Source organism: Gloeomargarita sp. (assembly GCF_053491055.1).
In genome coordinates this window covers 1-55,577 of the sequence record NZ_JBRCEP010000038.1, presented here as the reverse complement: position 1 = coordinate 55,577, position 55,577 = coordinate 1, and the positions used below count along the sequence as shown (strand labels likewise).

56 protein-coding genes, 1 tRNA gene and 1 CRISPR repeat array (1 of these 58 running past the window's edge) are annotated in these 55,577 nt (G+C 58.4%); of the genes, 28 read left to right on the top strand and 29 right to left on the bottom strand.

Annotated elements, in window-relative coordinates; genetic code table 11:
* From ribBA to ACWISF_RS04165, 4 genes are all read right to left on the bottom strand, one after another.
* Window positions 1–1,470, bottom strand: partial view of a bifunctional 3,4-dihydroxy-2-butanone-4-phosphate synthase/GTP cyclohydrolase II gene (ribBA, locus tag ACWISF_RS04180; RefSeq protein WP_448380335.1) — the 5' portion only. Its footprint begins 165 nt before the window's first position; the window shows 1,470 of its 1,635 coding nt (coding positions 1–1,470); the start codon lies at window positions 1,468–1,470; the stop codon falls past the left edge of the window.
* Window positions 1,471–1,597: 127 nt separating this feature from the next.
* The gene (locus ACWISF_RS04175) at window positions 1,598–1,786 is read right to left on the bottom strand and encodes an NblA/ycf18 family protein (protein WP_448380334.1); all 189 of its coding nucleotides are present in this window, start codon (window positions 1,784–1,786) and stop codon (window positions 1,598–1,600) included.
* A 166-nt stretch (window positions 1,787–1,952) separates the two neighbouring features.
* Entirely contained in the window at window positions 1,953–2,603 is a 651-nt protein-coding gene (pdxH, locus tag ACWISF_RS04170) for a pyridoxamine 5'-phosphate oxidase (RefSeq protein WP_448380333.1), read from the bottom strand.
* A gap of 271 nt (window positions 2,604–2,874) precedes the next feature.
* Window positions 2,875–4,689 carry a ShlB/FhaC/HecB family hemolysin secretion/activation protein gene (locus ACWISF_RS04165; RefSeq protein WP_448380332.1) on the bottom strand — a complete coding sequence of 605 codons (1,815 nt, stop codon included), beginning with the start codon at window positions 4,687–4,689 and terminating at the stop codon, window positions 2,875–2,877.
* 488 nt (window positions 4,690–5,177) lie between these two features.
* Here ACWISF_RS04165 and ACWISF_RS04160 point away from each other — a divergent pair, with 488 nt between their 5' ends.
* Window positions 5,178–5,660 carry an SRPBCC family protein gene (locus ACWISF_RS04160; protein WP_448380331.1) on the top strand — a complete coding sequence of 161 codons (483 nt, stop codon included), beginning with the start codon at window positions 5,178–5,180 and terminating at the stop codon, window positions 5,658–5,660.
* Window positions 5,661–5,694: 34 nt separating this feature from the next.
* On the opposite strand, the gene ACWISF_RS04155 is transcribed toward ACWISF_RS04160, so the two are convergent.
* The gene (locus ACWISF_RS04155) at window positions 5,695–6,441 is read right to left on the bottom strand and encodes a hypothetical protein (protein WP_448380330.1); all 747 of its coding nucleotides are present in this window, start codon (window positions 6,439–6,441) and stop codon (window positions 5,695–5,697) included.
* Window positions 6,441–7,739 carry a DHH family phosphoesterase gene (locus ACWISF_RS04150; RefSeq protein ID WP_448380329.1) on the bottom strand — a complete coding sequence of 433 codons (1,299 nt, stop codon included), beginning with the start codon at window positions 7,737–7,739 and terminating at the stop codon, window positions 6,441–6,443. The genes ACWISF_RS04155 and ACWISF_RS04150 overlap by 1 nt, the downstream gene beginning before the upstream one ends.
* A gap of 348 nt (window positions 7,740–8,087) precedes the next feature.
* On the opposite strand from ACWISF_RS04150, the gene ACWISF_RS04145 reads away from it, so the two are divergent.
* From ACWISF_RS04145 to ACWISF_RS04130, 4 genes are all read left to right on the top strand, one after another.
* The gene (locus tag ACWISF_RS04145) at window positions 8,088–9,794 is read left to right on the top strand and encodes a mechanosensitive ion channel family protein (protein ID WP_448380328.1); all 1,707 of its coding nucleotides are present in this window, start codon (window positions 8,088–8,090) and stop codon (window positions 9,792–9,794) included.
* 626 nt (window positions 9,795–10,420) lie between these two features.
* Entirely contained in the window at window positions 10,421–11,671 is a 1,251-nt protein-coding gene (locus ACWISF_RS04140) for a tetratricopeptide repeat-containing S1 family peptidase (protein ID WP_448380327.1), read from the top strand.
* Window positions 11,672–11,679: 8 nt separating this feature from the next.
* Window positions 11,680–12,330, top strand: coding sequence for a response regulator transcription factor (locus ACWISF_RS04135; protein WP_448380326.1), 651 nt, complete (start codon window positions 11,680–11,682; stop codon window positions 12,328–12,330).
* A gap of 147 nt (window positions 12,331–12,477) precedes the next feature.
* Entirely contained in the window at window positions 12,478–14,124 is a 1,647-nt protein-coding gene (locus tag ACWISF_RS04130) for a bifunctional metallophosphatase/5'-nucleotidase (RefSeq protein WP_448380325.1), read from the top strand.
* A 23-nt stretch (window positions 14,125–14,147) separates the two neighbouring features.
* Here ACWISF_RS04130 and ppk1 read toward each other — a convergent pair whose 3' ends face one another.
* Both ppk1 and ACWISF_RS04120 read right to left on the bottom strand, forming a co-directional pair.
* Window positions 14,148–16,298, bottom strand: a complete 2,151-nt coding sequence (ppk1, locus tag ACWISF_RS04125) for a polyphosphate kinase 1 (protein WP_448380324.1) — start codon at window positions 16,296–16,298, stop codon at window positions 14,148–14,150.
* A gap of 26 nt (window positions 16,299–16,324) precedes the next feature.
* Window positions 16,325–17,035, bottom strand: coding sequence for a riboflavin synthase (locus ACWISF_RS04120; RefSeq protein WP_448380323.1), 711 nt, complete (start codon window positions 17,033–17,035; stop codon window positions 16,325–16,327).
* Between the two features lie 32 nt (window positions 17,036–17,067).
* Here ACWISF_RS04120 and ACWISF_RS04115 point away from each other — a divergent pair, with 32 nt between their 5' ends.
* From ACWISF_RS04115 to ACWISF_RS04075, 9 genes are all read left to right on the top strand, one after another.
* Complete coding sequence (locus ACWISF_RS04115) at window positions 17,068–17,586, top strand: bifunctional nuclease family protein (RefSeq protein WP_448380322.1); 519 nt, start codon at window positions 17,068–17,070, stop codon at window positions 17,584–17,586.
* 41 nt (window positions 17,587–17,627) lie between these two features.
* Window positions 17,628–18,446, top strand: a complete 819-nt coding sequence (locus ACWISF_RS04110) for an ABC transporter permease (RefSeq protein ID WP_448380321.1) — start codon at window positions 17,628–17,630, stop codon at window positions 18,444–18,446.
* A gap of 6 nt (window positions 18,447–18,452) precedes the next feature.
* Complete coding sequence (locus ACWISF_RS04105) at window positions 18,453–19,523, top strand: ABC transporter substrate-binding protein (protein WP_448380320.1); 1,071 nt, start codon at window positions 18,453–18,455, stop codon at window positions 19,521–19,523.
* A complete protein-coding gene (locus ACWISF_RS04100) occupies window positions 19,523–20,674 on the top strand; it encodes an ABC transporter ATP-binding protein (RefSeq protein WP_448380319.1) in 1,152 nt (383 codons plus the stop codon). Before ACWISF_RS04105 ends, ACWISF_RS04100 begins: the two co-directional genes overlap by 1 nt.
* A gap of 208 nt (window positions 20,675–20,882) precedes the next feature.
* Window positions 20,883–22,052 carry a GuaB3 family IMP dehydrogenase-related protein gene (locus tag ACWISF_RS04095; protein ID WP_448380318.1) on the top strand — a complete coding sequence of 390 codons (1,170 nt, stop codon included), beginning with the start codon at window positions 20,883–20,885 and terminating at the stop codon, window positions 22,050–22,052.
* A 269-nt stretch (window positions 22,053–22,321) separates the two neighbouring features.
* Window positions 22,322–22,651: a thioredoxin gene (gene trxA, locus ACWISF_RS04090; RefSeq protein ID WP_448380317.1), complete on the top strand. Its 330-nt coding sequence runs from the start codon at window positions 22,322–22,324 to the stop codon at window positions 22,649–22,651.
* A gap of 15 nt (window positions 22,652–22,666) precedes the next feature.
* On the top strand, window positions 22,667–22,903 hold the full coding sequence (gene rpmB / locus ACWISF_RS04085; protein ID WP_448380316.1) for a 50S ribosomal protein L28: 237 nt from the start codon (window positions 22,667–22,669) through the stop codon (window positions 22,901–22,903).
* Entirely contained in the window at window positions 22,900–23,400 is a 501-nt protein-coding gene (gene ispF, locus ACWISF_RS04080) for a 2-C-methyl-D-erythritol 2,4-cyclodiphosphate synthase (RefSeq protein WP_448380315.1), read from the top strand. The genes rpmB and ispF overlap by 4 nt, the downstream gene beginning before the upstream one ends.
* Before the next feature lie 146 nt (window positions 23,401–23,546).
* A complete protein-coding gene (locus ACWISF_RS04075) occupies window positions 23,547–23,846 on the top strand; it encodes an HU family DNA-binding protein (protein ID WP_448380314.1) in 300 nt (99 codons plus the stop codon).
* Here ACWISF_RS04075 and recJ read toward each other — a convergent pair.
* From recJ to gloB, 3 genes are read right to left on the bottom strand one after another with little or no spacing between them, the layout of a single operon-like run.
* Window positions 23,843–26,125 carry a single-stranded-DNA-specific exonuclease RecJ gene (gene recJ / locus ACWISF_RS04070; RefSeq protein ID WP_448380313.1) on the bottom strand — a complete coding sequence of 761 codons (2,283 nt, stop codon included), beginning with the start codon at window positions 26,123–26,125 and terminating at the stop codon, window positions 23,843–23,845. The genes ACWISF_RS04075 and recJ overlap by 4 nt on opposite strands.
* 8 nt (window positions 26,126–26,133) lie before the next feature.
* Window positions 26,134–26,508: a dihydroneopterin aldolase gene (gene folB / locus ACWISF_RS04065; protein ID WP_448380312.1), complete on the bottom strand. Its 375-nt coding sequence runs from the start codon at window positions 26,506–26,508 to the stop codon at window positions 26,134–26,136.
* Between the two features lie 35 nt (window positions 26,509–26,543).
* Entirely contained in the window at window positions 26,544–27,314 is a 771-nt protein-coding gene (gene gloB, locus ACWISF_RS04060; RefSeq protein ID WP_448380311.1) for a hydroxyacylglutathione hydrolase, read from the bottom strand.
* 463 nt (window positions 27,315–27,777) lie between these two features.
* Window positions 27,778–28,474: a CRISPR direct-repeat array (repeat unit 36 nt; unit sequence CTCCCCACTCGCTGGGGAACCCAATAAATTGGAAAC).
* A gap of 194 nt (window positions 28,475–28,668) precedes the next feature.
* Between gloB and ACWISF_RS04055 the strand changes: the two genes are divergently transcribed.
* Entirely contained in the window at window positions 28,669–28,911 is a 243-nt protein-coding gene (locus ACWISF_RS04055; protein ID WP_448380310.1) for a DUF2905 domain-containing protein, read from the top strand.
* A 29-nt stretch (window positions 28,912–28,940) separates the two neighbouring features.
* On the opposite strand, the gene ACWISF_RS04050 is transcribed toward ACWISF_RS04055, so the two are convergent.
* The 4 genes from ACWISF_RS04050 to ACWISF_RS04035 form a co-directional block, all read right to left on the bottom strand.
* Window positions 28,941–29,060 carry a hypothetical protein gene (locus ACWISF_RS04050; protein WP_448380309.1) on the bottom strand — a complete coding sequence of 40 codons (120 nt, stop codon included), beginning with the start codon at window positions 29,058–29,060 and terminating at the stop codon, window positions 28,941–28,943.
* A 147-nt stretch (window positions 29,061–29,207) separates the two neighbouring features.
* On the bottom strand, window positions 29,208–29,435 hold the full coding sequence (locus tag ACWISF_RS04045; RefSeq protein ID WP_448380308.1) for a DUF29 family protein: 228 nt from the start codon (window positions 29,433–29,435) through the stop codon (window positions 29,208–29,210).
* A gap of 75 nt (window positions 29,436–29,510) precedes the next feature.
* The gene (locus tag ACWISF_RS04040) at window positions 29,511–29,933 is read right to left on the bottom strand and encodes a DUF2996 domain-containing protein (protein WP_448380307.1); all 423 of its coding nucleotides are present in this window, start codon (window positions 29,931–29,933) and stop codon (window positions 29,511–29,513) included.
* A gap of 2 nt (window positions 29,934–29,935) precedes the next feature.
* On the bottom strand, window positions 29,936–30,211 hold the full coding sequence (locus tag ACWISF_RS04035) for a MoaD/ThiS family protein (RefSeq protein WP_448380306.1): 276 nt from the start codon (window positions 30,209–30,211) through the stop codon (window positions 29,936–29,938).
* 105 nt (window positions 30,212–30,316) lie between these two features.
* On the opposite strand from ACWISF_RS04035, the gene sixA reads away from it, so the two are divergent.
* Together sixA and ACWISF_RS04025 are read left to right on the top strand one after the other, a co-directional pair.
* Window positions 30,317–30,811, top strand: coding sequence for a phosphohistidine phosphatase SixA (gene sixA, locus ACWISF_RS04030; RefSeq protein WP_448380305.1), 495 nt, complete (start codon window positions 30,317–30,319; stop codon window positions 30,809–30,811).
* A gap of 2 nt (window positions 30,812–30,813) precedes the next feature.
* A complete protein-coding gene (locus tag ACWISF_RS04025) occupies window positions 30,814–32,115 on the top strand; it encodes a cobyrinate a,c-diamide synthase (protein WP_448380304.1) in 1,302 nt (433 codons plus the stop codon).
* Here ACWISF_RS04025 and ACWISF_RS04020 read toward each other — a convergent pair.
* Window positions 32,077–33,330, bottom strand: a complete 1,254-nt coding sequence (locus ACWISF_RS04020) for a competence/damage-inducible protein A (protein ID WP_448380303.1) — start codon at window positions 33,328–33,330, stop codon at window positions 32,077–32,079. The genes ACWISF_RS04025 and ACWISF_RS04020 overlap by 39 nt on opposite strands.
* 319 nt (window positions 33,331–33,649) lie before the next feature.
* On the opposite strand from ACWISF_RS04020, the gene dnaG reads away from it, so the two are divergent.
* Complete coding sequence (gene dnaG, locus ACWISF_RS04015; protein WP_448380302.1) at window positions 33,650–35,617, top strand: DNA primase; 1,968 nt, start codon at window positions 33,650–33,652, stop codon at window positions 35,615–35,617.
* On the opposite strand, the gene ACWISF_RS04010 is transcribed toward dnaG, so the two are convergent.
* Window positions 35,618–36,043, bottom strand: coding sequence for a hypothetical protein (locus ACWISF_RS04010; protein WP_448380301.1), 426 nt, complete (start codon window positions 36,041–36,043; stop codon window positions 35,618–35,620).
* Window positions 36,044–36,614: 571 nt separating this feature from the next.
* Here ACWISF_RS04010 and rpiA point away from each other — a divergent pair.
* Genes rpiA through ACWISF_RS03995 form a run of 3 tightly spaced genes read left to right on the top strand, consistent with a single transcriptional unit; the run spans window position 36,615 to window position 39,388 of the window.
* Window positions 36,615–37,322 (top strand): ribose-5-phosphate isomerase RpiA, encoded by a 708-nt coding sequence (gene rpiA / locus ACWISF_RS04005; protein ID WP_448380300.1) that lies wholly within the window; start codon window positions 36,615–36,617, stop codon window positions 37,320–37,322.
* A 57-nt stretch (window positions 37,323–37,379) separates the two neighbouring features.
* On the top strand, window positions 37,380–38,402 hold the full coding sequence (gene plsX, locus ACWISF_RS04000) for a phosphate acyltransferase PlsX (protein WP_448380299.1): 1,023 nt from the start codon (window positions 37,380–37,382) through the stop codon (window positions 38,400–38,402).
* Complete coding sequence (locus ACWISF_RS03995) at window positions 38,399–39,388, top strand: beta-ketoacyl-ACP synthase III (protein ID WP_448380342.1); 990 nt, start codon at window positions 38,399–38,401, stop codon at window positions 39,386–39,388. The genes plsX and ACWISF_RS03995 overlap by 4 nt, the downstream gene beginning before the upstream one ends.
* Here ACWISF_RS03995 and carA read toward each other — a convergent pair.
* Window positions 39,353–40,543, bottom strand: coding sequence for a glutamine-hydrolyzing carbamoyl-phosphate synthase small subunit (gene carA / locus ACWISF_RS03990; protein WP_448380298.1), 1,191 nt, complete (start codon window positions 40,541–40,543; stop codon window positions 39,353–39,355). The genes ACWISF_RS03995 and carA overlap by 36 nt on opposite strands.
* A gap of 101 nt (window positions 40,544–40,644) precedes the next feature.
* Here carA and ACWISF_RS03985 point away from each other — a divergent pair, with 101 nt between their 5' ends.
* A complete protein-coding gene (locus ACWISF_RS03985) occupies window positions 40,645–41,349 on the top strand; it encodes an urease accessory protein UreH domain-containing protein (protein WP_448380297.1) in 705 nt (234 codons plus the stop codon).
* 59 nt (window positions 41,350–41,408) lie between these two features.
* Here ACWISF_RS03985 and ACWISF_RS03980 read toward each other — a convergent pair whose 3' ends face one another.
* The 4 genes from ACWISF_RS03980 to ACWISF_RS03965 form a co-directional block, all read right to left on the bottom strand.
* On the bottom strand, window positions 41,409–41,738 hold the full coding sequence (locus ACWISF_RS03980; RefSeq protein WP_448380296.1) for a ribulose bisphosphate carboxylase small subunit: 330 nt from the start codon (window positions 41,736–41,738) through the stop codon (window positions 41,409–41,411).
* A gap of 46 nt (window positions 41,739–41,784) precedes the next feature.
* Window positions 41,785–42,162, bottom strand: coding sequence for a RuBisCO chaperone RbcX (rcbX, locus tag ACWISF_RS03975; RefSeq protein WP_448380295.1), 378 nt, complete (start codon window positions 42,160–42,162; stop codon window positions 41,785–41,787).
* Between the two features lie 59 nt (window positions 42,163–42,221).
* Entirely contained in the window at window positions 42,222–43,643 is a 1,422-nt protein-coding gene (locus tag ACWISF_RS03970) for a form I ribulose bisphosphate carboxylase large subunit (protein WP_448380294.1), read from the bottom strand.
* A 658-nt stretch (window positions 43,644–44,301) separates the two neighbouring features.
* The gene (locus ACWISF_RS03965; RefSeq protein ID WP_448380293.1) at window positions 44,302–44,640 is read right to left on the bottom strand and encodes an IS630 transposase-related protein; all 339 of its coding nucleotides are present in this window, start codon (window positions 44,638–44,640) and stop codon (window positions 44,302–44,304) included.
* A gap of 55 nt (window positions 44,641–44,695) precedes the next feature.
* On the opposite strand from ACWISF_RS03965, the gene sfsA reads away from it, so the two are divergent.
* The gene (gene sfsA / locus ACWISF_RS03960; protein ID WP_448380292.1) at window positions 44,696–45,409 is read left to right on the top strand and encodes a DNA/RNA nuclease SfsA; all 714 of its coding nucleotides are present in this window, start codon (window positions 44,696–44,698) and stop codon (window positions 45,407–45,409) included.
* Here the strand turns inward: sfsA and ACWISF_RS03955 are convergent.
* A complete protein-coding gene (locus tag ACWISF_RS03955; protein WP_448380291.1) occupies window positions 45,376–45,726 on the bottom strand; it encodes a hypothetical protein in 351 nt (116 codons plus the stop codon). The two genes, sfsA and ACWISF_RS03955, sit on opposite strands and share 34 nt — an antisense overlap.
* A 42-nt stretch (window positions 45,727–45,768) precedes the next feature.
* Here ACWISF_RS03955 and ACWISF_RS03950 point away from each other — a divergent pair, with 42 nt between their 5' ends.
* The 3 genes from ACWISF_RS03950 (at window position 45,769) to ACWISF_RS03940 (ending at window position 48,124) form a co-directional block, all read left to right on the top strand.
* On the top strand, window positions 45,769–46,791 hold the full coding sequence (locus ACWISF_RS03950; protein WP_448380290.1) for a sulfate ABC transporter substrate-binding protein: 1,023 nt from the start codon (window positions 45,769–45,771) through the stop codon (window positions 46,789–46,791).
* Entirely contained in the window at window positions 46,791–47,579 is a 789-nt protein-coding gene (gene cysT / locus ACWISF_RS03945; RefSeq protein ID WP_448380289.1) for a sulfate ABC transporter permease subunit CysT, read from the top strand. Before ACWISF_RS03950 ends, cysT begins: the two co-directional genes overlap by 1 nt.
* A gap of 95 nt (window positions 47,580–47,674) precedes the next feature.
* Window positions 47,675–48,124, top strand: coding sequence for a tellurite resistance TerB family protein (locus ACWISF_RS03940; RefSeq protein ID WP_448380288.1), 450 nt, complete (start codon window positions 47,675–47,677; stop codon window positions 48,122–48,124).
* On the opposite strand, the gene ACWISF_RS03935 is transcribed toward ACWISF_RS03940, so the two are convergent.
* The gene (locus ACWISF_RS03935; protein ID WP_448380287.1) at window positions 48,075–49,013 is read right to left on the bottom strand and encodes a CHAD domain-containing protein; all 939 of its coding nucleotides are present in this window, start codon (window positions 49,011–49,013) and stop codon (window positions 48,075–48,077) included. The two genes, ACWISF_RS03940 and ACWISF_RS03935, sit on opposite strands and share 50 nt — an antisense overlap.
* A 60-nt stretch (window positions 49,014–49,073) precedes the next feature.
* A complete protein-coding gene (gene cysH / locus ACWISF_RS03930; RefSeq protein ID WP_448380341.1) occupies window positions 49,074–49,802 on the bottom strand; it encodes a phosphoadenosine phosphosulfate reductase in 729 nt (242 codons plus the stop codon).
* Window positions 49,803–49,950: 148 nt separating this feature from the next.
* On the opposite strand from cysH, the gene ACWISF_RS03925 reads away from it, so the two are divergent.
* Window positions 49,951–51,702, top strand: coding sequence for an NADPH-dependent assimilatory sulfite reductase hemoprotein subunit (locus tag ACWISF_RS03925; RefSeq protein WP_448380286.1), 1,752 nt, complete (start codon window positions 49,951–49,953; stop codon window positions 51,700–51,702).
* A 741-nt stretch (window positions 51,703–52,443) separates the two neighbouring features.
* Here ACWISF_RS03925 and ACWISF_RS03920 read toward each other — a convergent pair.
* The 3 genes from ACWISF_RS03920 to ACWISF_RS03910 all read right to left on the bottom strand — a co-directional run bounded on the left by ACWISF_RS03920 (window position 52,444) and on the right by ACWISF_RS03910 (window position 54,003).
* Window positions 52,444–52,517 (bottom strand) — tRNA-Met (locus ACWISF_RS03920).
* A gap of 47 nt (window positions 52,518–52,564) precedes the next feature.
* A complete protein-coding gene (locus tag ACWISF_RS03915) occupies window positions 52,565–53,524 on the bottom strand; it encodes an asparaginase (RefSeq protein ID WP_448380285.1) in 960 nt (319 codons plus the stop codon).
* Window positions 53,515–54,003 carry a CGLD27 family protein gene (locus ACWISF_RS03910; protein ID WP_448380284.1) on the bottom strand — a complete coding sequence of 163 codons (489 nt, stop codon included), beginning with the start codon at window positions 54,001–54,003 and terminating at the stop codon, window positions 53,515–53,517. The genes ACWISF_RS03915 and ACWISF_RS03910 overlap by 10 nt, the downstream gene beginning before the upstream one ends.
* 90 nt (window positions 54,004–54,093) lie before the next feature.
* On the opposite strand from ACWISF_RS03910, the gene ACWISF_RS03905 reads away from it, so the two are divergent.
* Window positions 54,094–54,960: a tetratricopeptide repeat protein gene (locus ACWISF_RS03905; RefSeq protein ID WP_448380283.1), complete on the top strand. Its 867-nt coding sequence runs from the start codon at window positions 54,094–54,096 to the stop codon at window positions 54,958–54,960.
* Here the strand turns inward: ACWISF_RS03905 and ACWISF_RS03900 are convergent.
* Window positions 54,957–55,259, bottom strand: a complete 303-nt coding sequence (locus ACWISF_RS03900) for a hypothetical protein (RefSeq protein ID WP_448380282.1) — start codon at window positions 55,257–55,259, stop codon at window positions 54,957–54,959. The two genes, ACWISF_RS03905 and ACWISF_RS03900, sit on opposite strands and share 4 nt — an antisense overlap.
* Window positions 55,260–55,577 lie beyond the last annotated feature (318 nt).

Sequence of the window (55,577 nt, the reverse complement as noted above, 5' to 3'; positions counted from 1 at the left end):
GGTTTTGACGGCTTGGGTGTAGGGGTGTTCCGGTTGCTGGTACCAATCCGGGGGAGCCAATCCCGGCTGGTCAAACCCCAAATGCACAATCAACGCCGCCTGGTTAAACACCGCCTGGGCCACCGGACGGTTGACTTCCCGCAGGTGCAAGTCGGTCGCCGTCGCCAAATGACGCAGTTTTTCCAGGTAGGTATAACGCTCGGTCGCATCCGGACGCTGCCGCCAGTGCAACGCCAAGGTGAGCAAATAGGTTTGCAGCAGCAAATGCCCCAGTTTGTCCGCCTTGGTGGTGAGATAGTCCAAGTTGTAATGATTGACCTCCACCAGCAGGGGCACCCGCTCGACCACCGTCAACCCGTAGCCCCGCAGCCCGGCAATTTTCCGGGGGTTGTTGGTAATCAGACGAATCTGGCTTACCCCCAAATCGCAGAGAATTTGTGCCCCCACCCCATAGTTGCGTAAATCCGCCGGAAACCCCAATTTTTCGTTGGCTTCCACCGTGTCAAACCCCTGGTCCTGCAAGGCATAGGCTTTGAGTTTGTTGACCAACCCAATGCCCCGCCCCTCCTGACGCAGGTACACCACCACCCCCTGCCCCGCATACTCAATCATCTTGAGCGCCGCTTGCAACTGCCGCCGACAATCACAGCGCAAGGAACCCAGCGCATCTCCGGTTAGGCATTCCGAATGCACCCGCACCAGCACCGGCTGCTGGGCAAACTGGCTGGGGTCGCCCTTGACAATCGCCACATGCTCCGACCCGTCCCGCTCGTTGCGATAGCCGTAGATGCGAAAATGCCCAAATTCCGTCGGCAAATCCGCCACCGTCTGCCGCACCACAAACCGCTCATGGTGCAACCGGTACTGAATCAAATCCGCAATGCTGATAATTAACAAATTATGTTTGCGGGCATAGGCAAACAAATCCGGCAACCGCGCCATCGAACCGTCCGGGTTTTGGATTTCGCAAATGACCCCCGCCGGGATTAACCCTGCCAAGCGCGCCAAATCCACCGCCGCCTCCGTATGCCCCGCCCGCTCCAAGACACCCCCTGGTTTGGCCCGAATCGGAAACACATGCCCCGGTCGCCGCAAATCCTCCGGGCGGGTTTTGGGGTCGAGTACCGCCTGAATCGTGCGCGCCCGGTCTTCTGCCGAAATCCCCGTGGTCACCCCCAAGGCCGGCGACGCATCAATGCTCACCGTAAACGCCGTTTGATTGCTGTCCGTGTTATTGCTCACCATCAGGGGCAACTGCAATTCATCCAACCGCTCCCCCGTCAACGCCAGACAGATTAACCCCCGCGCCTCCACCGCCATAAAATTAATCATGCTGGGGGTCGCAAACTGGGCTGCACAAACTAAATCCCCCTCATTTTCCCGCTGTTCGTCATCCACAACAATTACTGCCTGACCTGCCCGTAGCGCCGCTAACGCCTCCGGAATCGTGGCAAATTTACCTTCGGACACGCATCCCACACAAACCCATTCGGTTCAATTGTAAACATTCTGATAAACCTGCGGAAATGGACGCCGCCGACTCCCAGCCCCATTCCCCTAGGTGGGGAATCCGACCGGAAACCGCGGTGTACCCGGCCTACAGCCCTGGCTCTAACCCCCACTGAAACTTGAGAAAATGCTGATACATCTTCTCTTTGAGCAACATCTGGTGGTACAGCTTGACCAGAAACTCCTGCGCCTGCTCCCGACTCATCTGTCGCACCTGGGTTTCAAACGAGCGCAGACTGAACTCCTGCTCCAAAGACAACTCCAGCGGCTGATCCATACCTACCTCCTACGGATAAGGGTTTAAGTACCCGGTCATGAACCAATTATGACACTTAGTTAAGAAACATAAACAATTTCTTGACAGAGTGCCAGTTCGACATTCAAGCAACCGGGTTAGATCGGTTTTACCCGTACCACCGCGGGAGAACTGTTCCCTGTGAACATCAGGGAGCCAGGCGGGTTTGCTGCCAGGTGCCATCGGGTTGCAGCCGGTAGGCGATGCGGTCGTGGAGGCGGGAGGGGCGCCCCTGCCAAAACTCGATGGTGTGGGGACGCAGGCAATAGCCACCCCAAAAGGGCGGGCGGGGAATCTCCCGGTCCGCATACTCCTGCGCCAGTTGGGCAAACCGTTCCTCTAGCGCCGAGCGGTCGGGGATCACCTGGCTTTGGGGGGACGCCCAAGCCCCCAGTTGGCTGTCCCGGGGGCGTTGCTGGAAGTAGGCATCAGACGCCGCTGCCGGTAGGGGCGTGACGGTTCCCCGAAACCGCACCTGCCGTTCCAACGGTTCCCACCAAAACACGAGGGCAGCCTGGGGACAATGGGCCAACTGCTGTCCCTTGGCGCTGTTCATATTGGTAAAAAACTGCAACCCTTGGGCATCAAAACCCTTGAGCAGGACAATGCGGGCGTCGGGGCAGCCCTGGGCATCCACCGTCGCCAAGGTCATGGCATTGGGTTCCCGAATCGGGGCCGCACAGGCCTCCTCAAACCATTGCTGAAACTGTACCCAGGGGTCCGGGTCAGCCGTCAACAGCACATTTTGGGTGTACTCCCGCCGCAGGTCGGCCACCGCACGAACAGGCTCGCGATTCATAGGCACAGGATAAACGACGCTTTCGTCTCAAGCAGCTAATCGGGATCAATCCCCAATTCTTGCAATTTTTGGGCCAGCCGTGCCGCCCGTTGCTGCGCCATCTGTGCCAATTCCTAGGCAGTAGGTTTCCATCGGGATTGGCCCAGCGCAACCCCGTGGTGCTTACACCCGGTACTCCCCCACCCAGCGGCACAGCAGCACCTGGATGCAAATGTTTGACCTGGAATCGGGCCGTTGTGACCCAAAAAGGCATCCAACGGCCACACCACCGCTAAAAGGCGCGGTAGTTGACGTTGAAGTAAATGCCATAGTCCTGGGCATCATTCTCCCGGTCTTGGTTGTAAATCAAAGGTGCGCCCAAATCTAAACGCACATCCATCCCCTGAATCGGATTCCAAAGAAAGCCCATGCCCACCCCCGCCAGGGTATTAGGCGTGACCAGGGTATTGGGATTGGCGCGATTATTCCACACCCGACCAAATTCGATAAACGGCGCCAACTGGAAAAAGACCTGCCCGTTTTGATCCCGCGCCACAGGCACCCGCGATTCCACCGAAAGGCGAAAGCCATTGTCCCCTGCCCGGGCGTTTTGCCGATAACCCCGCACCGACTGGGCACCCCCAATCACAAACTGCTGTTGCGCCAATAAAGGTGTGGCTGCCAGTTGCACATCCCCCCGCACAATTAGGAGAACATCATTCCCCAAATTCTGCACCCGTTGCCCTTGCCCCTGAAAACTGAAAAATCGCCCATCGGGAATAATTCTGCCGGGAATAGGACCATCGGGATTTTGGGTGGCATTAAAAATGGGTAATCCCAAATTAAATTGCCCCAAGGCCAACCAGGCCCCTGTCGCATCCCGATAAACATAATCCGCCCCAAATTTCAAAACACTGGTGGTACTAAATCCCCTCTCATCCGGCCCAAAACCAAAAGGCGTTGGCCCGGCAAAGGTAAACGTTTGGGAGCGCTGCCAGGCAAATCCCGTCGATAACGCCAATTCCTGCCGCACACTGCGAATAATCGGTTGCCGAAAACTGAACTCGTACAACTGGGATTCCCCACGGATATTCAGGGCCTGAAATGTCTCATCGGTAATGCGATTATTGGTCACCAAGGCCCGCACTTGCACCGTCCCATCCATGGGATTGATGGGCGCTCGGTAGGTGAAATTATATTCATTCAGAGCCGCCCGTTGCCAATCGGTGAAATTCAACCCCACCGTGTAGGAACCAAAAATTTCATCCCCAATACCACTCAAATTTTGATACCCTACGGACACATAACCCCGTTGCGTGGCAATACTCGGCGGCACATAATTATCCACTCCAAAAGACAGGACAAAAGGTTGCTTATCCTCCTGCACCCGCACCACCAGAATACTTTCCCCCGGTTTGTCCCCCGGACGCAGACTGGCTTCCACATTTTCCAGGTAGGGCGACGCCCTAAGCAAACGTAACTGGTCTTCCAGAGCATTGGTATTCAGGGGTGTTTTGGCGGCCAACCGCAACCGCTCCCGGATATAGCTGGTAAATAGGCGTTGATTGCCCGTAATTTGAATATCTGCCAACCGGCCTTCTACCACCTCAATCCGCAATTTACGCGTGGGAATGGTCTCGGCCACAATCGTCGCCCGCGAGGTGATGTACCCCCTATCCACATAAATTTTGGTAATTGCATCTGCCACATCCTGCACCTGCCGCAGCGTCACCTGGCGATACAACACCGGCTCGATGAGTTTGGCAATCTCTTTGGGCGAAAGAATGGTGCTGCCTGCCACCTCCAGGGACTCCACCACCACCAACTGGTTGGGGTCGCCTGGTACCGTGCCCGGCACAAAGGGCGTCTCCTGCTGCACCAGCGCCGGGGGAACAGGTTGCACCGGTGGGGGCTGGACTAACCGCTGTTGGTTGGGGTTAGGGTCCGTCTGGGCCAAGGGGGCGCCGCTAAAGGGTTCCCGGCGAGGTTCCACCTGGGGTGACCTGGGCAATTGCCCGCGCCGCGACAGGCGTGCTCCTTTGCGTACCTGCAGGGTGTCCTCATTTTCTATAGAAACCTGCGGCTCTGGGGTTCTAAATTCTGGCACCTGCCCACCTTTTGCCTGCCTTGGCATTGCCTGCGCCGCACTGAGCAATCCCGCTACAGATAAACCTTGAATGCAAAGCCCACACCACAACCTTTGCCAGGACATAACAAGAATGTTATAAGTTTTGCTCGTATTAAAACGAAGTTGGATGTCCTTTGTCAAGGTCGTGTAGGCAGAGACCAAGCCTGCAGCAGGCCAATTACAGCCTTGCGTTTATGTTGTAGGTGCAACAACGTGCCGCAACCCTACTTTTTAACCGTTCACCGGCGATACCACCGACATTGAATTTTTATTTATTAATTTTTATTATTAATTTTGGGCAGCGGCACGCTCAAGAATTTCTCCCTAGTTGTAAAGCGCCACGTGTGATGCCACAACGGCTGCTTGGCAAGCTGGGGACATCGCTTTTTGTTACATATCGATTGCAAATCTGGGGGAATCCCCCGACAAGGTTCTAAAATAGGAAGACATGATTAGGGGAGAAAACGATGGGACGGCGGCGACGCCCAGAGGCACCTAGCAAGGCCAGGATTATGATCACCTACTACGCCTTGAGTAGTGCGCCGGTGGAACAGATTTGGCAAAAGCTCGCCAATCTGGCCGATCTCTCCTGGCATCCGCTGGTGATGCGTCCCCACGTGCCCTGGGGGTTGTTGCCCAAGCCGGGTTTGCTCTACGAGGCGGTGTCCCGGCTGTTTCCTGTGCGGGTACGGATTTTCGTGGAACGGGTGCAACAGCAACACCTGCTGAGTGTACGGGTGTTTGCCCTGCCGGGTCTGGAAGAACGGATGACCTACCAGGTGCAATCTACCGTCTGTGGCACGCAGATTTCCTACTCCATCACCCTGCGGGGCTGGCTGTCGCCTCTGGTCTGGTCGGTAATTCGCCCCCGCGCTGCCCAAGTCGCCCGCCAACTGGCCCAGGCTGCCGAAGGACGCCTGGTCAACCTCGATGGAATGTCCGTGATTTAGTTGCTTGGGGCAGAAACGGGCGGCAACCACGCCGTTAGCGGTTCCTGGTCACTGCCGCTTGCTGGCGGAGAATCCTGGCAGCTTGATCGGCCAAATCCGCCAAAGAACGGGATGTCACCGTCAAGTCTGGGGTCAACTGGGGGGTGACCAAGGGGTTCACCAACAACCACTCCTGACGCAACGGCGTGTCCCACACCCGCATCACCGCCAACAACACCCGCTGGTACAGGTACCGGGGAATCGCTACGTCCAGACAAAAAGGCACAGGCGCCTTCTCCTGAGCTGGCAAAGGTTGCTGGAGATGAAGCACCAACGCCATCCGCAACGGGTCGTGAATGTGCAGAGACAATTCCTGCCCGCCGATGACCCACCCTTTCACCCGCAGGGTTTGATGCCAGGGGAAACGACAGCGGTATTGCCAATGAAAGGCAGCAAGCTGCGGCGGTTCGCTACCGTCGGTGACCCGCACGATCAACCCGTCATTCCGGGATTCCCAAGTGCCATTGGGCTGCTCCTCCCGACAGCGAATCTCCCAAGTGCCCACCGGCCAAAACGTCCAGGGCATCAGCAACGCCACCCCCTGCCGGTTGGGCATAACCTCCCGCTGCCGATATTGGCATCGCCCCGAACCCGTCGGCCACAGCCATTCCACCGTCGTCGGCTGCCGCCGGGGCGTCCGTCCCCACAGCCGATACACCCCCGCTTGCAAGGGCTGCTCCCCCTGCAGCCAACAGTAGCTCCGCGGCGCATCCTGCCGTTGCAGCAGAAACTGCCAGGCCATCAGTTGACCTGCACCTGCTTGTCCGGGTTGATCAACCGCAGGAGCTTTTGTTTAATTTGGGTGTCGTACACCTCCCACTTCAAATTGGCGTAGTTGGGATTGTCGTTCAACCCCGCCAAAAACCCCATCGGAATCTCAAAGCCCCCCGCCTGAGAACGACCCCCCCCAAAAAACCGCCCTTGGGGGTCATGCCCAAACGCCTCCTTCAAAAACTCGTCTGGGTCCAGCGTCAGTTTGGTCGTCCGCAGCGAGCCGATCACCAACTCCCGCTCCCGGTCCTTGTCATAGACAATCCCATACACCACAGCCGTATGGACATTGTCTTCGGTGACCAGAAAATCCGCCGCCTGGGGAATCGCATCGCGGGCATCGTAGCGCAGATACCCCACCCCCGCCAGAGAAAAATTATTTTGGATCATGCGGTTTTTCAAGGCGCGCTCGATCACATCCATCGCCTGCTTGCTGCGATTCACCTGCAGGATCGAACGCAACAACTGGGAATCGTAGTAACGGCTCAGGTAGGCCGCCGCCAGCAAATCTTCCTCCTGCGCCAGGAGCAGCCCATTGGTATCCGAACGGATGCCGTGGATCAAGGCCGTCGCACACTTGACATGTTCCACCACATTCCGGTCGAGCACCAACAATTCCCCCTGGCAATACTGGGTCAAAATCGTCGCCGTCGCCTTCACATGGGGACGAATATCCACAAATTCCGCCGTCATATCGGCGCTCGGATGGTGGTCAATCACCGCCACCACCGGTATCCCCGCCTGCTGCACCCACTGGGTCAACTGACTGGTCGCCCCCTGGTTATCAATAAACACACAGCCTTGGTAACTCTGCCAATCCCGGTCCTTCAGGGTGGAAACCGGCCAATTTTGCACCGGCATCCCCGTCAATTTCACCAAGGCGATATTCTCCTGGTGGCTAATGGTCCCCGCATACACCAGGTCACAGCGGATGTCGTACTGTTGGGCAATCAGCGAGAACGCCCAGCCACACGAGAGGGCATCCGGGTCGGGAAAATCCTGCAAAATCACCAAATGCCGTTCCCCAGCATGCCGGGTCAACAGCCGATGCAACTCCTCCAAACGATGGTCATGAAACCGCCGTACCGGTCCTCCAACCGGCGGAACCACCACCGTACCTGTCGGCGGACTCCCGCTAACCCCGGCCGTATTGTTGCCATTGACACTTGGGGTAACCCCAGACGGCGCCGCCCCCGGCCCATCTCCTGCCGGTTTTTCCTGGGATTCCAGTGCATTTGGGGCGTTGGTGTCGGTCGGTTCGTTACTCATACCAGACCTAGGACAAACGACAGAAAAACAAGGGTTCCCTGAACCACACGTTTGCTTTTGGACAACCATCCCATCTCTAGTTTACCCGATCTCGTTCGCAGTCAGGTCACCCTTGGCCGGTAGAGACCCAACCTGTCTCGTGCCCCAACGGTTCGGATGGGATTCACCGTGCCGCCAACCCCATCTTGGGCATCTTGTGCCCCGCAACCGGCAGTATCCCTTTGGGCAGAAACCTCGGAAAATCGGTAACTTCTGATACCCTAAAGCCAGTGCTTGGCAATTGGGGATATGCAGCGGTTGCGCCGTTATTTCCGCCTACTTGTCCTTGCGCCGGCCGTGCTATTTCTGATGTCCCGGCCCACCTGGGGACAATTTACCTTACCACAACAACCATCCCCGTCCATCGTCCCTGGTAACGTCACCCGCTATGGGCATCTTGAAACAACAGATGTGGTGTTTGACGGCGAAAAATTATTCACCATTGCCTCGCCAACCGTGTGGGATCGCCATAACCCCAAAGACCGCATCCCTGTAGAAATACGGGCGGAACTGATCGCAGCCAATTTACGCCGGATTGTCGCCCCCTACACCCAAAATCTCCTCGATAGCCGCGCACCCAAAGTGATCATTTCCGTCGCCACCTTAAACAAGGAAACCGTGCTTTTGGGGCGCACCGAATTACAGCAGCAAAATATCATGATTCTCACGGTGACCGAATCCGATTCTTCCTACCATGGCATTCCCATCCCAGAACTGGCGCGACAATGGCAGCAGATCATCCAAGAAAATCTACAACAGGCCATTTCGCAGCGCACACCCCAAGCCCTTTTGCGCCAAATTGTTGCCGCGATACAGGTATTGGCATTGGCCTTCATCGTGAGTCTGCTGGTGCGGGGTGCACAGTACTTTCTGCAGCGGCGCAAAAAGGAGATTCAAGAGCAAATCATAGCCCTGAAAAAAAACCAGAAACACCATCAAAATCTTGCACAACATCCTACCACAGGAGCGCATGAGGCAAACGCGCAACACCATTTCCCCGGCCTCAACCGCCAAGGAGTTGAACTGGTAAACTATATCAAATCCCATTTCACTTATGAACAGAGATATAAACTTATTGCATTTTTTGACTACCTGTTACTCTGGACGCAGGTGGCGATTTGGTTGACGGGTCTGGCGCAAATTTTTTCTATATTTCCCCAAACCCGCGGGGTTGCGATCAAAATTTTGGGTTTGCCGATTCTCTGGTTAATCGTCTGGTTTTTGACCGGATTGGGGGATAAATTTGGCGATTTTTTGATCGACCGTTTACGGCAAGCCTGGGAGAACTATGACCTTTTTCATCTGGGGGAACTCTCGCGCAAATCCCTGCGAATTTCTACCACAATCGCTACCCTGCGTGGGGTGAAAACTGCTGTAGTTTATATGGTACGTGCGAGTTATATTTTGAGTACCTTGGGGGTGCCTGTTAGCTCCATTTTTGCCTTGGGTGGTTTGCTGGCATTAGCCATTTCCCTGGGGTCACAAAACGTGATCAAGGATGTGGTTAATGGCCTGCTTATTCTTTGGGAAGACCAGTTTGGCATTGGCGATGTAATTCAAATTGGTGACCATGTTGGCGTGGTGGAAAGCATGAGTTTGCGGATTACCCAACTGCGCAATGTGGAGGGTTGCTTGATCACCATTCCCAATAGCAGTATTGTGAAAGTTGCTAACCTAACCCGTTCCTGGTCACGGGTAAATTTTGAGATTTTGGTTGATTGCCACACAGACCCCACCCAAGCCCTGGAAGTGCTCAAAGCTGTGACGCAGGAATTTTGTGCGGACCCGGCGTGGCAGCCCTATTTGCTCGAACCGCCGGAAGTGTTGGGTATTGATGCGGCCAGTCATGAGGGTTTGCTGCTGCGGGTGTGGCTGAAAACCCAACCCGGACAACAGTGGTCGGTAAGTCGGGAATTTCGCCGCCGGGTTGTCCAAAAACTGGCGCAGGCAGGTATCCGTTTGGGTCGCCCCCATCAGGTATGGGAACCAGTAGAAGCGCCGACATTCCCTAAGTAACGGCGGGGAATATGTAAGTGCGATTTCAGAAATGGCTGCGCATTTCTGGGCAGATAAATTCCCGATTAAAGTGGATGTTGCGCTTGCCGAGATTGTGAAATATGCCACCCCCCAATCGCTGCCCTATTTGGATGGGATATTGATTGCTTGGGCAAGGCAATGGGTGAAGAAGTTTGGGGCGATAAATTCGGTCCCTGTGCGGACTCAATCCTAACAGTTAGGGCCGCAGAATTACATCAAATTATCAAATTCAAGGCAAGGGGTGCGGATGCCACGCCAAAACCTTAGATTAGGTCTTGAAATTTTACAAGTTGGCGCCAAAAGGTACACTTGCTCAGCAATACCAAGCCCGCTCATTGATAAAGAAAAGATTTCTCATTAAATTCAGTCATGTAAGTTCATAAATTTGCATCGGGCAAAAGGCTTAATGAGAAAATTTTTTATAAACGGAAATTTATACATGGCTTGGTACCATTAGATGGCCATTTTGGCACAAACCCTCAAAATCTTAAAATTCCCCACTTCGGGGAAGCACCCCATTAAATTTTTAGAAATCTTGCCGCCCTCTTTGGGGAATGGATATTCGATGATTAAATAAAAGCAGTTGGACGTAGGAGACCGCCGGTATGCAACGGCTGACCTGGGGAGCGACCCTTGCCCTGTTAAGCACGCTAGGGGTGTTCCTGTGGCAACGTCCGCTCGCCTCGAGCGATGAGGCGGCAGCGGTGGCGAAAGTGGCCAAGGGGATTACTGTTTTGATTGATGGGGTCAATCCCGGTTCAGGCATTATCGTTGCCCGGGAAGGAAATACTTATACTGTACTTACGGCAGCGCATGTTATCCCGGTGCAGGATGAGTACGATATTATTACACCTGACAAACAGAAATATCCGTTGAAATACGGCACGGTGCAAAAGTTGGCCGGGGTGGACCTGGCGACGGCCAAGTTCACCAGTGATAGGACTTATCCGGTGGCGAATTTGGGGGATGCAACCAAGGTGACCGAAGGCAGTCCGGTGTATGTGGCGGGGTATCCCCAGCGGGGGGCGGCAATTACGGAGCCGGTGTACAGTTTTACGGTCGGGCGGCTGACGGCCAATGCCAGTAAGCCGTTGGTGGACGGGTATGGGTTGGTCTATAGCAACAATACGTTGCCGGGGATGAGTGGCGGGCCGGTGCTGGACCGGCAGGCGCGGTTGATTGGGGTGCATGGACGGGCCGATGGGGGGCAATTGGAGCGGCAATCGCAGACGGTGTATGTGAAAACGGGGTTTAATTTGGGGATTCCTATTAATACCTATTTGCGTATGGCGCCCCAACCGGCGGCTTCCCCGTTGCCCAAGCCGGTGCGACCGGTTGCCCCCGATCCCAGCCGGGCGGATGATTTTTACCTGTTGGCCAGTGAACGGTATCGGCAGGGGGATATTGCCGGGGCCATGCAGCAGCTTTCTCAGGCGGTGCGGGCCAATCCCAACTATGCGGCGGCGTGGGCCACGCGCGGGGTGATGCGTTACATTCAGCGGGACCAGCAGGGGGCGATTCAGGATTTTGACCAGGCGATCCGCCTCGACCCGAACTACGTGGAATCCTATGTGGGGCGGGGGTTGGCGCGCTCGGCGTTGGGGGACAAAAACGGGGCGCTGGCGGACTATTCCCAGGCGGTGGAACGGCAGCCAACCTATGCGGAAGCCTGGTACAACCGGGGGGTGCTGTTGTATAACTTGGGGAAGGTGCAAGAGGGTATTGAGGATTTGCGGCGGGCTGCCGATTTGTATCTCCAGCAGGGGAATGCGGTGGAGTACCAGCGCACCCAGGAAACCCTGCGGGTGGCGACCGGCAATTGTCGGCAACAAATTCGTACCTTGTGTGACTGGTAGCCTTGCCGGTGGTGCTGCTTGTCCCCAATCCCCAGTTACGCCTGCTGTTGGGGTGGCATCTGCAGCAGGGGGGCTACCGGGTGCGGTTGTTGACGGCCTTGGCCGAGGGATATACCCTGACGGCGGGGGGGGTGTTGTTGGTGCTGGATTTGGACTGGCCGCAGACCTGGGATGAAGGGTTACAGTTGGCGACCTGGTTTAGCCAGCGGCGGTTGGGGATGGTGTTGGTGATTTCGGCCCGCAACCAGGAAACGGATGTGGTGGCAGGGCTGCAGGCGGGTGCGGATGACTACCTGGTCAAGCCGTTTGGGTTGGCGCAGTTTATGGCGCGGGTGCAGGCATTGCAGCGGCGGTGGCAGCGGGGGCCAACGGTGTTGCAGGCGGGGGGATTGACCTTGGATTTGCTGACCGGGCGGGCGGGGTACCAGGGGCAGGTCTTGCCGCTGACGCCCCATGAGTTTTACCTGTTGGCGCATCTGGTGCAGGCGCAGGGCGAAGTGGTGCCCCGGCAAACCCTGGCGCAGGTGTGGGGGGGGGCCTGCGGGCGTCGTTTGGATACCCATATCCTCAGCCTGCGGAAAAAATTGCCGCCGGATGTGCACATCAAAACGGTGCATCGCCTGGGGTATCGGTTAACGGTTGCACCGGCAACCGGATAGGGCCGCGTTCACAGGCCCTTGTTGGCGGTCATGGCTGGGGGGATGGCGGCGTTGTTTTCGCGGCCAAAGGGTTAACCAATGGCCATGGGTTTGGTTGTGGGGGCGATAGGATGAAAAGGGTGGATGGTTCACCAGGGGGAACCGGTCATGCCGCGCCTTGGCAAAATCCTGTGGGCGGGTTTTTTATCCCTGCTGCTTACCCTCATCGTGATTCCCCAAATCCTGGCGCAGGGGAATGAGGTGACGGTGCAATTGCTGGCCTTTAACGATTTGCATGGCCATTTGGAGGCAGGAAATTTAACGTTTACGCTGCCGGATGGGCAACGCATTCCCGCCGGTGGGGTAGAATATCTGGCCACCCACATCAAGCAATTGCGGCGCCAATATCGCCATAGTGTGTTGGTCTCGGCGGGGGATGCCATTGGGGCCAGTCCGTTGCTGTCGGCTCTGTTCCACGATGAACCGACGATTGAGGCGCTCGATGCTATGCAATTGGCCGTCAATGCGGTGGGCAATCATGAATTTGACCGGGGGGTTGCGGAGCTATTGCGTTTGCAACAAGGGGGGTGTCATCCTCAAGAGGGCTGTCTGGGCAATCGCCGGTTTGCGGGGGCGAAATTTCAATATCTGGCGGCCAATGTGATTGATGAAAAAACAGGGCAACCGATTTTACCCCCCTACAAAATCTACAGGTTTGACGGGGTAAAAGTGGCGTTTATTGGCATGACGTTGCAAGGCACGCCCCAGATTGTGGCTCCCAGTGGCATTCAGGGGTTGCGGTTTCTCGATGAGGCAGATACGGTCAATGCTCTGGTGCCGGAACTGCAAAAACAGGGGATTCAGGCGATTGTGGTTCTGGTGCATGAGGGGGGGTTCCCTACCGGTGGGTACAACGAATGTCCAGGGATAAGCGGGCCAATTGTGGACATTGTGCGCCGCACCGACCCTGCCGTCGATGTGTTCATTACCGGCCATACCCATCAGGCGTATAACTGTGTGTTGGCTGGGCGGGTGGTGACCAGTGCGGCGGCCTTTGGGCGGTTGCTGACGGAAATCACGCTCACCCTCAACCGGCGTACCCAGGATGTGCAGGCGGTGCAGGCAAACAATCTCATAGTTACCCGCGATGTGCCTCCAGATGGAACGCTCACCCGTTTGCTTCGCCGTTACAAAGCCCTGGCCGACCCCTTGGCCAACCGGGTGATTGGGCAGATCACAGCAGACATCCTGCGGACCCCTAGCCCCAGCGGCGAAATGCCCCTGGGGAATCTGATTGCCGATGCCCAGTTGGCGGCCACCCAAGCGCCGGAACAGGGGGGAGCCGTCGTGGCGTTTATGAATCCGGGGGGGATTCGGGCGGATTTGACCTATACAGCGGGGGGGCAGGTGACCTACGGGCAGGCCTTTGCCGTGCAGCCCTTTGGCAACAACTTGGTCACCATGACCCTCACCGGGGCGGAGATCAAGGCGCTGTTGGAGCAGCAGTTTGATAACCCAGCGCCGGGGCAAAACCGCATCCTCCAGGTGTCCCAGGGCTTTCGCTACCGCTGGTTGCCCACGGCGCCCCCAGGCCAGCGGGTGCAGGAGATAACCCTCAACGGCCAGCCCCTGCGCCCGGAGCAAACCTACCGGGTGACGGTGAATAGTTTTTTGGCTGACGGGGGAGACAATTTCACGGTTTTGCGCCAGGGACGGGACCGCCTGGGGGGCGTGACGGATTTGGCCGCCTGGGAAGCCTATTTCCGCGCCCACTCCCCCCTGTCCCCACCCGCTTTGGGACGAATTTTGAATTAGTTTTATTGGTTTTTCACCAAGACCTAAACGACGGTGGTGGCCTCTGCCAGCGCCCGTTGCATCAGCAGGGCATGGGAACCCCGTTCCGGCTCGCCTGGGGCCGGGCGGCGTTGGATGTAGGTGCCATCGGGCTGCAAATCCCAGGCTTGGCGGTTGTCGGCCCACATCAGTTCCAGAATCTCCTGCAATTGCTGTTTGATCCCCGCATCCAGCACCGGCGTCAACACTTCCACCCGCCGGTCCAAATTGCGGGTGCGCCAGTCCGCACTGCCAATGTAGAGATCGTCTTGGCCGTTGTTGTGGAACCAAAACACCCGTGAATGCTCCAAAAACCGGCCAATGATGCTCACTACCTGAATCCGTTCACTCAAGCCCGGCACCCCCGGTCGCAGCGTACACATCCCCCGCACCAACAGGCGAATTTCCACCCCCGCCTGCGCCGCCTGATAGAGTTCCAAAATAATGCCCGTGTCGGCCAGGGCGTTCATCTTGGCAAAAATGCGGGCGGGTCGGCCCTGGCGGGCATGGTCGGCTTCCTGGCGAATCAACCGCACCATTTCCTCCCGCATATTCACCGGCGCCACCAACAACTGGCGATACCGCCGTTGCCGCGAATAGCCAGTCAAGAAATTAAACAATTCCGTCACATCGGCAGCCAGGTCATCCCGACAGGTGAGAATGCCGAAATCCGTGTAAATCCGGGCGGTTTTCGAGTTGTAATTGCCCGTGCCCAGGTGAATATAGCGGCAAATGTCCTCCCCCTCCCGGCGCACCACCAGGGCCAGTTTGCCGTGGGTTTTCAGACCGATCAACCCATAGACCACATGCACCCCCGCCTGTTCCAACCGCCGCGCCCAGAGGATGTTGTTTTCCTCGTCAAAACGGGCTTTCAACTCCACCAGCACCGCCACCTGAATCCCATTTTCCGCCGCCGTGATCAACGACTGGACAATGGGCGAATCCCCGGATGTCCGGTACAGCGTCATTTTGATCCCAATCACCTCCGGGTCGTTGGCCGCCTGCTCGATAAACCGCTCCACCGTACCCGCAAAGGAATGGTAGGGGTGATGGACAAAGACATCCCCCTGGCGGATCAAACCAAACCAGTCCACGCCCCCCTGGGCTTCGCTGTAGGCTTTTGCCGTAAACCGGGCAGGGATCACCGGCGTCCAATCCGGGTCGCGCAACTCCGGGTAGGGCAAAAACGCCAACTCCAGCAAATCCCCCAAATTCAACAGGGTACTAATCTCATAAATCCAAGGCGGTGCGATGTTCAACCCCTGGGTGAGGGTATCCCGCACCAACTCCGGTGCCCCTTGGATGATTTCCAAGCGGGTGGCCTCCCGACCATAACGGCGACTGCGCACCTCTTTTTCAATTTCTGCCAGCAAATCCCCCGCCTCATCCTCCCGGATTTCCAAATCCGCATCCCGCGTCACCCGAAAGGGATACCAGCCTACGAGTTCCATCCCCGGAAACAGGGCCGACAAATGGTGGCCGATCACCTGCTCCAAGGGCACCCCCAACCAGCGCACCCCCGCCGGTCGCAGCGGCTCCGGCAGCGTGACAAACCGTTTCAGGGCCTTCCCCCCCGGATTGGAAGCCGCCTTAGTCGGGACTTTCACCCGGGCAAAGTGCTGCTGACCAGTTTTCGGGTCCCGCAGCAGAACCGCCAGGTTCAAGCTCAGGTTGGACATATAGGGGAACGGATGGCCGGGGTCCACCGCCAGGGGCGTGAGAATGGGAAACACCTGGCGCAGGAAGTGGTTGTGCAAATAGGCTTGCTGTTCCGGGGCAAGCGTGGGGTAATCGGCAATGACAATCCCCGCCGCTGCCAAACGGGGACGGACCTGCTGGGCAAAATACTCGTGTTGTTGGGCCACCACCGGGGCCAGATGGGCGCCGATCAAATCCAGTTGTTCCTGGGGCGTGAGGCCATCCGGTGTGCGGGTGGTCACCTGGGCCGCCACCTGCTCCCGCAGCGCATCAATCCGCACCATAAAATACTCGTCCAAATTGGTGCTGAAAATGGCGAGAAATTTCACCTGCTCCAACAGGGGCGTGCGGGGGTCCAAGGCTTCGTGCAACACCCGGTCGTTGAAATACAGCCAGCTTTTTTCCCGGTTGAGAAAGTGGCTGGGATGGGCCAACGGCAGGGGAGCAACGTCATTCATCGGTTGCACCTGGTCAAACGGTACCCCTACTGTACCAGGTTTGCCCTGTCGCCCATAAACCCGTGTTGCCGCAGAAAATCGGCTGTCACCGGGGGGGCAGCCGCCCCGGTTTGCAGGAATTTCTCCACGTATTTACCCAACATATCCGCCTCCAGGTTCACCGGGTCCCCTGGGCGCAGGTATTGCAAGTTGGTCGCCCGATAGGTCAGGGGAATCACCGCCACCTGCACCCCTGCCGGCAACACCCGGGCCACCGTCAAACTAATCCCATTAATCGCAAGGCTGCCTTTGGGGATCAGATAGCGGTGTACCTCCGGCGGCACCCAAAAATCCAATTCCCAAAACCCCTGGCCCACCGCCACACTCCGGGTCAAAGTACCCACCCCATCCACATGCCCGCTGACAAAATGCCCCCCCAGTTTCTGACCCACCCGCACCGCCGGTTCCAGATTCACCCAACGGCGTTGCCCTAAACAGGTGCGCTGGCGGGTCTCCGGGGAGATGGCCGCCGTAAATCCCTGCCCATCGTAGGCCGTGACCGTCAGACACACCCCGTCCACCGCCACACTGTCGCCGACTGCCATATCGGGAAACCGCTGCATCTCGGTCGCTATGGTCAGGTCGTCGGGGGTCTGGGCGATAACTTGGCCTAGGGCACAAATCAAACCGGTAAACATCGGGGGAGACAGGGGATGACCGCAGGCACCCTTTCGTCCTAGTATAGAAATAGCGTACATCCATCGTTACCCAAAGGCGGTAAGACCGAAGCATGGTTGAGATGAAGGTTGCTGGGATCGCCCTGGATGCCCTGAGTCGCAGTCCCATTGTCTTACTCAAGGATACGACAGACCGGCGGGCATTACCGATTTGGATTGGCCAAGCGGAGGCCAGGGCCATCATCAGCGCGCTGGAGGGGGAGGAGTTGCCCCGCCCCTTGACCCACGACCTAATGCTCAATAGTTGGAAGTTGTGGAACGTGACCCTCAAGCGGGTGGTGATCCATTCGCTGCAAGATAACGTGTTTCATGCGGTGTTGTACCTGGCGCGGGGGGATGAGCTGTGGCAGTTGGATGCCCGCCCCAGCGATGCTATTGCCTTGGCGCTCAAGGCCAATGTCCCGATTTGGGTGATGGAGGAAGTGGTGGCCAATGCCTCGATTCCGGTGGACCGGGAGGCGGACGAGGCGGAGTTGGCGGCGTTTCGGGAGTTTGTATCGAAGGTGCGACCGGAGGATTTTGTCGGACAACGGGGTTATAGCGAGGGGCAGGAATCGTCAGACCGGGGTTAGGCTGGCCGCACCGCGGACTGGGGCTGTGGGCAGGGGTGGTTTTGGCATGGATTTACCTGCCCATTGTGATTTTGGTGGTCTATTCGTTTAATGATTCCCGGTTTACGGGGGTCTGGCGCGGGTTTACGTGGCATTGGTATCGGGTGTTGCTCACAGGCGGTGGGGGGGCCTTCCCGGAGACGGTGGGGTTTGGCAGTTATGGGATGATGCCCGCCCTGGGGAATAGTTTGGTTGTGGCGACGGTCACCACGGGGGTGGCGACGTTGCTGGGTACGGCTTTGGCGTTGGGGTTGGACCGGGTGCGCGGGCGGGGCCGGGTGGCGATTGAGGTGTTGGTGTTGTTGCCGCTGGTGATCCCGGAGATTGCCCAGGGGGTGTCGCTGTTGGTGTTTTTTACCCTGGGGTTTCGCCTGTGGGAGGCCTGGGGGGGCGGCAAACTGAGTCTGGGGTTGCCGACGGTGACCCTGGGGCATATCAGCTTTGCCATTTCTTTTGTGGCGTTGGTGGTGCGGGCGCGGTTGGCGGAATTGGACCCCCGCTGGGAGGAGGCGGCGTTGGATTTGGGCGCCAATCGCTGGCAGACCCTTTGGCGGATTACCTTGCCCTGGTTGACCCCGGCAATCGTAACGGGGGCGCTGTTGGCCTTTACCCTCTCGTTGGATGATTTTGTGGTGGCGCTGTTTACGGCTGGGGTTGGCGCCACTACGCTACCGGTTTTTGTCTATGGCATGATTAAATTTTCAGTAACTCCTGCCATCAATGCCATTTCCACGCTGATGTTGGTGGTTTCCACGCTGTTGGTGGTGTTGGCCTGGTGGTTGCAGGGGGAAGGGGGCACTGCTGGGTTCACGGAGGTATAAGGGGGGGTGCAGCGCAAATCCTGGTGGCACTGGCTGGGGGTGCTGGCCCTGGGTCTGGCGGTAGGCTGTAGTGGGTTTTCGCGTTTGGCGTCGCCGCCGCCGCCGACTTTAAGTGTTTACAATTGGGCAACGTATATTGCCCCCCAGGTGCTGACCGACTTTGAAAGGCAGTTCCATGTCCGTATTAAGTACGACACTTTTGATAGCCCCGATACGCTCTATGCCAAATTAAAACCGGGGAATCCCGGCTATGATGTGATTTTTCCCTCGGACTACATGGTGACCCGCATGATCAAAGAGGGGATGCTGGTGCCGTTGGAGCCGCAGCAAATTCCCAACCGGGTGCATCTGGGGGAGACCTTTCGCAACCCGGACTACGACCCCGGCAACCGCTACAGTGTGCCCTATTTGTGGGGAACCCAGGGGATTGGCTACAACCGGGCTAAAGTCGGGCGCACCGTTGACCGTTGGGAGGTGATGTTTGACCCGCAGTACCGGGTTGCCTGGCAAGAAGAATCGCGGGCGACTTTGGGGGCGGTGTTGATTGCCCTGGGCTTGGACCCCAACACCACCGACGCCAGGGCGATCAACCGGGCGCGGGACTGGCTGCTCCAGCACAGCGGCAACATCGTCGCGTTTGCCCCGGATACGGGGGAGGAATTGCTCAACCAAGGGGAAGTGGTGCTGGCGTTGGAAAATAGCGGCGATGTCTTGCAAGTCATGGCGGAAAACCCCGACCTGGCCTATGCCATTCCCCGGCAGGGTGCGATTTTGTGGGTGGATGCGATGGCCATTCCCAAGGGAGCGCCCCATGTGCAATTGGCCCACCAATTTATCAACTATTTGCTTGACCCCCAGGTGGCGGCGCAAATTGCCAACTACACCCGCTATGCCACGCCCAACCAAACGGCCATTGCCCAAAAACTCATCCGGGCAGCGGATTTGCAAAACCCGGCCATTTACCCGCCGCCGGAGGTGATGGCAAAACTGACGGTTCTCCAAGATGTGCCTCCGGCTGCCCTCAAGCTCTACGAGGCGGCCTGGAATGCGGTCAAACTCAAGGTGGGGAAGGGCTGATGTTGCGGTTGACCCAGGTGTGGAAGACCTACCCCGGCGAAACGCGCCCGGCGGTGGCGGGGGTGGATCTTGAGATTCAGGCCGGGGAATTTTTCGCGTTGGTGGGGCCTTCTGGCTGCGGCAAAACCACGACCCTGCGCCTGATTGCCGGGTTTGAAACCCCGGATCGCGGCGACATTCGTCTGGGCGAACGCTCCCTGCTGGGGGTGCCGCCCTTTCAACGGCCTGTGCATACGGTGTTTCAGAATTACGCCCTGTTTCCCCATCTGACCGTGGCCCAAAATATCAGCTTTGGTTTGGAGGTGCGGGGGGTAGGGCGGCGAGAAATTCGCTCCCGGGTGGCGGAAATGCTGGCCCTGGTGCGCCTGGATGGCTTGGCGCACCGTTATCCCCGGGAACTCTCTGGCGGCCAGCAGCAGCGGGTGGCCCTGGCGCGGGCCTTGATCCAAAAACCGCAGGTGCTTTTGCTAGATGAACCCCTGGGCGCATTGGACCTCAAACTCCGCAAGCAGATGCAGATCGAACTCAAACAGATGCAACAGCAGTTGGGTCTGACCTTTCTCTATGTCACCCACGACCAGGAGGAAGCCCTGGCTCTGTCCAACCGCCTGGCGGTAATGCAGGGAGGGCGGGTGCTGCAGGTGGGGACGCCCCAGGAGGTGTACGAACAGCCCAACTGCTATTTCGTGGCGGATTTCCTGGGGGAATCGAACTTTGTGCCTGGCCAGGTGGTGGAACTGGGTTGCCCGTGGTTGCAGGTGCGTTTGCCTAACGGCCAACAGGTACGGGTGCAACACCCCGGCGGCCATCTCAGCCTGGGCGCCGAAGTTACCCTGCTGATTCGCCCGGAACAGGTGCAGCTACAACCGGCCACGGCTGGGGAATCTGCCGCACGGATTACGGAGGTGGATTATTTGGGGGTGGACACCCGCTACTGGGTGCAACTGCCGGGCAGTCCCTGTCTGCAAGTGCGCCAGGCCGGGGGTGGCTTCCAGGTGGGCGAACGGGTGCAGGTGCATTTTCCCGCCACAGCCCTGCGGGTAATTGGTCTGGAGACCTCTGCCCCGGCGGAACAGGAAGTGTGGCACCCTTCCCCACCGGCGGTTCGCCAACCGGAAACACGCGAATCCCAGGCAGATGTTCGCAGTTGATTCCCAAGAGCACCATCCGGCGTCGGTGCCTGCAATTTCTGCTTGTGCCAGCACTGGCAAAACATCCCGATCCAGGCATTCTTCAGGACGAGTTAGAATCACATAAAAACATCCGGCCAGCGTGACGGCTTTTGCCGGAGCATCCTTGGTGTTTTGACAGGCTCCCGGCGAATCTGTTAACTTAAATAAAATTTAAGGAACCTTGATCATGGAGGCACTGATCGCGATTGGGCGGGGCAAGCTGGCGCGGCGGGCTTACGGCATTGACGAAATTGCCCTGGTGCCGGGGTCAGGGACGCTGGACCCAGCTTTGGCGGACACCACCTGGTCCATCGGCGGGATTGTGCGGGAAATTCCCATCATTGCCAGTGCCATGGACGGCGTGGTGGACCCCCGGATGGCGGTATTGCTGACGGAATTGGGGGCGATGGGGGTGCTGAATTTGGAGGGGTTGCAAACCCGCTATGAATCCCCGGCCCCGATCCTCGAGCAAATTACCCAGGTGGGCGACGACGAATTCGTCGGGTTGATGCAACGGTTGTACCAAGAGCCGATCAAGCCGGAGTTGGTCACCGCCCGCATCCAGGAAATCAAGCAAGGGGGGGGTATTGCCGCCGTAAGCAGTACGCCCGCCCGGGCCGCCACCCTAGGGCCGTTGGCGGCGGCAGCAGGTGCAGATTTGTTTTTTGTGCAGGCGACGGTGGTCTCGACGGCGCATTTGACCGTACCGGGGGTAGCGCCGTTGGATTTGCACCGGTTTTGTCAGGAATTGCCGATTCCCGTGGTGCTGGGCAACTGTGTGACCTATGGGGTGGCCCTGAACCTGATGAAAGCGGGGGCGGCGGCGGTGCTGGTGGGGATTGGCCCGGGGGCGGCCTGTACCTCCCGCGGCGTGTTGGGGGTGGGGGTGCCCCAAGCGACGGCGGTGGCCGACTGTGCGGCGGCGCGGGAGGATTACTATGCCCAAACCGGTCGCTATGTGCCTGTAATTGCCGATGGGGGGCTGGTGACCGGCGGCGACATTTGCAAAGCCATTGCCTGCGGGGCAGACGGGGTGATGATCGGTTCGCCCTTGGCGCGGGCGCAGGAGGCTCCTGGCCGGGGTTACCATTGGGGCATGGCCACGCCGAGTCCGGTGCTGCCGCGGGGGACGCGCATTCGGGTCGGCACTACCGGCACCTTGGCGCAAATTCTCCGGGGGCCGGCTCTCCTGGATGACGGTACCCACAACCTCCTAGGTGCCTTGAAAAACAGCATGGCTACCGTGGGCGCCAAAAACCTGCGGGAGATGCAACAAACCGAGGTGGTCATTGCGCCTTCCCTGTTGACCGAAGGGAAAGTCTATCAGCGGGCGCAAAAACTGGGCATGGGTAAATGAGGGCCGAGCGCCTCACGTTGTCTATAAACATGCAGCAGGCACCAGCCGCAAGAGATACAGACAAGGGACTGGCCTCACCCAGATAAATTTGCTTATAATAAGAGAGTGCGGAGACGCAAGTTTCCGTTCACTCCTCACACCACACTCTGGCCTAAGCTGGTGCTTAGGTCTTTTTTTGTCTTGAGCAGCGGGCCGGCTTAGGAGAATGGCCAGTTTTTTGTGGTAATATGAGATACATTGATTCCGAATCAGGCAGAGGATGGATGCTTATGTCAGATGCAGCCCCCGTCACCGATGCAACGTTTGAGCAGGAGGTTCTTAAAAGCCCAATTCCGGTGTTGGTGGACTTTTGGGCGCCTTGGTGCGGGCCGTGCCGGATGGTGGCGCCGGTAGTCGACGAGGTGGCGCGGGAGTTTGCCGGGCGGGTGAAGGTGGTCAAGCTCAACACGGACGACAATCCCAAAACTGCCAACGAGTATGGCATCCGCAGTATTCCGACGCTGATGATTTTCAAGGGGGGGCAAAAGGTGGATGTGGTGATGGGGGCAGTGCCCAAAACGACCCTAGTCAAAGCCCTGCAACAGCATTTATCTACTTAAGGAGCGTGGTGAACGATGGCACGGCGCTGTCAATTGACCGGCAAGCGGGCGAATAATGCGTTTGCGGTCTCCCACTCGCACCGGCGCACCAAACGGCTACAGGAGGTCAATCTGCAATGGAAGCGGGTGTGGTGGCCGGAGGGGCAACGCTGGGTGCGGTTGCGGCTCTCGACCCAGGCGATTCGCACCTTGCAACGGCGGGGCTTGCAGGCAATGGCGCAGGCGGCAGGCCTTGACCTGCACAAGCTGTGACAGCGCCGTTTCGCATCGGCAACGGCTATGACATTCACCGCTTGGTGCCCGACCGGCCTTTGATCTTAGGGGGGGTGACGATTCCCCACAGCTTGGGTTTGTTGGGACATAGTGATGCGGATGTGTTGACCCATGCGGTGATGGATGCCCTATTGGGAGCCTTGGGTTTGGGGGATATTGGGCATTATTTTCCCCCGCAGGACCCCCAGTGGGCGGGTGCAGACAGCGTGGCGCTGTTGACCCAGGTGCGGCAATGGGTGACGGCGCGGGGCTGGCAAGTGGCGAATGTGGATACGGTGGTGGTGGCGGAGCGACCCAAGTTGAAACCGCATATCCCGGCGATGCAGGCGCGGCTGGCGGCGGCTTTGGGGGTAACGCCCGCCCAGGTCGGGGTGAAGGCGACCACCAATGAGGGGTTGGGGCCGGTGGGGCGGGAAGAGGGCATTGCTGCCTACGCGGTGGCCTTGTTGGTGCCCTTGGCGGCGGCAGGGTCATAGTTGACGGTTTGGCGAAATTTGATTAAGCTAAAAAGCGTGAAACCATTGGTTTATCGGAGTTCATAGCCTACAATGCACAGGGAAGTGCTACGAATAAACCAATCCTGTTGCTAAAAAATTCTCAGTTTTTTGGTGAGGCTGATGGTATGAATAAGGAAGAGTTGGTCACGGAAGTTGCCTCGAAGGCGGGGACGACCAAAAAAGTGGCTGAGTCGGTCCTGGATGCCACCTTGGAAGCCATTATTAATTCGGTAGCGGAAGGCCAAAAGGTGACGTTGGTGGGGTTTGGCTCGTTTGAGGCGCGCAAACGGCAAGCGCGGGAAGGGCGCAATCCCGGCACGGGCGACCCCCTGCACATTCCGGCCAAAACGGTGCCGACCTTTTCGGCGGGCAAGTTGTTTCGGGAAAAGGTGGCCAACGGGGGCGCCGGTAGTACGGATAATTAAAAAGCGTTAGCAAAAGTGGTTTCAGGTCCCCAGGTGCGGGTGACCAATTCGGCAGCAGGTGTGCGGTACCAGGCGGCGAGAGCAGCCAGTTCTGCCTGGACGGATTGGGTTGCCGGCCAGGTGGGGTCGTCGTAGCCCAGTTCGCGCAGACCGGCAATCCACACGGCGGGACTGACCCAGTGCTGTTGGCCCAGGGCCAGGAGGTTCCAGGGGGTGGGGCTGCTCTGGCGGAGGGTATCTTCGACCCAGCGGTGGACTTGGGTTACGGTCGGCAGGGGTGGTACTTGGTTGTGCAGGTAAATGACTTGGGGGCGGGCTAAGGCCACCAACCACTGCACGTATATGGGCGCGGGGGGCAAGCTCCAGAGAATGAGGGCCTGGTAGGTGCGGCGGGGACGGTCGTAGTCCACCTGGGGATAGGCGGGAAACTCCGGGCGTTGGTAGCCGTACAGGAGAAATCGGTGTTCGGGCTGGTGGGTAAACAGGCGTTCCGGGTCCGCCAGGGGCACACAGGTGGGAATTTGGGGGCAAGGGGGCGGCGGTTGGATTTCCAGTTGCGGGATGGGGTAGCGCACGCCCAACAGTTCCAATTCCAGGGTCGTCTGGCCCTGAAATTCGTTGGGACGCAGGGTGTAGGCCAGGTCCACCCATTCGGGCAGGGGCAGATGGGGCGCCCAATTCCAGGCGACCACTTTTTTTTCGCCCGTCGCATCTGCCACTGTCAGTTTGGCGTGATTTTTCTCCTTGCCGATGACCTGTTGCTCCCGCACCTGCACCCGCCGACTCCACAGTTGCGGTTCGGGGTTGGCGATGCCGTAGGGTTGTAGCCGTTGCAGTTCGTCATACAGCGTCAGGGTCAGTTCCCCCAACTGGGCCTGGGCGTGCAATTCGACCAGGGGACGCAGATGGTAGGGCTGCAAACACCGGCGGCCAAAGGCCTGGAGCCGCTCCCGCCACTGGGGAAAATGGGCCGCTGGGAGCGTAAAGCCACCGGCTGCCCGATGGCCGCCATAGCGTTCCAAAAATTCCTTGCCCGCCTGCAGGGCCTCGTACACATGAAATTCGGGAATGCCGCGCGCCGAACCCCGGATCACCGTCTGCGCCTCGTCCTCATAAGTGCCTAAAAACACCGGCACCCCGTACCGTTCCACCAACCGGGCGGCGACAATCCCGATCACCCCGTGATGCCAACCCGGTTGCACCAGCACCAGCACCGGCTCTTGGGCAAAATCCGGGGGGTGCTGTTCACACCACTGCACCACTGTTTCCTCGATTTCGCGGCACAACTGCCGCCGCCGCTCATTGGTCGCCTCGCATTCCTGCGCCCGCTGGCGTGCAACCGCCTCATCCTCTGTCGTCAATAGCTCAATCACCACCTGCGGGTCCCCGATGCGCCCCACCGCATTGATACGCGGCCCCAGTTGAAATCCCACCTGCTCCGGGGACAACGCTTGCACCGTGCCCAACCCCGCCACCTCCATCAAGGTACGCACCCCCAGCAGTTGGGAATTGGCCAACAACCGCAATCCCTGCTGCACCCAGCGGCGGTTCACCCCCGTCAACGGCGCCATATCCGCAATCGTCCCCAAGGTAAACAGTTCCAGCAGGGGCTGCGTCAGGTCTTCCCCATACCCCAACCGTGCCGCCACCTCCAGCCCCAGCAGGTAGGCCACCCCCACCCCCGCCAAACCCCTGTAGGCCGAATCCGCCGGGATCAAATGCGGGTTCAAAATGGCGTCTGCCGGGGGCAACGCCGCCGGTGGCTCGTGGTGATCCGTCACAATCACCGTCATCCCCAACTCCCGCGCCAGGGCAATCGGGGCAGGCGCCGCAATGCCATTGTCAACCGTAATCACAACCGCCACCCCTTGGTCAGAAAACTCCTGGACAATCCGTTCGTTGATCCCATACCCTTCCCGCATGCGGCTGGGAATCGCATAGTCCACCTGCGCCCCCACCCCCCGCAGCAGCCGCACCAACAGCGCCGTACTGGTCATCCCGTCGGCATCGTAATCCCCGCAGATGGCAATTTTTTGTCGCCGTTGCGCCGCCTGCGCCAAAATCTCCACCGCCTTCGGCAAATCCTGAAAATCCGGGAACGGGGGCGGCAAGGGTTCCTGGTGGGGGTCAAAAAAACGCCGAATCTCCGCCGCCGTTTGCAGACCCCGCTCTGCCAGAATCTGCACCGTCAGGGGCGACAACCCCAACGCCTGGGCCAAATCCGCCCGGACAGGCTGGGGGGGACGCATCAACCACCGCTGTACCGGCCAAGAACGCATTGCCGACCTCAAGACTGTTCCTGCACTTTCGCACGATAAAGTTCCACACTCACCTGACCCGCAAAATCGGGAATCGGGGGCGCCACCTTAGTCACCCGCAACCCCACCGCCTGCACCAGCGGCAAGGCCAACACCCGTTGCAGCAACACATAGGCCAGCCGTTCCAACAACAAAAACCGCTCATTGCGAATCGTCGTGGTAATCCGGTCAATCACCTCGCGATAATCCAACGTATCCGCGATGGCATCCGTTTGCCCCGCCCGTTCCAACGACAATTCCAACCGCACATCCACCGCAAACCACTGCCCCAGCGTGCGTTCCTCCGGCAAAAAACCCGTGTACCCGTAGGCCCGGATATTATGCAGCACAATCGTATCTGCCATCACCAACCCACCTGCGATGTCCAGGATAAACCCTATCAAAAATAATCCTTGCGGCGACGCAATTCCGCAAAGGTCGCCACCGGTGTCTCTGTGCCCAAAAGCCGTTGAATCCCCGGTTGATCCCAGCGCAAAAACGGATTAATTTCCCGCTCCAAACCCAAAGTTGTGGGAATGGTTGCCTGGCCCTGGCGGCGTAACTGTTGCACCTTTTGGGCATAGGTTTGCAGGGCCAAATTTTCCGGTTCAACAGTCAGCGCAAAACGCAAATTATTCTCCGTATATTCATGGGCGCACCATATCCGGGTAGTTGCAGGCAACTCCCGAATTTGCCGCAGGGAATTGAGCATTTGCGCCGGCGTCCCTTCAAACAAACGGCCACATCCCCCGGAAAACAACGTATCCCCGATAAAGAGTTCCCCTGGGGCATCAGACGTGGGCAAAAAATAATAGGCAATATGGGCTTTCGTATGTCCAGGGACAAAGTAAACCGTCGCCGTTCGACCGGCAAACGTAACCTGATCCCCCGCTTCTAAAAAAACATTTTGTCCCGGAATCCGTCCCCGGTCCTGCGCTCCCCCATAAACCCTGACATTCGGGAAAGAGGCCAACAAATCCCGATTTGCCCCCACATGATCCCCGTGATGATGCGTATTAAAAATCGCGGTTAATTGTAATTCCTGCGCGCGTAAAAAATGCAGCACTGGGGCGGGTTCTGCCGGGTCAACCACCGCCGCCTGTCCCCCCGGTTTATCCCACAGGACAAAGATGTAGTTATCGCGCAAAGCCGGTAACCGGGCAATGTGCATGGCTGACCACGCCCAAACCTCAAGCGTATCCCAATTAACTATAACAATCCAGTTTTTAACTTTCCAACATATCGGGTTTCCCGGTGAGTGTTTCCGGGCAGCCATTGGCCCGCGCAAGGGAACTTGCACAGGCAGACTGCGCCCTAGCCGCCCGCTGCATCCCCCGGCCTTGCAAAAATTAGAAAAAATCTGGGCTTGGACGACTTTCGGTAAGCCCTTAACGTGCCCCCCCTTGTCGGGCAGCGGGTCACCCACTTCTGGGGGCCCCCGCCGTAGCTTGGCAGCGAGCATGCAAGGCAAACCGGGAAAAGCCCATAACTTCGTGGAGACGCTCGATGTGGCTCCCAGACGGGGTTTGGGGTGATTTTGAGGGGTTAGAAACAGTACAATGTATAACGATTTGGCGAGATGCTCGCAAATGCCCCTTGACAGGCCCTTGCCATGCGGGTTTCAATAGGGGTATCTCCCCACTCGCTGGGGAACCCAATAAATTGGAAACTTCACGGTAAATGATTCCTTCAGCAGTGGGAATGGTCTCCCCACTCGCTGGGGAACCCAATAAATTGGAAACCGTCAGGGGGGAAACCGTTTTCAAATTCCATACAATCCTCCCCACTCGCTGGGGAACCCAATAAATTGGAAACATTAGAGGGCGGACCCCGTTGGTGGTAATGACCACCCTCCCCACTCGCTGGGGAACCCAATAAATTGGAAACCTTTCACCGTGGTTGTTCCTAGAGCCTCAGACCTCACTTCTCCCCACTCGCTGGGGAACCCAATAAATTGGAAACTTAGTTGGCTTCCAACCAAAAGAGGAGGTGTAGACTCCCCACTCGCTGGGGAACCCAATAAATTGGAAACCAGGCGGTCAACAATCTTGGGATCATACTCGCCAACCACCTCCCCACTCGCTGGGGAACCCAATAAATTGGAAACTCCTTCAGATGCCGGCAGAAGCTGTTTTCCTGGTTTTCGTCTCCCCACTCGCTGGGGAACCCAATAAATTGGAAACTATGCAGCGGCTGAAGGGAAAGTTCTCTTTAGTGGTTGGACTCCCCACTCGCTGGGGAACCCAATAAATTGGAAACTTTGTAATCGCCAAGCTCTTTGTACAGGAAAAACTGCTCCCCACTCGCTGGGGAACCCAATAAATTGGAAACGGACAGGGGGCATTAATTTTCACGGTCAGTGCCCCCTGTTTCCTTGCCGGGGAAGCCAATAAATTGGAAACACGGTCATTTTTGGAAATAAAGAGTTAAAATAGTATTAGCTCCCCACTCCCTGGGGAAACCAATAAATTAGAAAGAAACCGATGAGCAACGCAATCAATTGCCGATAAATTGCAAATTTTATGATGTCTGAACTGGCTAAATCACTCATCTTTTTTGGGGCGCTTTTACTGGGGATTGGCTTATTGCTTTACTTTGCGCCGAGGGTGCCTTTATTTAGTTGGTTTGGCCGCTTGCCCCTGGATTTCAAAATCGAGCGCGACAATTTTAGTTTCTATTTCCCCCTGGGCACATCCATCCTGCTCTCGATGGTCATTTCTGTTTCCCTTTCTCTGGTTTTGTACCTTGTGCGTCGCTTGTCGGAGTAAATCGGAACCCCCCTATCCTTGAAAAATTACTAGGCAAGCCAATCTTCATCCAGAGCCTGAGCCAAGCTAAAATCGGGTACTTCAAGAATTACATTAGGGTCTAACTCACGCACCTTGAGAAACAGTTTCCTGGCATTGCAATATACCAAATTGAAGTGTTCACAAAGGTAGTTTTTAAGCTAGGAATGTCGCCGAGAATGGCTTGAATTTCCAAGCGAAAGTTGGCAACCTCAAGCCGCCAACCTCGAACGTATAGTCGTTTCACAGGAAAATGCAACACTTTGAGGCACTGGTCATCACTGTATCCCCTTCCAGGACAGGGTTTTCAGGTAAAGGCGCATGTCGCAAACTTGTTTGAAATGACTATATTTTTCTCGCTCGGATTCCCAATACTTTAGTGTCAAAAAATGTTCACATAAGGGCATTAAATAACTAAAAATAACTCGTTTTTCGCTTTTGCCCCAGCTCTCAATCTCCGCAATTAAGTGTTCCAGAGCAAGTTGGTTAAAGTCTTTTACGCGCAACCGTGCGACCGTTGGATGTAACCAAAAGGGATGCCTTAGCCCTGGTACTTAGAGAATGTGGGATTGCCAGGGCATTTAATTGAGAACAGCTACCTTTTGGGCCACCAGGCGCTGGATGGTGTAAAAAACCAGCAGTTCTAGGGTGACTTTGCGCTCGTCAATCATGAAGGATTCCAGCGTGCTGGGGGGTGCGCCGTAACTGCTGTAGGCAAAAGTTTTCAGGCCCTTCAAATCCCCTTGCGTAAAAGTAATGATAAATTCGTGTTTCCCTTCGCCCCAAGAACCTCGCACCTGATTTTGGGCCGCCACCCACGACAAATTCACATCGGTAATGTTGATATTCGCCAGGGCTTGGCGCAACGCCGGGAAAAAATGCTCCTCGATGAAAACCGGTAGGGGTTTGTCCTCAATCGGAGGCGCTTTGGCAGGCGGGGCTTTTTTCTCTGCCGCAGGTGTGGCTTCTTGTGCTGGTGGTTTAGGCGGGGTAGGGTCGGACATGACTAACCTCCGGCAATCGCAGGCACAATACTTACTTCATCGCCATCGCGCAAAGGCGTGTCCCGCCCCTGGAGAAACCGGATGTCTTCGCTGTTGACAAAAACATTCACAAACCGACGAATTTGCCCCGACTCGTCACAAAGGCGATGTTTCATCCCCGGCCATTGCTGCTCCAACGCCTCCACCAATTGGGCCACCGATTCCGCCTCACATTCCACCACGTCCCGGTCCTGGGTCAATTTCTGGAGGGGGGTGGGAATCAATACCCGCACTGCCATTGCACGTTCTCCTAAGACGCTCCCAACCTAGTGCCTTGACTTTATTTTACCCCTACCGCCCCCCCAACACCATATATCATAAAAGGACGTTGATTTCCTGAGCCGATGAAACTGTATTTCATCCGTCACGGCTTGGCGCAAGACCCCCAGCCGGATCAACCGGACAGTCAACGGCTATTGACCAAGGAAGGGCACAAAAAAACCCGTCTGGTGGCGCAGCGATTGCTGGCGTTGGGGGTGCAGGTGGAGGCCCTGTTGACCAGTCCCTACCTGCGGGCCAGCCAAACGGCGATGATTTGCCATGAACAGGGGTTGGGGCCGGCGCCGGTGGTTCATGCGTCGCTGCAACCGGGGGGCAATTGGCAGGATTGGCTGAGCTGGTGGCAGGAATGGCAAAGCCGGGGGGGAGGGCCAGTGGCCTTGGTCGGACACCAGCCGGATTTGAGTCACTGGGCAGAACGGCTGGTCTGGGGGGAGGTGCGGGAGAAATTGGTACTCAAAAAAGCCGGGGTGATCCTGGTGGAACTGCCGGAGCAGGGCGACCCGGTGGGGGCCGGGCAATTGCTCTGGTTGCTCCCGCCTAAGGTGTTGGTGGCTTAGGCATGGGGCTGATTCTGGCCGGGGAACGCAGCGGGGTGGGCAAAACGACGCTCACATTGGCCTTGCTGGCGGCGCTGGTTTCTTGGGGGGAACGGGTGCAGTCGTTTAAGGTAGGGCCGGATTACCTCGACCCGCAGTGGCATCGCTGGGTGACCGGGCGGCCTTGTCCCAACTTGGATACGGTGCTCACCTCGCCCGCATATGTCTGCGCCTGTTATGCCTACCACACCCAGGGGATGGCCTACGCCCTCGTCGAAGGGGTCATGGGGCTATTTGACGGCCCGAACAGTACGGCAGAGGTGGCCAAGCTGTTGGGGTTGCCGGTGGTGTTGGTGGTGGATTGCAGGCGCGTGGCGGGTTCGGTGGCGGCCCTGGTGCAGGGTTATGTCCAGTTTGACCCCCAGGTGCAGGTGGTGGGGGTGGTGTTGAATCGGGTGGCCAGCGACCGGCACAGCGAATTGTTGCGGGCGGCGCTCGAACCTTTGGGGATTCCGGTGGTGGGGGAATGTCGGCAACAGGCAGCATTGCACCACCCAGAACGGCATCTGGGTCTGGTACCACCGGCAGAACGGGGGGATTTGCACCAATGGCGGCAGCAATTGACCACCTTGGGGCGTTCCTGCTTTGCCTGGGAGGTTCTGCGTCCGTGGTTACAGGTGCAATCTCAAGGCAATGCGGTTCCCCCCTGGGCGCCTTTGCGGGTGTCCCAACCGGTCACCGTGGCCGTGGCCAGGGATGAGGCCTTTTGGTTTTACTACGACGACCACTTGGCGCTGCTGCAGTGCGCCGGGGTGGAATTGTATTGGTGGAGTCCCTTACGGGATGGGCCTTTGCCACCGGAAGTGGGGGGGTTGATCCTAGGAGGCGGCTACCCGGAACTGTGGGCGGCGGCCTTGAGTCAACGGCAGGAAATTGTGCACGATCTGCGCCGGCGGGTCAGGCGGGGGTTGCCGGTCTATGCCGAATGCGGCGGGTTGATGGTCTTGGGCGAAGCGTTTATTGCCGCCGATGGTCAACTTTGGCCGCTGGTGGGGGTACTGCCGGTGGTGACGCGCATGACCCAACGGTTGACCCTAGGCTATCGGCAGGTTGTGGCGCCCCAGGATACCTGTTTTGTCCAAAAAGGGCAGACCCTCACCGGCCACGAATTTCACTATTCCCAAGTAGTTGGCGGGGAACCCCAGCCCATCTATGCCCAGGCGCGGGTGCATGCGTCCTATCTTCACTGCCATTGGGGGGGACACCCGGCCCAGGTGCAGCGGTTTCTAGCCAGCATCCAACAGGCGGCGGCGCAGGTGGTCTAGGGCTTGACAGGCGCTCAGATGGCGAATCCACTCCCGGCCCCGCTCCGGGCTAAACCGATGCTCCCAAGCGGTCACCGTGCCATCTGCTCCCGCCAATCCCATGTACACCAGTCCCACCGGTTTGGTCTCGCTCCCCCCGCCCGGCCCGGCAATCCCCGTAATGCTCAAGCCCCAGGTGCTCCCTAGCCGTTCCCGCACCCCCACAGCCATCGCCTGGGCCACCGCGGCACTCACCGCCCCCTGGCTGTGTAACACCTCTGCCGGTACGCCCAATAGCCTTTCTTTCACCGCATTGGCATAGCTGACCACCCCGCCTTGGAAGTAGGCCGAACTGCCCGGCACTTCCGTAATCATGGCCCCTAGCAACCCCCCTGTACAGGATTCCGCCACCGCCAGCGTTTCCCCCCGCCGTTGCAACGCCTGCCCCACCACCTTAGCCAGGGAATCCTCATCCACCCCGTAGCAATCCGCCCCCGTCCTGGCCCGCAGTTGCGCTTCCACCGGGGCAATCAACGCCCAGGCCGTCGCCTCATCCCCTGCCCGCGCCGTGATCCGCAACCGGGTTTCCCCTTTACCCGCATAGGGCGCCACCGTCGGGTTGGTCAGGGCAAAAAAATCCTGCACCTTTTCCGCCAGCGCTGCCTCCGAAATCCCCCAAAACCGCAGATTCCGACTGACAATCACCCCGGTCACCCACCCGTGCGTCCGCAAATAGGGCACCGCCGTTTCCCGCCACATGGCCTGCAACTCGCTGGGCACCCCCGGAAACGTCATCAGGGTCAGGTTGGGCCGCGGCGACCAAATCATCCCCGGCGCCGTGCCTTTGGGGTTAGGGAGAACCGTAGCGCCCTGGGGCAAAAACGCCTGTTTGCGGTTATTTTCCGGCGTGGGCAATCCCCGGCGCGCGTATTTTGCTTGAATGTCGGCAAAAATTTCCGGGTGTTCCACCAAGGGGGTTTGGAAATAGCGGGCAATCGCCTCGGTGGTCAGGTCATCCGGCGTCGGCCCCAACCCACCCGTACACAGAATCAGTTGGGAACGCCGGGTTGCCTGGTCCAACACCTGATGAATGCGCTCCATATTGTCCCCCACCACCGTCTGGAAATGATGGCTAATGCCCAAAGCGGCCAATTCCTGCGCCAAAAACTGGGCATTGGTATTGGCAATTTCTCCCAATAACAACTCCGTGCCAATAGCAATAACTTCCGCAGTCATCAAACGCAGCGGCGACCATCCGATTGCAGTGCTAATGTACCATGAGCTGGGAGTGGCCTGAACGGGTGGGGTATCAAGTGCCTGCCGGTGAGGTTGTTGCCTTGTCCACGCCCCCCAGATGGAATTGCCTCCTCAATCAACCCCAATGACATCTCCTTCTGGAGCCTCGCATCAGCTTGGCGGCTAATGGTGACATTTTTAGGACAAACCGCTGGCAACTGCTTACGGCACTTGGGTAGTGCGATGGAATCCTCAAGGCGGTGGCTTGGCCTTTTACGGATAAAATAAAAAAAACATTCCCGCATGATTGCCCGCACGGATGGATGCACTCCGTCTGCACCCGGACACCATCGAACAGGTGCGCCAGAGGGTAGATATTGTGGATGTGGTCTCGACGCGGGTGGTGCTCCGGCGGCAGGGTAAGGGATGGGTGGGTCTGTGTCCCTTTCATGACGACCGAAAACCCAGTTTTTATGTCAACCCCCAAAAACAGCTCTACCACTGCTTTAGTTGTGGGGCAGGTGGGGATGCCATTAAATTCCTCATGGAATTGGGGAAAACCTCGTTTCAGGAGGTGGTGTTAGACCTGGCGCACCGCTATCAAATCCCCATTAAAACCCTAGAGCCAGCCCAACAGGAGCTATACGAACAACAGCTTTCCCGCCGCCAACAACTCTATGAAATCCTGGCGGTGGCTGGGCATTTTTACGAGTACGCCCTCGGGCAAAAAAACAACCAAATGGTGTGGGATTACCTCACCCAAAAACGCCGGCTAACCCCAGAAACCATTAAAAGTTTTCAACTGGGTTATGCACCGCACGGTTGGCAAACGCTCTATGGTTATCTGGTGGAACACAAGGGATTTCCAGCCCCTTTGGTCGAGGAAGCCGGTTTAATTGTCCGCCGCCCCAACGGGGGGTATTACGACCGCTTTCGCAACCGTTTGATGATCCCCATTCGGGATGGGCAAGGGCGCATTATTGGGTTTGGGGGCCGCAGTTTGGATGGGGAAGAACCGAAGTATCTCAATTCCCCGGAAACTCCCTTGTTTCGCAAACAGCACACCCTGTTTGCCCTGGACCGAGCCAAAGAGGCAATTGCCCGCCAGGACCAGGTGTTGGTGGTGGAAGGCTATTTCGATGCCATGGCCCTGCACCAGGCGGGTTTGACCCACACGGTGGCAGTGCTGGGAACGGCGCTCAATGCCGACCAGGTCCGTTTGCTCTTGCGCTATACGGAATCCAAACGGGTGATTCTCAATTTTGATGCGGACAAAGCCGGGCAAAAGGCAGTCGCACGGGTGATTGATGAGGTTAAAGACCTGGCCTACCGGGGGGAAGTGGCGTTACATGTGCTGTATCTGCCCGAGGGTAAAGATGCCGCTGACTATCTCCAGCACCACAGCCCCGACGATTACCAAGCCCTGGTGCAAGCCGCGCCTTTGTGGTTGGATTGGCAAATCAACCAAATTCTCGTGCAACGGGACCGCCACCGCCCCGACCAATTCCAGGCCATTCTCCGGGAACTGGCCACCCTCTTGCGGCAAATCCCCAACCCGGCCCTGCGCCTGCGTTACCTCAGTTTGGCCGTCAATGACCTGAGCCAGGGCAATGCCCGCCTGGTGTTGCAACTGGAAGCCTATCTCCAGCGCCTCCTGCGCGCGCCGGCGGACCGCCCCCCCCGCCTGCCGCCTCCCCCTGTCACCAGCGCCAACCTTCTGGAAGCCGCCGAAGCCCAATTGCTGCGCATCTACCTCCATTTACCTGCCTGGCGCCAACCGGTAGTGGATGCCCTGGAAGAATGGGATTTGGCCTTTTGTACCCCTAGCCATCGCTGGTTGTGGCAACAGATTCGCCACCTAGAGCAACGGGTGGCCCAAGGCGGCGGCGTCCCCCACACCCTGGATTTGATTGCCGCTGTGCAACGGTTTCACCAGGAGGCCCCCGAACACATGCCCCAGGTGCAACGCCTGTGCCAGTTGGACGAGCTAACCGAATTAGAACTCCACCAGCCCCAGCGGGTCATCCAGTCGGCGGTGGCGACAATGGCGCGGGTGATCTGCGAAAAAAACTGCAAACAACTCCTTGCCCTCTGGCAAGAACGCAGCGCCCTTTTAGCCCAAACCCAAGCCGACGACCAGCGCCAAGCCCTCCTGGCGGAACTCCAACGCCTCCAGGACTCCATCCAAGCAGAAAAAAACTACCTCGAACACCTCGACCGGCAACGCTGGTTCCACCCCACCTGCTCCCAGCCCGTCTCGCCCACCCCCGACGAACCCGACCGATGACTAACGCCGTACCTTCGCGCTAAACCCCAGGGCCTTAAACTGACTCAACTGCAACGGCGCCGGTTGACTCGCCGGTACCATCAACGGCAAATGGAATTCGCTGATTCCCGGCGGTATCTCGTCAATCGTCCCCACCCGCCCCCGCTTGGGCAACGCCGGTTCCCCGTTGGCGTCATAAATGCGGCCAAACACATCCGCATCGTACACCGTCTTGTTGGTGGGATTTTCCGCCTGCCCCGTCAACCAGTAACACCGGGCCGGTAACGTATTGCCACCACTGGTCACCGCCCCTTGGGCCAACTCCGGCGGACAGTCCTCCAAACGCAAATGGGAAAGCCGAACCTCTGTCAACGCCTGCACCGGGCGGGTCTGCCCCCACCACAACACCAGTACAGCCACTACCAGGCCCAACCACCGCACCATCATCGGTAACGCCTTGCTAGCGTATCAACCAGGGTATCAAAAATTCCAGGCAGCGGCACAGGGTAAACAAATATGCTTTATTTATCACAATCTACAAAGACTTATCACAATAATGCAACAAGGGTTGTCAGGGGGGAAAAGGATTTTTTATCCTAAAAATAGGCACCTAGGAAGAGCGCAAAACATTCTGGATCGCGACGTAGGTGCCCCGGTCGAGATCCAACCTGATTCCCAGCAGGGATGGCCTAAAACCCGTTGTCTGTAGAGGCAGCGAGGTAGCCAAAAAGGTTCAAGTTCGGTGGCCATAAATGAGGGTGTGTTAACGGAGCGTGCAACGGTTTGACGTTGGCGCCTTCACGTTAAGCCCTGGAGATAGGTCTGGATCGATCTAGCCACCATTGGACGCCCGGAGGTGGGAGTTAGGTCTGTTGTCCCTTACGTTCACACCTTATCCAAACCACACATTCCCTTGATGATCACACTCGGAGGGTTTGGCTCACGGTACAGCCAAGCCCTCGTTGCGTTTTGGGGGCTGTTTTTGGGGTACCTTGGGGATAGGGAGGGAGGGTTGACGATGGCATCCCCGGAGTTGGTCACGCAGGCGAAACAGGCGGTTGGGCAGCAGGCGGCGCAGTTGGTGCAATCGGGTATGGTGGTGGGGCTGGGCACCGGTTCCACGGCGGCGTTTATGATCCAGGCGTTGGGAGAGCGCCTCCGGCGGGGGGAACTGCAGGAGGTGCGGGGAATTCCCACGTCCTTTCAGGCGGCGGTGCTGGCGCGCCAAGCGGGCATTCCCCTCACGACGTTGGATGAGGTGGCAACGGTGGATTTGGCGATTGACGGGGCCGATGAGGTGGACCCGCAGAAGAATTTGATTAAGGGGGGCGGGGCGGCCCACACCCGCGAAAAAATCGTGGACAGCCTGGCGCAGGAATTTGTGGTGGTGGTGGATGCGTCGAAATTGGTGGAGCGCTTAGGGAGTACGTTTCCTGTGCCGGTGGAGGTGTTGCCGATGGCAGTGGTGCCGGTGATGCGGGCTTTGGCACGGCTTGGCGGGCAACCGGAGTTGCGGATGGCGGTGAAAAAAGACGGGCCGGTGATCACCGACCAGGGGAATATGGTGGTGGATGTGACCTTTGCGGCGATTCCTGACCCGGCGGCTTTGGAAGCGCAGATTAATAATATTCCGGGGGTGCTGGAAAACGGCCTGTTTGTGGGGCTAGCAGGGCGGGTGTTGGTGGGAGAAGTCGTCAACGGCCAACCCCAGGTGCGGGTCTGGTGAGGGTGCGGGTGCCGGAATTCTGATAAAATGCTTAACCGATGTGCTTTTGATAACAGCATGGCGGTACGACGGCCCCGGATTGCGGTGGATGCGATGGGTGGCGACTACGCCCCGGAAGAAATCGTGACGGGTGCCCTGCGCGCTCAGGCGGAATTGGAAGCGGATATTCTTTTGGTGGGTGACCTGGAGCGGATAGAACCGCTGTTGGCAGCGCACCAGCATCGGCTGACGCTGGTACCGGCGCGCGAAGTGGTGACAATGGCAGAAGAACCCCTGACGGCTCTGCGCCGCAAACCGGATGCCTCGATTACGGTGGCGATGAATTTGGTGCGGGACGGGCAGGCGGATGGGGTCTATTCGGCGGGCCATACGGGGGCGGCGATGGCGGCAGCTTTGTTGCGGTTGGGGCGTCTGCCGGGGATTGACCGCCCGGCGATTGGGGTGTTGTTGCCCACCTTGTTGCCGGATAAGTCGGTATTGCTGTTGGATGTGGGGGCGAATGTGGATTGCCGCCCGAAGTTTTTGAACCAGTTTGCCCTGATGGGTTCGATTTACAGCCAATGTGTGCTGGGGGTTCCCTCGCCCAAGGTGGGGTTGCTCAATATCGGGGAGGAACCGTGCAAGGGCAACGATGTGGCGGTGCGGGCCTACCAGTTGTTGGCACAAAATCCAGAGATTGAATTTGTTGGCAATGCGGAGGGGCGGGATGTGATTTCCGGGGCTTACGATGTGGTGGTGTGCGATGGGTTTGTGGGCAACATTTTGCTGAAGTTTGCCGAAGGGTTTGGCCGGGTGATTGTGCAACTGTTGCGGGATGAACTGCCGCGGGGCTGGCGGGGGCAACTGGGGGTGCCGCTGTTGCGGGAGAATCTGCGGCGGGTAAAACAACGGTTGGATGAGGCGGAGCATGGGGGTGCGTTGCTGTTGGGGGTGGCAGGGGTGTGTGTGATTGGTCACGGGAGTTCCCAGGCCCCGTCGGTGTTTAATGCCATTCGGGTCGCGGCGGAGGCGGTGGAGCAGCGGGTGGTGCAGCGCTTGGAAGCGAAAGTGGGCGCCCTGACCCAGCGGGAAGGTCGATAGCAGTGCCGGGCGTGCGTTGGGTGGCCACAGGGCGGGCGGTGGTGTCCTCTGTGTTGGATAACCACCAGTTGAGCCGGTTGGTGGACACCAGCGATGAGTGGATTGTCACCCGCACGGGGATTCGCACCCGCCATCTGGTGGCTGCCGGGCAGGGGGTGACGGATTTGGCCGTACAGGCAGCCCAGGCAGCCTTGGCGGCAGCCGGATTGACCCCTTTGGAGGTGGAATTGATTGTCCTGGCGACTTCGACCCCGGATGACCTGTTTGGTTCGGCCAGCCTGGTGCAGGACCGGTTGGGGGCGAAACGGGCGGTGGCGTTCGACCTGACGGCGGCCTGTTCCGGGTTTGTGTTTGGGGTAGTGACGGCGGCGCAGTTTGTCCGCACCGGCACCTACGGCACCACCTTGGTCATCGGCGCCGATGTCCTCTCGCGCTGGGTGGACTGGCAGGACCGGCGCACCTGTATTTTGTTTGGGGATGGGGCGGGGGCGGTGGTGCTCCAGCCGAGCGCCCAGGACCATCTGTTGGGGTTTGAATTGCAAAATGACGGCAGCCAAAACGCCTGTCTCACGCTGGAATACCAGGGGCAACCGCAGCCGTTGATTGATGAATTGGTGGTGCATACGGGCACCTACCAACCGGTGTGGATGAACGGCCAGGAGGTGTACAAGTTTGCGGTCAAGCGGGTGCCGGAGGTGATCGAAAAAGCCCTGTTCCGGGCGGGTTTAGCCAGCGACCAGGTGGACCACTTTATCCTGCACCAGGCCAACCAACGGATTTTGGATGCGGTGGCGGAAAAGTTGGCCGTGTCTCCCCAGCGGATGTTGAGTAATGTGGCGCATTATGGCAATACCTCGGCGGCTTCGATCCCGGTGATGCTGGATGAGGCGGTGCGGGACGGGCGGATTCAGCCGGGGCATACCCTGGTGTTGGCAGGGTTTGGCGCTGGGTTAACCTTGGGGGCGGTTGTCTGCCGTTGGGGCTAAACCGGCTGCCTGGCGTCGCCGCTGCCGGTACGCCTGCATCTGTTCCACAAAGCGGGCAAAGCAATCGTCCGCATCGTGGGGGCCGGGGCTGGCCTCCGGGTGGTACTGCACCGAAAAAATCGGCAAGTCCCGATGGCGCAAGCCGGCAACCGTGTGGTCATTGAGATTCCAAGCGGTAAGTTGCAGCTCCGGTGCCAGGGTGTTTTGGTCCAGGGCAAAGCCATGGTTTTGACTGCTGATGGCGACCTGATGGCCCACCCCCACCGGATGATTCAAGCCGTGATGCCCAAATTTGAGCTTGAAGGTCTGGCCGCCCATTGCCAACCCCAGAATTTGGTGTCCCAAGCAAATGCCAAACAGGGGTCGCCCACTGGCAATTAACGCGCGCACCGTCGCAATGCCTTCGGTGACCGCCGCCGGGTCCCCTGGCCCGTTGGAGAGAAAAATGCCGTCCGGGTCGTAGGCCAAAATGGTCGCGGCTGGCGTGGTCGCCGGCACCACCACCACCCGACAGCCGTAACTGGCCAGCCGCCGCAGAATGTTGCGCTTAATGCCAAAATCAATCGCCACCACCAACAGGGGTTCTGCCGGGGGAGATACCGGGGCAAACTCCCAGGCGGCTGCCGTAGGGGTCGTCCATTCGTACACCTGGGAGGTACTCACCTGAGGCACCAAATTCAACCCGGTCATAGGGGGCGCCTGGGCCACCCGTTCCCACAGCTCCTGGGGGTCGAGAATTTCCGTGGAAATGGCCCCATTCATGGCCCCCTGTTCCCGCAACCGCCGGGTCAGCAACCGGGTATCCACGCCGGTAATGCCTACGACCCGCCAGCGCTCCAAATAGGCCGCCAAGGACTCCTGCGCCCGCCAACTGCTGGGGGTTTCGCAGCCATGCCGGACAATGACCCCCTGCACCTGCACCCGCTCCGATTCCACATCCTCGGCGTTGACCCCCGTATTCCCCAACTCCGGGTAGGTAAACAGGACAATCTGCCCGCAATAACTGGGGTCGGTCAACACCTCCTGATACCCCGTCATGCCCGTATTGAACACCACCTCCCCCACCGCCGTTCCCTTGGCCCCGTACTGATACCCCCGCAACGCCGTACCATCGGCCAGCACCACCAACGCCGGGGCCGCCTTCTGTAAACCCATGCGCCTCCTCCAAGAACTTCAGGTGGATCATACCACCGCCTCCCCCCACCCCTCCTTGTTACAATTTGTGTAGATTGCGCCTAGCCGCAAGGATAACCGCCATGGTTGATTTCGCCCACGTCCTGTACGTTTGGGAGCAGGGGGCGGCTCACTGGGTCACCCAAGAACTCCAGCATTTAACGCCGGTGAGTGTGGGGTTGGTGTGGGGGGCAGGGGTGGTCACCAGTTTGAACCCCTGCATTCTGTCTCTCCTGCCCGTGACGGTGGCCTGTTTGGGGGCCGAACAGGAGGGGGATTGGCGGCAAGCCGGTTGGTTTACGTTGGGATTGGCCACCACCTTGACCGGGTTGGGCATGGGCGCGGCCTTGCTGGGGCGGGTCTATGGCCAATGGGGCAGCGGTTTGTCCCTGGTGGCAGCCGTGGTCGCGATTGGGATGGGGTTGGTGCTGCTGGAAGTGCTCCCGCTGCCGGTGTGGGCGCTGCCATCAGAAACCCCTGCGCGCTCGGGCGGCTGGCGCGCCTATGGGCTAGGGGTCACCTTTGGGTTGGGGTCATCCCCCTGTAGCACCCCCGTTTTAGCCACCTTGCTGGCCTGGGTCGCCACGACCGGCAACGTGGTTTTGGGGTTTGGGCTGTTGCTGGCCTACACCCTGGGCTACACCTTACCGGTGTGGGTGGCTGGCACCTTTACCGCTACCGTGCGGCACTGGTTGCGCTTGCGTCCTCTTTCCCGCTGGTTTCCCCCCGTAAGCGGCGTCATTTTAATTACCTTCGGCGTTTATACCCTGTTGGCCCAGTGGCACTAGACCCGAAAACCACCGGAGCAGCGCGACTCCGATGGTGACGCTTTCGCTGTGGGGGTGGCTTACACCTTGCCCGGCTTGTGCACGATGAAACTAATCATCTGGCACTGTTTGATATTGTCAAAGGCCACCACCTTGATATAGGCATCCGGGTATTCGTAGCGGCAGGCTTGCACCTCGTTCAACACTTCCTGGGTGGACGTGGCGCCAAACAGGGGCAATTTCCACATCGTCCAGTAATGTTCCTCTGCCGACGAGGTTTCATTAAACTCCACCGCCGGGATATAGCCCTTGTCCAAAATGTACTGAATCTGCTTGGTAATTTGGGCATCCGTCAGCGGGGGCAAATAAGAAAGGGTTTCGTAGCGCCGCTGTTTGGGTAAGGTTTTCATGGTTTAGCCTCCGTAATGTGCAAAACGAATTTGCGCCATGTGCGCTTTAGGATTCCAGTTCCGGCCAGGTGGCCGATTCATCGGGTGCCAACTGGGTAAGGCGCTCCAGGTGGCGTTTGCGCTGTTGGATGTTGGCCTGACGAATTTCGGTGCGCACCATTTCCGGCAAAACATCCAGAATGTTTTCCGCCAGATGCTCCCGCACCGTCATCACCCGCCACGCCAACTCCTGCCGTTCGCGCAACAACTCCTCCAGGTACCGTTCCCCGTCCTGAATCTTCTCCGTGGCTGAAAAGGCATTCAGCCAGATGGCCAAGGGGGGGTTGGTCTGGGAAAGCTGCGCCACCACCACCCGCACGGCCTGATAGGTGAGATAACTGCTCAGGACGCGACTGGTTTGGCGGGCAATGTGAGGGTAATCCATAGCCAAACAGGGGAACCGGTACAAACCTTGGCGGTCTGCCCGTTCCCCATGCACCGTCTCTACAGGGTGTCCACCGCCTGGAATTCAAATTTCACTTCCTTCCAGAGTTCGCAGGCAGCCGCCAGTTCCGGCGACCACTTGGCAGCCTCCCGGATGATTTGGTTGCCCTCGCGCGCCAAATCCCGGCCTTCGTTGCGGGCTTGGATGCAGGCTTCCAGCGCCACCCGGTTGGCCGTCGCCCCCGGTGCATTCCCCCAGGGGTGACCCAGGGTCCCGCCGCCAAATTGCAGCACCGCGTCGTCGCCGAAAATCTCCACCAGCGCCGGCATGTGCCAGACGTGAATACCACCGGAAGCCACCGGCATCACCCCGGGCATGGAGGCCCAATCCTGGGTAAAGAAAATCCCCCGCGAGCGGTCTGCCTCCACGTAGTCCTCCCGCATCAGGTCCACAAAACCCATGGTGATGGCGCGGTCGCCTTCCAGCTTGCCCACCACGGTCCCCGCGTGCAGGTGGTCGCCCCCGGACATCCGCAGACACTTGGCCAACACCCGGAAGTGAATCCCGTGGTTTTTCTGCCGGTCAATCACCGCGTGCATCGCCCGGTGGATATGCAACAGCAACCCTTTATCCCGGCAGAACTTCGCCAGCGTGGTATTGGCCGTAAACCCGCCGGTCAGGTAGTCGTGCATGATGATCGGGGTTTTCAAATCCGCCGCAAACTGCGCCCGCTTGAGCATTTCCTCGCAGGTGGGGGCGGTCACGTTCATGTAGTGGCCCTTGATTTCCCCGGTTTCCGCCTGCGCCTTGCTAATGGCCTCCTGCACAAACAGGAACCGGTCCCGCCAGCGCATAAACGGTTGGGAGTTGATATTTTCGTCATCTTTGGTGAAATCCAACCCCCCCCGCAGGCACTCGTACACCGCCCGCCCGTAGTTTTTCGCCGACAGGCCCAGCTTCGGCTTGATCGTACAACCCAGCAGCGGCCGCCCGTACTTATTCAACTTGTCCCGCTCCACCACAATCCCGTGCGGCGGGCCTTGGAACGTCTTCAAATAGGCCACCGGTACCCGGATATCCTCCAACCGCAGGGCTTTGAGGGCTTTGAACCCAAACACATTCCCCACGATGGACGTGAGCATATTGGTCACCGACCCCTCTTCAAACAAATCCAAGGGATAGGCCACAAAACAGAAGTACTGGTTTTCTTCGCCCGGCACCGGCTCAATGTCATAACACCGGCCTTTGTAGCGTTCCAAATCGGTCAAATTGTCCGTCCACACGGTCGTCCACGTACCGGTGGAAGACTCCGCTGCCACCGCGGCACCCGCTTCCTCCGGCGGCACCCCCGGCTGGGGCGTCACCCGAAAACAGGCCAACAAATCCGTATCCTTCGGCGTGTAATCCGGCGTGTAATAAGTGAGGCGATAATCTTTCACCCCGGCCTGAAAGCCGACCTGGGTTTGGGTTCGTGGGGCCATATTCCCTAACTCCTTCGCAAACAGTTATCTACCGACCCAATCAAAACCTTTCTCCCTTGCAGCCTGGGGAGAAACAAGGACTAAGACGGGTTTAATTTCACGCTATCACGAAGATTGACCGAGATCACTTCGAAAGGTTTTATAGAAGTCATAACCAAAAATTATTTGTTGCCATTTGTGAAGAAATTTATCCCATTTGCGGCAGGAGAAATGCCGGTGCAGGCGGCTTTGGTCGGCAAATCCCCCTGGGTTTGGGTACCTCTATTGCTAAAGGTGATAGGAACCATCATAATTTTTAATCATTTGTGAGAATGTTGCCTTCTGTGAGAGAAATTTACAGGTTTGTGATAACTGGGGGGAGGTAGTTGGAGATTTCGCAGACGAGAAGGGTTAGGGAATCACTTAAGGAGTTCGCGACCGTTCCTTAGTTTACGCCAAGGGACAGGGCCTAGGCCGAGATGGCTGCTTCCAGAAATTACGATATGCCCCGCCGCTTCTACTCATTCTCGCCTGCGTTGCTGACGATGAATCGGTGCATTGTCCCAAATGAGTACTGATAGGCTTGTCCATGCTGGTCATGAATGCACCGCTAACCATCGCGCAAACGTCACCGCATCGAAACTGCCGTCACATCGCATGGGTGCCATGAAATCCTTGTTTATGCCGACGCTTTTCCCCGTTTTGCCCAACCATCAATCAGACTGTATTCTCTCTGCATGGTTTCTTTCTGGATACCGAAGCTGTTTTTTCTCGTGATATTTCGCCGTTGCAATTGAGAAGATAGTGGGCTGGGCACCACCCCAAACTCTTGCGCTCTTGGCTTCAGCGTCTTATCGGGGTACTTCTCCACAGCTTGATTCAGGCTGGCAGTCTCGATTTCCTCTGCCTTCTTACAACTCTGGTGCGCTCCATCTCGCTTACTCGATTGATGCCGAAGATTCGCGCCGCTTTTGTGATACGATTGCCGTTGGCAAGGAAACTGATCACCTGTTGCCATGTTCCCCAAATGGCGGTTCACCTAGACCAATGCCAACTTCGGTAGGGGGACAACCATGCTGCTTTACACCTACCCGCCCCTGCACGCAGGTACATTACAAAAACGGTACAAACGCTTTTTCGCCGATATTCTTTTGGATACGGGGGAGGTGATCACGGCCCATTGCGCCAATACCGGGCCGATGACGGGGGTGGCGGTTCCCGGTCGTCCGGTGCGGGTTTCGTACCACCCTGACCCCAAACGCAAATTGGCCTACACCTGGGAGTTGATCCACGTGGAAGACACCACCCCCACCTGGGTCAATATCAATACCGGCCGCCCTAACCCGGTGTTGCGGGAATTGTTGACTGCCCACGGTCTGCCGGAGGTGCAGGACTACCAACAGGTTCACCAGGAGGTGACCTACGGCATGGAAGGGAGCCGGATTGATTTTTGCTTGACCGGGGGGACGCGCCCCATTTATATCGAGGTGAAGAATACGACCTGGGTGCAGGGCAAGGTGGCCCTGTTTCCCGATGCGGTCACGGTGCGGGGGCAAAAACACCTGCGGGAACTGATGCGCCTGGTGCCGGAGTCGCAGGCAGTGATCGTCTATTTCATTGGTCGGGGGGACTGCACCCACTTTGCGCCTGGGGATGCGGCAGACCCGGAGTATGGCCGGTTGTTGCGCCAGGCGGTGGCCGCCGGGGTGGAGGTATTGCCCTGCCAGTTTCACGTGGACCCCACAGGTATCCGCTACGCGGGCCGACTGCCGCTGGTTTTGGATTGAAATCGCTGCAACTGCCGGTGCAACCACAGGGCCACCGTAAGCACCTGCTGTACCCGACGGAGATACCGGGTTAAAGCGGGGATGTGCCGCCGCACTGCCCTGGTGCCGGTCTGCCCCAGCAAAATCGCCGCCGGTGCTCCGGCCAAGAGGTTATGCGTGGCCCGGTCGGCTCCCTCAATGGCACGGGTGACCCCCACCAACGTCCGCCGCAAACCGATGAGGATGCCCACCAACCGCCAACACCCCCAACTGATCCCCAAATTAATCCCAACCACCAGCCAAATCATGCCCCCATTATCCACTACCTGCCCCGCCATGCTACAATCACCCCTATTCCTATCGGATTTTGAGGTTTGATGATGCGCGGCAGAGCATGGGGTTTGGTAGCGATGGTGACCGGGGCGGCGATGGCCGTTTTGCCTGGTTGGTTGGCGCGGGCGCAGCGGGCGACGGAATTGACGTTGGTAGGTTATGCGGTGGCGAAACCGGTGTTTGCCAAGTTGATCCCGGAGTTTCAAAAGCAGTGGCAGGCCCGTACCGGCCAACGGGTGACTTTTAAGGAGTCCTATGGGGCTTCGGGGGCGCAGACGCGGGCGATTTTGGGCGGGTTGGCGGCAGATATTCTGGCGCAAAATATCCAGAGCAACATTGACCCGCTGGTGGCCAAGGGGTTTGTGCGGGCAGATTGGCAAAAGCGGTTACCCAACCAGGCGATTCCGGCAACCAGTGTGATGGTCTTGGTGACCCGCCCTGGCAACCCGAAAAACATCCGCACCTGGAGCGATTTGACCCGCCCTGATGTGGAGGTGGTGCTGATCAACCCGAAAACGGCAGGGAATGCCCGCTGGGGAATTATGGCCGGGTTTGGGGCGATGCAGCGCAGCTTTGGGGAAGCCAAGGCGCAGGAGTATTTGCAACGGTTGGTGGCCAATACGAAGGTGCTGGCCAGTTCAGGGCGGGATGCCACGGATAAGTTTGTCAAAAACCGCATTGGGGATGTGATGATCAATTTTGAAAATGAGGTGTTGTTTTTGAATGAATCCCTGCCCCAGGATTATCCCTACGTGGCGCCTTCGCCCAATATCCAGGTGGATTTTCCGGTGACGGTGATTGACCAGACGGTGGACAGGCGGGGGACGCGCACGGTGGCGGAAGCCTTTACCCGGTTTTTGTTTAGTCCCCGGGGGCAGGAGATTTATGCCGAGATGGGGTATCGTCCCTTTGACCCCAAGGTGCGCCAGCGGTTTGCCCGGCGGTTCCAACTGGTGCAACGGATTTATAAAATTAGCGATTTTGGCGGTTGGGGGAAGGTGAACGCGCTGTTGTTTACCGATGGGGCGTTGTTTGACCAGGCCCAGCGGTTGGCGGCGCAGGGGCGGTGATGCGGCGTTCTCCCTGGTTGGTTGGGGTGATGGGCGCCTACCTGGGCTTTTTGTTGCTGTTGCCGTTGGGGGCGCTGGTGGTTACCGGGTTGCAGTATCCCTGGTCGCAGGTTTGGGCGTTGATTACGGCCCCCATGGCCCTGGCGGCCTACCGGCTGACCTTTGGGACGGCGTTGACGGCGGCGGTTGTAAATACGGTGTTGGGGTTTATCCTGGCCTGGGTGCTGGTGCGCTACCGCTTTCCGGGACGGCGGCTGTTGGATGCGCTGGTGGATGTGCCTTTTGCCATGCCTTCGGTGGTGGCGGCGATTACCCTGGCGACTTTGTACGGGACGGGGGGGGTGTTGGGGCAGATATTGCCCTGGAAGTTCACGGCTTCGGTGGAGGCGGTGGTGCTGGCACAGGTGTTTGTGACGTTGCCGTTTGTGGTGCGGACGGTGCAGCCGGTGTTGCTGGAGTTGGAACCGGAGGTGGAGGAGGCGGCCTATACCCTGGGGGCGGGGGTTTGGCAGTGTTTTTGGCGGGTGATCCTGCCGCCTGTGGTGCCTGCGGTGGTCACCGGGTTTACGCTGGCGCTGGCGCGGGGCATTGGGGAATTTGGGGTGATTGTGCTGATTTCGGGCAACATTCCCTACCGGACGTTGGCGGCGACGGTCTATGTGTATCAACAGTTGGAGGAGTTTAATTACCCGGCGGCGACGGTGATTGCCCTGGTGTTGTTGGGGGTGTCGCTGGGGCTATTTGCCCTGACCCGCTGGGTGCAACGCTGGGTGCTCCCGCCGCTGTAAATGAATGTGGCGGTTCTCGACGGCTATGACATGAGTTCTCCTTATATAGTGAAGTTAATAGTGGAGTTAACCGACCTGCTGCCGGTTATCGCGCCGTGACGACCAAGCCGCTGTTTGACCCCACCACGCCTGCGCAGGCCACCCTCAGCCTCTGGGAAGGGATTGCGGCGGTGGGGGTTTTGATGATGACGGCGGATGAGGATACCGCGCCGGCAGAGGAGGAACAATTGGTGGCCTTTCTCAGGCAGCAGGGAGTTCCGCAGGCCACGGCTGCAGCGGCGACCCACAAAGCCCTGCAGGTTTTCGCCCAAGAGGGGATGGCTGCCCTAGGCGGTGCGGCCTGTCGCGCCTTGGCTGGGACCCACCAGGCCGAATTGGCCATCCAGTTGGCGGTGCGGATGGCCCTGGCCGATGGGTATGTCTTGCTCGAAGAAAACACCATGCTCCTGGAGCTGGCGCGGGCGCTGGGCGTGAGCGACAGCCGCTTGGAACAGATCATCCAGACCGAATTGCAGCGGGATGAACGGTTCCGTCCGCCGGAGTAAGGGGTGGGGTCTGGGCCAAAACCCTGCCCAGGGTGGCATAGACCTGCTGATGGGTGGTGCTGCTGTGTAACTGGGAGCGGAGGTTTTCCCAGATGGCCCAGGTCTGGGCGCGTTCCTGGCTCAGCCGCTGGCGGAGGGTCGGACAGGCATCCCCTAATTGGGTGGCCAGCACAAACCCGTCTTGCAACTGCCCCAGCACTTCCTGGCCCTCCCGTAGAGCTGCCACCTGGGTCGCCAACCCTAGGTCCTGGGTGCGCTGCGCCAATTCCCACTGGTAGCGGGTGCGTTTGATGGCTTTGCGTAGGTCGTGGAGTAACTCCGGGTCCGCCTCTGGGGTGGTCACCTGCCAGCCCGGATGGAGCGCCAATTCGGCCCAGGTTCCTACCAGTACATGGGGGAGGGTTGCCAGCAGCGGTTCATCGCCCCAACGGTGCCAGCGCGGGTGGTCCAGCCATTTGGCCCAGGCCTCCTTCACCCGTTGGTAGGTCGCCGAAGCCAGCAACGCCAGTAATTCCCGCTGCATCTCCTGCCGTTGCCGCCGCAATCCCCGCAGCCAATCCCGCAACGATGCCTGTTCTGCTGGGGGCAACTGGGGCAAATAGTCCTGCTCCAACCGGGCAAGCATCACATCCCGATCCCGCGCCTGCCCCAACACCCGGCTGAGCACCCCCACCTTGCGCGTTGCCCGCGGCAGGTCCAACACCTGGGCAAATCCGGCCATCAGCGCCCGCAGCCGCCGCATCGCCACCCGCATCTGGTGAATGGCCTCCGGGTCCTCCCCCCGGCGCACCCCCGCCTCCTGCTTGTCCCAGCGATGGTACGCCTGCGCCAATTGCTGATGCAACCACGCCCCTAAGGTGTCCTGCCCACCGGCGTCCGAAACTGCCATAGACCCGTTTGCGGTTAAGTAAACGTTAAGACAAGGATAACCTCAGTATAACAGTCGGCGTTATTCGAGGTGGATGCCGCATTCGGTTTTGCCGGTGCCCCGCCAGCGGCCTGCCCGTTCGTCCTCGCCCTCGGCAACCGGTGTTGTCAGGGGTTCATCGCCGATGCTGGGGTAGCCCCGGTCGTGCAGGGGGTTGTAGGGCACCTGGTGGGCCATCACGTACTCCCAGCTTTGGGCGCGGGTCCAGTTGGCCAGGGGATTGATTTTCAGCCGTTGGTGTTTGTCCCATTCCAAAATCGGCATATCGGCGCGGGTGTGGGCTTGGTCCCGCCGACGTCCTGTGATCCAGGCTACTGTCCCCAACTCCGCCAGGCCCCGCTGCAGGGGTTCGATTTTGGTCAGGTAGTGGAACTGCTCTAGGTCCGTTTCCCAGAGCTTTTCCCCGTAGCGCTGGGCAAAGGCCTCCCGCGAATCTACCGTGGTAATCCGGTAAATTTTCAGGTTCAGGTCGTAGTGCTGGGTGCTGCGCGCCACCAACTCCAGGGTTTCCGGGAAATGGTGCAGGGTGTCCAGGAACAACACCGGCACGGGATGGCGGGGCTTCAGGTCGCGGTATAGCAGGTCGGTAATCACCATGTCGTCCACGTTAAACGCGCTGGCCTGCACCAACCCCTCCGGCAAGGTCTGGGTCGCCCACGCCAAAATGTCCCGGGGCGTCGCCTGCTCAAATTCCCGGTTCAACGCCGCTACATCCAGGGCTTGGATTTTTTGGACCAATTCGGGGAACATCACCGTCTCCGTGGGAATATTTGCTTTCTCACCATAGGGTGTTTCCGAGAGCACAACCGGATTCATTTAACTTCCTTTAAGAGTCTGACCGGCGAAAACATGCTACACTGGAAGAAACCAGCAAAACCCGACCGGAATTAGCGACAAAATGAGCGATGTTTCTGCTGCCGATGTACGTCTTTCCCGGGTGGAGGCCATCAAGCGGGACAGCCATTATCTACGGGAGCCTTTAGCCAGCGAAATCCAGCAGCCGACGACCCATTTCAGCGAGGCGGCGGTGCAGATTTTGAAGTTTCACGGTTCCTACCAGCAGGACGACCGGGACAAGCGTCAGGAATTGCGGCAACAGGGGCGGGAGCGGGATTTTTCGTTGATGTTGCGCACCCGGCAACCGGGGGGTCATGTCCCTGCCCTGTTGTACCGCACCCTGGATGCTTTGGCAGAGGAGTACGGCAACGGCACGCTGCGGGTGACCACGCGCCAGACGTTTCAAATGCACGGGGTCCACAAGGGGGATGTGCAGCAGGTGATCCGGGCGATTGTGCAGAGTATGGGGACGACCTTGGCCACCTGTGGGGACATCAACCGCAATGTGATGGCGCCGCCTGCCCCGTTTCGCCACCGTCCCAGTTATCGTTATGCCCAGGAGTACGCCCGGCGGTTATCGGATTTGCTGCTCCCGCGCACCCGCAGTTACTACGAGTTGTGGATTGACGACCAGGAAGTGGACATTCCGGCGTTACCGGCCTTGACGCCTTTGCCCAAAATCCATTTGGACGACCCTGTAGAACCCCTATACGGCACGCAATACCTACCCCGCAAATTCAAATGCGCCATTACGGTCCCGGATGACAACTCGGTGGATATTTATTCCCAGGACATCGGTCTGATTGTGGTCACGGATGCCAAAGGCGGTCTGCGGGGGTTCAATATCCTGGTGGGGGGCGGCATGGGGCGTACGCACAACAAGGAAGAAACCTTTCCCTTGTTGGGGCAACCGTTGGGGTTTGTCCCGGCGGCGCACATTGAAACGGTCATTCAGGCGATTTTGGCGGTACAGCGGGACCACGGCAACCGGCATGACCGCAAGCAGGCGCGGATGAAGTATTTGGTTCACAACTGGGGCATCCGCAAATTCCGGCAGGTCGTTCAGGAATATGCCGGGCTGAAGCTGCAACCCTGGCACAAAATTCCTCCTTTTCCCGCAGGCTACAACTACCTGGGCTGGCAACCCCAGGGGGACGGCAAGTTGTTTTTGGGGCTGTCGATTCCCAGCGGGCGGATTCGGGATATGGGGGATGTCCGCCTGAAAACGGCGCTGCGGGTGATTAACCAGCAATTTGCCCTGCCTATCCAACTGTGTCCTACGCAAGACCTGATCCTGATGGATGTTGACCCCGCCTGGCGTGCTGAGATCAACGCCATTTTGCGAGCGCATGGGGTGCCCTTGCCGGAGGAGTTGTCCCCCTTGACCCGGTTGGCGCTGGCCTGTCCGGCCCTGCCCACCTGTGGCCTGGCGATTACCGAATCGGAGCGGGTTTTACCGGAGGTGGTGCAAACCGTAGAACAGGTGTGGCGGGAGGTGGGGCTGGGGGAAACCCCGTTGGTGCTGCGTATGACCGGCTGTCCCAACGGCTGTGCCCGTCCCTATCTGGCGGAATTGGGGTTGGTGGGGGTGTTGCCCGGCCAGTACCAGGTGTGGGTGGGGGCCAGTCCCAACGGCGACCGGCTGGCGCAGGTTCTCTGGGAAAAAATATCTCTTCCCGAATTAGCCCCGGCGCTCAAACCCATCTTTACATTTTACAAACAGGAGCGGTACGCAGGCGAACGGTTTGGGGACTTTTGCCAGCGGGTTGGGATTGCTCAACTGCAAGCCTTATCGCCCGGCGCCCAGCAGTAACTCATCCCTGGTTGGCGGCAAGGCCATCGCGACCAAGTGAGCTAAGGAGTATCTCGATTGGAAATACCCCCCAAGCCATTGCTCCTTTCGCTGGGTAGTGCTATTTATTATTTTATATTATTACAATTTTATTACGATTAGGGCCATGCCAGGGGAATGGATGCCATTTCCGACGATAGGCTCTGTAAGTACTCGGTCGTTCATTCTCGCCAAGCCCTATCTTATGGGCATTTGCGTAATGTTTTACTCACCCTTCACCCCTGCTAGAGATCGCACTAGCGGTTTGCTTAGCGTTGCTGCTGTACCCTTTATAGTCGTTTCACAAGAAAATGCAACACTTTGAGGCACTGGTCATGGCTGTATCCCCTTCCAGGACAGGGTTTGCAGGTAAAGGCGAATGTTGCAAACTTGTTTGAAATGACTATAATTTCATGCTGCCTCCAATCCGTTATAGCTAAGCATACAAAGGTTGACATGATATAGGCCGCCGGGTGTAACCCCACATTGGTTTCCCGGCGTAGCCATGAATCTTAAGGCGACAACCTTAACCTACCTAGCTATAGTTGGATTTTTAGAAGCTGTTAATTAGGGCAATGAATTTGGGCACAAGAAATCGGTTCTTTTGCACGTCAAGCCTCAATTGCCCTCTCTGAATTTCTCAACGACCAAAGCCTGTACCTGTTTCACAACAAAAAAGTTCAGCGAATTTCTCGCCGAAAATTGCCGTCAGACCTAGGGTGATTGCGGGGACTGGATTTGAACCAGTGACCTTTGGGTTATGAGCCCAACGAGCTACCAGACTGCTCTACCCCGCGGTGTAGATTTTGATCATAGCCTGAACCCTCCGGTCATGACAACCTCCCTACAGCAGGGACAATTCCCCCTGGACTTCCAACCGCAGGTAGGCGCCCAATTGCATAAACTGTTCTGCCAACCGTTCCTGTACCGCCGGGGTAATCCAGCCCAGTTGGTGGAGCAAATGCACGGCGGTTGCGTATTTTGCCCGTTTGGCGCCATCCAACACGCGAATCGCCAGCCCCATCCCCGTTTCCAGATTGGCCAGGCATTGCACCCCTTCCGCGCCTGCCTTGCTGACGAGGGCGCCCTGGGTGAGCCGCATGAGTTCCGTATCAAAATGCCCCGGCTCTGCCACCAAATCCGCCTGCTGGGTCATGGCGCGGGTGATTTGGGCCAGTCCCAGGTGTTGACCGGCAGCCATCCGGCCATACAGGGCAGCCAACTGATGCAACTGCAATAAATAGGTGGGCGCGCCACAATCGTCATGCACGGCAATAAATTCTGCCCCCGGCACGCCCAACAATTCCCCCACCTGGCGCAAAATTAACTCCTGCACCGGGTGCTGTCGCTGTACATAGGTACTCCGCGGCCAACCGTACCTGGCACACACGGCCAACATCCCCGCGTGTTTCCCGGAACAGCCGTGCGCGAGGGGACTGCGTTGCCCAGGGGGAATCGGACACTGCAACTCGCTGGGGTCAATGTCCGCCTGCCAAAGAATATGAAAGACCTGACGGGTGGCCTGAATTTGCCCCCGGTGCGAGCTACAAATGACCGCCAAATCCCGTTCGCCCAGCCGAAATTGCTCCAACGTCCCGGTCGTCACCACCGCCAAGGCCTGAAACGGTTTGAGACTGCTGCGGGCAAAGGTAGTCGTTTCTCCATCCCCCGCCACCGCCATCAACCGCCCCCGTTCGTCACACAAGGCCGCATGGACCTCATGCAAAGACTCGACAATCCCCTCCCGCAACAGGCGCACGGTCAGGGGTTCGGCTTGGGTCCGTTTGCCACGGGCTAAAGACACAGCCACCCCAGGACGCCCACCGCCGCGTACAGCATTCCCAAACCCACCAAACTGCGGCGCAATCGCTGCAACAGGGGTTCCACTTGATAGGCGCTCACCAACTGCTCCTGCAACAACACCGTCGGGGGTTTTTCCCAGGTGCGCCCATCATACCAGCCCGATTCTTCATAGACAATCACCCGACTGGCTAGCCGTTGTCGCACATAGCGCCAGCCCAAGTACAAATGCAGCAATAACCATCCCGGCAACACACCCGTGCCCGCGACCGCCGCCAGGATAAACGCCAGCGGTTGTGTCTGGGGGTCAAAACTCGCCGCGGCTACCGGTAGGGCAATCAGCGCCCCCAGGCCAGCTACCCCTCCCAACCGCCACCCGTAGGCCCACCCTTCCAAGGTCGGCCAGCGATAAAACCAGGAATCCCGCAACGCCTGATATTCGTGCAGGGGTTGTTGTTCGGTCGGCACAGGACAAGGGGACATGCGGCACCACAGGCAAGGTTATCTCGCATTTTAATCCCTCTCTCGGCCGGCTTGCACCCAAGGTTAAGATGAAGAAAACGGGATTTCCCTATGCGCCAGTGGCTTTGGCTGTGGTTGGGTATGGTGCTGGTGGTGACACCGGCTTGGGCCCAAGGGGGAGGGGGCGGCGGGAACCGCGCGGAACCGAGTCGGGGTTTTTGGGAAGCGGCGCCCCGGCCTTGGCAGGAAGTGGTGCAGACGGAAGTGGACCGCGCTTTTCGTTCCACCACCATACTCCTCAACCTGTTGCTGTTGGTGCTGATCCTGTGGCCTATTGCCGTCGGTTTGGGGTTGTGGGGTTTGCGGCGCTGTATTGTTTGGCACCTGGTGGAAACCGCCAGCAAACGGGTGCACCAACAAATTGCTACTCAGGCGGAAACGGCCATCGCCGAACTGATTAACCAACAGTTGACCCACTACCGCCTTACCCTGGCCGCCCTCCAGGCCGAAAGCCGCCAAGCCCTGGAACAGGAATGGCAAAAACGCCTGCACAGCCTCCAGGACGCCACCGAACGGGTATCCCCTGCGCCCCCTGACCTACCGCGTGTGCTCTCCCGCTTGCGCCAATGGCTGAGCGACCCCCGCAGCGAATTGCCCCCCGACCTGTATCAGACCCTGGTGGCTTGGGCGCAGCAGGACGGAAGTGCCTTGACCGGCGCGGATTGTCTGCTGTTGGGGCAAGTCTGGCAACAGTTGGGGCAATGGGAAAAAGCGCTTGCTTACTACCAACAAGCCAGCGACCGGCAACCCGACGCTTGGGAAGCCTGGTATCACCTGGGGTTAGCCCTCACCCACCACCAGCGCTACGCCGAAGCCCTTGCCAGCTTTGAACGCGCTCTTGCCCTCCAACCCGCAGCCAGTCACATCCGTGCCCAGCGGGATGCCGCCCTGGAACAATTGCGCCAGCACATTTCCTAGGTCGCGCGGGTACGCCCCCGCCAGACCACCCCGCCATTGACCAACCCACACAAAAGGCTGAGCCCCGCCAGGATAAACGTCGCCGGCTGCACCACCCCCACATGCAACCAGGACAAAACATGCAGGCACAACACCCCCCCACAGCCCCCGGCCAAACCCGCCGGCACCGCCAGATAGCGACGTTGGACAGGAAACCACAGCGCCAACACCGAAACCCCGGTCAGCCCCAACAGCAGCGGCACAAAGGTACTGCAAATGGCAAGGCAATGTTGCCGTGACCAGACATCCCATGCAGACAAAAATGATTCCATAAACCCTTTTGCCCAAAAGTATTTTCTCCCGAAGCTTGCTCTAGCATAATCCATAGCTGCCTGCCTTCGTTGATAGAAATGTCGGAGCAGCGTGGAAATTTTGCGTACAGGGAGGATGGGTTTACCATACGCCTGGGGTGCGGTTGGGAGAGCCATTGCACCTGAGGGGATGCCTCTAATCAGCTATCTACTGAAAAACGCTGAACTTCAATGAATTTAGCTACTCTTTTTTGGGGATATGTTATCATAGACTTATCTTGCAAGAATGGGATTGTGTTGATAGGGTTCAAAACAGAGTTAGATTTA

Excerpts from the sequence above, each read along its gene's own strand:
- ACWISF_RS04175 (WP_448380334.1), bottom strand. The coding sequence starts at position 1,786 with ATGGATCAGCCGCTGGAGTTGTCTTTGGAGCAGGAGTTCAGTCTGCGC.
- pdxH (WP_448380333.1), bottom strand. The coding sequence starts at position 2,603 with ATGAATCGCGAGCCTGTTCGTGCGGTGGCCGACCTGCGGCGGGAGTAC.
- ACWISF_RS04160 (WP_448380331.1), top strand. The coding sequence starts at position 5,178 with ATGGGACGGCGGCGACGCCCAGAGGCACCTAGCAAGGCCAGGATTATG.
- ACWISF_RS04155 (WP_448380330.1), bottom strand. The coding sequence starts at position 6,441 with ATGGCCTGGCAGTTTCTGCTGCAACGGCAGGATGCGCCGCGGAGCTAC.
- ACWISF_RS04150 (WP_448380329.1), bottom strand. The coding sequence starts at position 7,739 with ATGAGTAACGAACCGACCGACACCAACGCCCCAAATGCACTGGAATCC.
- ACWISF_RS04145 (WP_448380328.1), top strand. The coding sequence starts at position 8,088 with ATGTCCCGGCCCACCTGGGGACAATTTACCTTACCACAACAACCATCC.
- ACWISF_RS04140 (WP_448380327.1), top strand. The coding sequence starts at position 10,421 with ATGCAACGGCTGACCTGGGGAGCGACCCTTGCCCTGTTAAGCACGCTA.
- ACWISF_RS04130 (WP_448380325.1), top strand. The coding sequence starts at position 12,478 with ATGCCGCGCCTTGGCAAAATCCTGTGGGCGGGTTTTTTATCCCTGCTG.
- ppk1 (WP_448380324.1), bottom strand. The coding sequence starts at position 16,298 with ATGAATGACGTTGCTCCCCTGCCGTTGGCCCATCCCAGCCACTTTCTC.
- ACWISF_RS04120 (WP_448380323.1), bottom strand. The coding sequence starts at position 17,035 with ATGTACGCTATTTCTATACTAGGACGAAAGGGTGCCTGCGGTCATCCC.
- ACWISF_RS04115 (WP_448380322.1), top strand. The coding sequence starts at position 17,068 with ATGGTTGAGATGAAGGTTGCTGGGATCGCCCTGGATGCCCTGAGTCGC.
- ACWISF_RS04100 (WP_448380319.1), top strand. The coding sequence starts at position 19,523 with ATGTTGCGGTTGACCCAGGTGTGGAAGACCTACCCCGGCGAAACGCGC.
- ACWISF_RS04095 (WP_448380318.1), top strand. The coding sequence starts at position 20,883 with ATGGAGGCACTGATCGCGATTGGGCGGGGCAAGCTGGCGCGGCGGGCT.
- trxA (WP_448380317.1), top strand. The coding sequence starts at position 22,322 with ATGTCAGATGCAGCCCCCGTCACCGATGCAACGTTTGAGCAGGAGGTT.
- rpmB (WP_448380316.1), top strand. The coding sequence starts at position 22,667 with ATGGCACGGCGCTGTCAATTGACCGGCAAGCGGGCGAATAATGCGTTT.
- ACWISF_RS04075 (WP_448380314.1), top strand. The coding sequence starts at position 23,547 with ATGAATAAGGAAGAGTTGGTCACGGAAGTTGCCTCGAAGGCGGGGACG.
- recJ (WP_448380313.1), bottom strand. The coding sequence starts at position 26,125 with ATGCGTTCTTGGCCGGTACAGCGGTGGTTGATGCGTCCCCCCCAGCCT.
- folB (WP_448380312.1), bottom strand. The coding sequence starts at position 26,508 with ATGGCAGATACGATTGTGCTGCATAATATCCGGGCCTACGGGTACACG.
- gloB (WP_448380311.1), bottom strand. The coding sequence starts at position 27,314 with ATGCACATTGCCCGGTTACCGGCTTTGCGCGATAACTACATCTTTGTC.
- ACWISF_RS04055 (WP_448380310.1), top strand. The coding sequence starts at position 28,669 with ATGTCTGAACTGGCTAAATCACTCATCTTTTTTGGGGCGCTTTTACTG.
- ACWISF_RS04040 (WP_448380307.1), bottom strand. The coding sequence starts at position 29,933 with ATGTCCGACCCTACCCCGCCTAAACCACCAGCACAAGAAGCCACACCT.
- ACWISF_RS04035 (WP_448380306.1), bottom strand. The coding sequence starts at position 30,211 with ATGGCAGTGCGGGTATTGATTCCCACCCCCCTCCAGAAATTGACCCAG.
- sixA (WP_448380305.1), top strand. The coding sequence starts at position 30,317 with ATGAAACTGTATTTCATCCGTCACGGCTTGGCGCAAGACCCCCAGCCG.
- ACWISF_RS04025 (WP_448380304.1), top strand. The coding sequence starts at position 30,814 with ATGGGGCTGATTCTGGCCGGGGAACGCAGCGGGGTGGGCAAAACGACG.
- ACWISF_RS04020 (WP_448380303.1), bottom strand. The coding sequence starts at position 33,330 with ATGACTGCGGAAGTTATTGCTATTGGCACGGAGTTGTTATTGGGAGAA.
- dnaG (WP_448380302.1), top strand. The coding sequence starts at position 33,650 with ATGGATGCACTCCGTCTGCACCCGGACACCATCGAACAGGTGCGCCAG.
- ACWISF_RS04010 (WP_448380301.1), bottom strand. The coding sequence starts at position 36,043 with ATGATGGTGCGGTGGTTGGGCCTGGTAGTGGCTGTACTGGTGTTGTGG.
- rpiA (WP_448380300.1), top strand. The coding sequence starts at position 36,615 with ATGGCATCCCCGGAGTTGGTCACGCAGGCGAAACAGGCGGTTGGGCAG.
- plsX (WP_448380299.1), top strand. The coding sequence starts at position 37,380 with ATGGCGGTACGACGGCCCCGGATTGCGGTGGATGCGATGGGTGGCGAC.
- carA (WP_448380298.1), bottom strand. The coding sequence starts at position 40,543 with ATGGGTTTACAGAAGGCGGCCCCGGCGTTGGTGGTGCTGGCCGATGGT.
- ACWISF_RS03985 (WP_448380297.1), top strand. The coding sequence starts at position 40,645 with ATGGTTGATTTCGCCCACGTCCTGTACGTTTGGGAGCAGGGGGCGGCT.
- ACWISF_RS03980 (WP_448380296.1), bottom strand. The coding sequence starts at position 41,738 with ATGAAAACCTTACCCAAACAGCGGCGCTACGAAACCCTTTCTTATTTG.
- rcbX (WP_448380295.1), bottom strand. The coding sequence starts at position 42,162 with ATGGATTACCCTCACATTGCCCGCCAAACCAGTCGCGTCCTGAGCAGT.
- ACWISF_RS03970 (WP_448380294.1), bottom strand. The coding sequence starts at position 43,643 with ATGGCCCCACGAACCCAAACCCAGGTCGGCTTTCAGGCCGGGGTGAAA.
- ACWISF_RS03965 (WP_448380293.1), bottom strand. The coding sequence starts at position 44,640 with ATGGCAACAGGTGATCAGTTTCCTTGCCAACGGCAATCGTATCACAAA.
- sfsA (WP_448380292.1), top strand. The coding sequence starts at position 44,696 with ATGCTGCTTTACACCTACCCGCCCCTGCACGCAGGTACATTACAAAAA.
- ACWISF_RS03955 (WP_448380291.1), bottom strand. The coding sequence starts at position 45,726 with ATGGCGGGGCAGGTAGTGGATAATGGGGGCATGATTTGGCTGGTGGTT.
- ACWISF_RS03950 (WP_448380290.1), top strand. The coding sequence starts at position 45,769 with ATGCGCGGCAGAGCATGGGGTTTGGTAGCGATGGTGACCGGGGCGGCG.
- cysT (WP_448380289.1), top strand. The coding sequence starts at position 46,791 with ATGCGGCGTTCTCCCTGGTTGGTTGGGGTGATGGGCGCCTACCTGGGC.
- ACWISF_RS03935 (WP_448380287.1), bottom strand. The coding sequence starts at position 49,013 with ATGGCAGTTTCGGACGCCGGTGGGCAGGACACCTTAGGGGCGTGGTTG.
- cysH (WP_448380341.1), bottom strand. The coding sequence starts at position 49,802 with ATGTTCCCCGAATTGGTCCAAAAAATCCAAGCCCTGGATGTAGCGGCG.
- ACWISF_RS03925 (WP_448380286.1), top strand. The coding sequence starts at position 49,951 with ATGAGCGATGTTTCTGCTGCCGATGTACGTCTTTCCCGGGTGGAGGCC.
- ACWISF_RS03910 (WP_448380284.1), bottom strand. The coding sequence starts at position 54,003 with ATGTCCCCTTGTCCTGTGCCGACCGAACAACAACCCCTGCACGAATAT.
- ACWISF_RS03905 (WP_448380283.1), top strand. The coding sequence starts at position 54,094 with ATGCGCCAGTGGCTTTGGCTGTGGTTGGGTATGGTGCTGGTGGTGACA.